Below are 55,696 nucleotides of genomic sequence, written 5' to 3' on the forward strand. Positions count from 1 at the left end.
CCAATAGCTCCGCTATCAGGCCGCTCCGGCGCCTTGCGATGCACCGCGCCAGACGCCGCGGCCTATCCGACCCTGATCCACCGGACAGGCCCTAGGCGCGGGGAACCCCGCCTACGGGGTCGGTGCCGCGGCGATCTCCGGCGCCAGGCCCGCCGCGGCCCGGGCCGGGATCACCCGGGCCCGGGGGTGCGCCGGGCCGAGCGCCCGCCGCAGCCGCGCCACCACCTCGGCCTGGTCGGCGGCCGGACAGACGCCGACCAGCGCCCCGCCGCCGCCGGCCCCGCTGAGCTTCAACGGGAGCCCGACGGAGCGCAGGGCCAGCTCCCGCAGCTCCTCCAACAGCGGTGTGGACATGCCCTGGAGGTCCCGCATCGCGCAGTGCGCCCGGCTCATCGCCGCACCGAGGCCGGACAGATCACGGCCCCGCACGGCCTCCCACACCGCGGCCGAAGCCGCGTCGGACCGCTCCCGGTACGCGGCGAGCCGGGCGTCCCCGGCGGCCAGTTGCGCGCGCACCGAACGGATGTGGTCGCTGGTGTCCTTCCTGGTCGCCGAGTCGAGCACGACCACCGCCCACTCGTCGGGGAACGCGGTCCGATGCCGGATCTCCGGCAGACCGGTGGTCCGCCCGTCCAGCAGCAGCAGACCGCCGGCGATGACCGCGAGATGATCCATGCCGCCACCGTTGAAGATCGCGAACTCGAACTCGTACGCCCACCGGGCCAGCGTCCGCGCCGGGACCGGCCAGCTCCCGCCGCCCCCGGCCGCCGGCACCGCGGCCCCGGTGAACGCCCGGAACAGCGCCACGATCAGCGCGGTCGACGACGACAGTCCGCTGGCCGCCGGCGCGTCGCTGTACGCGGTCACGGCCGGCGGCCGGGCACCGAGGCCGGGCAGCCGTCGACGCAGGAACGCCCACACCTCGTCTGCCCAGGCACCGGCACCACCGGCCGATACCGCACCACCGTCCGGTACCGCACCGGCGGACGGCCGGGCACCCGGTGGCCGCACCGTGACCGAGGTCATCAGATCCAGCGCCAGGCTGACCGACCTGCCGCCCAGCCAGTCCAGGTCCTCCCCGGAGAGGCACGCCCGGCACGGCACCACCGCAGGCCCCGCCGTCGGGGCGGCGTCGGGCACCACCGCCCCCTCGTCCGCTCCGGACACCGTCGTCGGTCCGTTCATCGGGCCTGGAACCTCCCGGTCGAGCTGAACTCCCGGAACATCTCCAGGGCCACAGCGGTGGGCGGATGCAGCGGCCCCGGCGGATCCGCCAGCACCCGGAACTGCGCCCGGGTCACCTCGTCCCGGCCGGGGGAGAGCACCCCGGACCACCGGCGGGCCACGAAGCAGAGCGCGAAGCAGTGGGTGATGTCGCCGTTGGGATAGGTCAGGGTGTGGACCGTGGGATCGGACAGTGAGCCGAACGCCTCCAGGTCGCCCCGCTCCACGCGCAGCCCGGTCTCCTCCGCCAGCTCCCGCTGGGCCGTCCCGGCGAAGTCGCTGCCCTCCTCGCACGCACCGGCCGGCAGCTCCCACACACCGGTGTCCGCACGTTGCTGGAACAGCCCCCGGCCGGCCGCGTCCAACAGCAGGACCTGGGCACCGGGCACGAGGAGCGACCGACTGCCCACCTTCTGCCGCAGCTCCCAGAGGTACGAGCCGACATAACTCACCTGGATGTCACCTTTCCTGGCGTCCTGTCCATATGTGTGGTGGCAGGTTGTCATGCGGCGGGCTCGGCGGTCAGCCATGACGGCACCGCGTGCGGGGTGGTGGACAGCCAACGCACATACCGCTCCACGCCCGCCCGGACGTCGATCCGCGGTGCCCAGCGCAGCAGTTCGCGGCAGAGCTCGGTGGCCGCATAGCCGCCCAGCGGATCGCCTTCCGGTAGGGGAGTGGTGATGAAGTGTGCCCGAGGGAAATGCGGGGCGATCAGTTCGCCGACCTCGCGGACCGATGTCGGCGCGCCCGTACCGACGTTGACGGTCGCCCCGGCCATCCCCTCCTCCACGAGGGCGAGCGCGGTGGCCGCCGCCACGTCCTCGACGTGGACGAGGTCGCGTACCTGGACTCCGCCCCCGTTGAGCCGCATCGGGCGGCCCAGCCGGGCCTGCATGGACAGCCAGGCGACCATCCACGAGTGACTGCCGGGCTTGGGTATCTGCGGATCGCCGTAGACGGAGAAGTACCGCAGCACCGCGTACTCCGGGGTGTTCGGTCCGCTCAGCAGCAACCGGGTCTGATGTTCCGCCCAGAGCTTGGAGTTGGCGTACACCGATACCGGGAGCAACTGCTGGTCCTCGCGGAAGACCTGCGGTCCCCGTATGGCGGGATCGCCGTTCCCGTACACCGCGGCCGACGACACCAGCACCAGCCGGCGCACGTCGGAGGCCGCGACCTCCTCCAACACCACCTCGGTGCCCTGGATGTTCGCCCGGAAGGCGATGTCCGGTCGCCGGGTGCAGGCCGCCACGTCGGCATATGCCGCGGCGTGCACCACGTAGTCGGCGCCGGTGAGCACGCGGCGTACCGCTTCGCGGTCGCAGATGTCCCCGACCACCACATCCGCCCCGAGACGGTCGACCCCGAACAGTGTGGAGTGCACCGCATCCGGATAGGCGTCCAGCCGGTCCAGGATCGTCACTTCGGCGTCCGCCCGGCGCAACAGTCGGACCAGTCGGCTGCCGACCAGTCCGGCACCGCCGGTCACCACCACCCGGGAATCCCGGAGTTTCTCCAGTCGCGACTCCACCGATTCCTCGAAGACATCGTGTGCCGGACTCCCCGTTCCGGCAGCGCCATTACCGTTCGCATTGTCGTGCGCCCCGACGTTCTTCTTTCCGTTCACCGTTCCGGGCATGGGTCCCTCTCTTCCCGCATAACGGAGCACGAGCCGGCCCGGCGTGGGCCAGCGGTCAGCATGTCCGGCGCCGATTCCGGTGGCCAGAGCGCCATTTCGGCAGTCTTGCGGCGCGCATCCGGACCGCCGTACTGTCCGGATTCACCTGTGCCGGATCGACCCGGCCCGACGTAAAAGCCCGGCGGGCCGGAAAAGCGGAGAACCGGAGGAATTGATGATGCGTTATCGGCTGAGCGGAGCGGTGATGACCCACCCCAAACGCCGCGCGGCGGCGGAACGGCTGGCGCGGGACGCGCCACCGGGAGCGCTGCAGGTCGTCATGGACCCCGACCCGGCCGGCAAACCGTCCGTATTGCGGACCGCACTGTGCGCCTGGGAGGCAATCGAGGACGGTGCCACGCATCAGCTCGTCGTCCAGGACGACATGATCCTTTCCGATACGTTCTTCGCACGCGCCCGGATGGCGATTGCCGAGATGCCGAACGCCGCTCTCGCGCTTTTCGCGCTCTGGGACTCCCGGAACGGCGCCGCGGTGCGTTTCGGTGCCCTGACGGGTGCCCGATGGGTGGGCGCCGTCAACGAGTACTTCCCCTGCGTGGCCATCATTCTTCCCAGGGAAGTCGCCTCCGGATTTGCGGCTTTCGGCCGACGCCACCTTGACAGTTGGCCAGACGACATCCTGATGAACCACTACTTACGCGCACACGGAATCCCGTCATACGTTTCGGTGCCCAGCCTCGCCGAACACGAGGACCACGGCAGCATCTCCGGCAATGCCTTCCGCGGACCGCGCCGTTCGGTGTGCTTCGTGCCCCAGGACGTTCCCGGGCGCGAAGGGGCGCGGCTGACCGGTCTGCGGGTGCTGCCGTTCTTCAAACAGGGTGTGGCGCAATGTGCGGTACGCGTCGACGGCCCCGGCGAGGGGTCCGCCCCGGGTGCGGCCCAGGGCACCGGCCGCTGGCTCCATATCGACTGCGAGCAGTACCTGGAGGGCGCCGGCGTCCGCCCGGAAAGGCATCAACCAGCCATTGTGCGAATGGCCGAAGTCACTGCCCCCGAGGCGGCCAAGGGGGCCTGGTTGACCGCCTTCACGATGGGATTCGTCCACCGAAGGGACGGACTCCGTTGCGATCCGGCGACCGCCGGTCCCGACGACCACTCCGGCCCGGCCCCCGCAACGGACGCCTTGCCCGACCCGGCCGTACTCGCCGAAGCCCTCGCCACCGTGGGCCCCGGCGGGATCAGCTACGCCCAGTCGGAGGACCGGATCGCCGAGCAGCGGGACGAACTGGCGCGGATCACCCTGGCCGGTCTGGAAGCCGGCCACGAGACGGCCGAACGCACCCGACCGGCCCGCCGGTTCCGCGACGCGCCGTCCGCGTCCCACCGGAGCGATTCTCACCGGAGCGCTGCCCGCCGAAGCGCCTCCCGTCGGTCCGATTCCCGCCGCCCCGATCCCCGCCGCAGTGACCCCGATCCCCGCCGCAGTGACCCCGACCCTCGTCGCAGTGACCCCGATCCCTGCCACGGTGATCTTGACCGCAGTGATCTTGACCGCAGTGATCGCGACCGTAGTGGTTGCGACCGCAGTGGTCGCGTCCGCGGTGATGCCGACCGGAGCGATCTCCCGCACGTCGAGGTGGTCGGCACCGCCACCCCCCTCGGCGAACACCTCGTCCGCGGGCTGGCCGACGCCGGACACCGGGTCACCACCTCGCCCCACCGGCCGACCGGTCACCCCGCCCCCGCACTCCTGGACCTCACCGCCCTCACCCTCCCGCAACCCGAGCCGCCCGACACCCACCACACTCTGACCCTCACCCTCCAACTCCCCACCCATGACGCCGAGTTCGCCCTCCGCCTCGGTGACCTCTACGGCCCAGGCTGCCCCCACAACTCGCGCATCGGCCGCCTGGTCTGGGACGCCTTGCGCAGCTTCCCGCTGACCCTCGACGACCCCGCCGAACCCCTGCGCCCCCTGCACACCCGCGATCTGGTCACCGCCCTTTCGGAACTGCTCCGCACGCCACCCCCGGAACCGGTGGTCGGCCTGGCGGATGCCCCGGTCACCGCCGTCGAACTGGCCGAGGCCGTACGCACCGCGGTCCGCCCCGTCCCCCTCGCCCCACCCGGACCCGCCACGCATCCCGCCCCCCAGGGCGCCGCCTGGCCTCCGCCCCCACCGGGCTGGAAGCCCGTCACGGAGCTCCACTACGGACTCCACACCCACGCCCAGTGGCTCGCCTACGAAGGCATCCATCTCGCCCTGGAGGTGTGACCTCCGAGTCGCCCGCCCGCCCCGCACACCGGGGCGGGCGGCGCCTTCCCGGCAACGGGTATACAGCCGCTATATACAACCCCTGTATACGCGGCATGTATACAGTGCGCGTATAGTCGCCTCGTGATCACCAACTTCCCCCCACCTGGCCTGCCCGCATCCGGTATCCACCCGCGGAGGTGCGGCGCGGCTGCCCTCGGCTCCCGGACCGCGCGAAGGGCCGATGCCTGATGCTGCTGGACGTTCGCGCACGGAAGTCGGGCACCACGGCCGCCGGTAGGTCGCCACGCGCCGGCCGGCGGTGGGACTGGCCGCTGCTGGTGGTCTGCGCGGTGTCCGCGCTCGTGGTGGGGCTGCTCTCACCCGCCGACACGTCGCAGGAAGCATGGGGCCTGGCCGCCGCGTTGGGGTACGGCTGTGCCGCACTGATCGCGGCGAAGACGTCCACGCCGTGGGCGCCGACCCCGGCCGTGGTCGCGGTGGTCGGGGCGGCGGTCGTCCCCCTGGTGTACCTGACGGTGATCAGCAAGGCCCAGATGGAAGTCGGCGTGGTGGAACGGGCGGCCGACCTGCTGTTCGCCTCCGGTACCCCGTACCACCCCACACCGCAGGTGGTCCGGGACTTCAATCCCTACCTCCCCGGTATGGCGCTCTTCGGGATACCGCACATGCTGTTCGGCGACGCCCCGTTCACCAGCGCCCGGTTGTGGTTCCTCATCGGCTTCCTCGCGGCCGTGGCGGGGGCCGTGCGGGTGCTGACGCGCGGCCGGAACCTGAGCATCGGTCAGGCCACCACCTCGCGCGGCACCTCCGGCCGGACCGGGGTGCTGTGGCTGATCGCCTGCCCCGTCGTCGCGCTCCCGCTCACCATCGGAGGCGTGGACCCGCCGGTCATCGGGTTGATATGCCTGGCCCTCGCCTTCACCCAGCGCGGCGCCGCCGGACGCGCGGGCCTGGCCCTGGGGTTGGCGGCCGCGCTGAAGTGGACCGCCTGGCCGGCCATCCCGGTGCTCGTCGCCGTCCTCGCGGTATCCAAGGGGAAGCGTGCCGCGGCCAAGTGCGCGGCCGGAGCCCTGGGGATCGCCGTGTGCGCCGTCCTGCCTGCGGCCCTGGTGGACAGCGGCGCGTTCTACCAGAACGTCGTCCTCTACCCGTTGGGCCTCGGCCCCACGGCCTCCTCCGCCCAGAGCCCCTTGCTCGGGCACCTGATCAGCACCCTCGTTCCCCACGGCGAGACGGTCACCGTGGCACTCATCGGGCTGAGCGCCCTGGGTGTGGGGGCATCGCTCCTGTTCCGCCCGCCGCGGAGTGCCGTGGCCGGCGCCGACCGGCTGGCTCTCGGCCTGATCCTGGCGATAGTGCTGTCCCCGGCGACCCGTATCGGCTACGCCATCTACCCCATCGTCCTGCTCACCTGGCCCCGCTTCGCCGCCGGCCTGTCGACGGACCGGCCCGACGACCACCGGCAGCTGCCGGCACCGACCGCAGACCGGCGGGACCCGGTGGGCCCGATCTCCCACGTCCCCCGCTGAAGGCGACGGACACGCTGCTCGGTCACGGGGGCACGGCTCGGGTGCCTGGGGTTCGGCCCCGGCGCCGTGCCGCCGTGCGTGCAGCGTGTCCTCCCGGGGGAGCCCTGACCCTGGTCATCGGACTCCGGGCGGAGGTACGGCGGTTGACGTGGGCCGCCGTTCCCCTCGTACCGACCGGATGGTGGTGGGGATCGCTCCCCACCACCGCCGTCAGGCCGCCGCGCGCACCGGCTGCCGTACCGCCATCGCGTTCAGCCGGATCGCGCACTGTGCGACGTCGTCCATCGTCAGCGCACCGGCCTGGTCCGCGCTCAGCGCGATCGTCACGTTCACACAGAACGCGAGGGCGTAGACGTACCCTTCGGTCTCCTCGTCCTGGAGCGCGAACAGCAGGTCGTAGTAGTAGCTCGTGGTGTCGGGGGAGTCACCGTAGAAGGAGAGGTGGGGGCCCTTCTGACCGCCCAGGCCGACGAAGACGTCGGTGAGTGCGGCCTCGGTCCGCTCCCAGAAGGCGGGGTTGCCGAACGGCTGGGCGAGCGCCTGGCGGACGGCCTCCCTGAGCGACATCACCATGACGCCGATGGGCGCGGTCTCCTGGAGCCCCCAACCCCGAACGATCTTCACAGTGGAACTGTCGGGGATGGCGCTCGCGGCCCGGCTGATCTCGCCGAAGTCGAAGTCCACGGTTGCTGGCGCGATCGCGTACTGGAAGGTGTCGGCAATGGCCTGTACCTGTCCCAGGGCGGCGGGGCTCACCTCGAAGACCGTTTTGAACGCCGTCTTCTCGGTGGTGGATTGGTCGGACATGACTGCTCCTCACATGCGGGAAAGATCGCGTCGCGCCGACGGGCAAGTATGCCTCTGCCGCTCTCCGCCCCTTCCACCACCCTCACCCCGGAGCCGCCAAGCCGTCCACGTCACCTGCGTCACCGGGATCGGCGCCGTCGGCCGCACCGGTGGAACCCCGTCGCAACCCCGGCGTCGCAACTCCCACCCACACCACCGCCACCACGCACAACACCCCGCCACTCACCAGCGCCGTCACCCCCGACGTCGCATCCGCCACCACCCCGCCCCGCATGTTGCCGACGTCCGGACCGGCCTGCCCCACGATCTGTTCGGCGGCGCCGACCCGGCCCAGCAGCGCGTTCGGGGTGTGCGCCTGGACGAGGGTGTTCCGGGACACCACGGAAACGGTGTCCGCCGCACCCGCCAGGACCAGGCAGGCCAGCCCCGGCCATCTGCCGGGCGCGAGGCCGAACAGGGTGAGCGCCAGGCCCCAGGCGGCCGACCCGCCGAGCATGACCAGACCGGGCCGCGGAAGCCGGGTGAACGTCCCGGAGAAGAGCGACGCACCGATGCCGCCGACCGCGATCGCGGACAGGAACAATCCGAGCGTGCGCGGATCGTCCCCGAACCGCTCGGCGTTGACCAGCGGGAACAGGCTGATCGGCATCGACAGCACGGTGGTTGCCAGATCCGTCAGCAGCGCCCCGCGAATGACGGGTGTGCGTGCCAAGAAGACCAGCCCGTCCCGGACGCCCCGCACCCCGGAACGGGCCGTCGCCCCGCCCTCCACGGTGATCGACGGCAGCCCCCACGCCCCGTACAACGTCCCGGCGAAGCTGACCGCGTCGATCGCGTAACAGGCACCGACCCCCAGCCCACCCAGCACCAGTCCGGCCACCGCCGGTCCGACCAACATCGCGCCCTGGAAGGAGATCCGCCGCAACGCCAGCCCGGCCGCCAACTGTTCCCGGGGCAGCAACGCCGGAACGAACGTCTTCGACGCCGGCCCGCCCCCCGCCACGAAACAGGACTGCACCGCCACCAGCACCACCACCCCCACCACCGGTACGCCGCCGACGAACGCCTGCACCGCGAGCAACACCGAGGAAACGGCTTGCCCGGCCGTCATCGCCAGATAGAACTTCCGCCGGTCCACCCGGTCGACGACCGCCCCGGCGAAGAGCCCCAGCGCGATGAGCGGAACGGCCTGGGCCAGCGCGACCGCACCGGTCCAGGTGGTGCTGTGCGTCGTCTGCCACACCTGGAACATCACGGCGACCACCGTCATTTGGCCACCGAACCCGGACAGCGTCTGCCCGACCCACAGCCGCCGGAAGGCCCGCGACGCACGCAGTGGAGCGACGTCGATCAACGCGCGCCTCATTCCCACGCGGGATCCCCGGCGAGCTTCTCCGCGATCCGGTCGTGGAAGCTCTTGCGTTCCAGTGCCCGCTCGATGTCGACGACGACCCTGCTGAGCGGATACGGCACCTCGGCCTCGATCTCGGCGAGCGCGGCCTCGGTGGCCCGCCACTCCGCCGCCAGCCGCCCGACGACCTTCCGGGTCTTCGCCGTGAGCGTCACCTTCTTGCTCCGCGCGTCCTCGCCGGGCACGGTCTCGACCCAGCCGGCCGCCCGCATCGCGGCCACCTTCTGACTGAGCGCCGAATGCGTGAGGCCGACCGACTCCGCCAACTCGCCGATGGTCATCGGCCCGCAGGCGTCGAGCCGCAGCATCTCCCGTACGAAGCTCGGCTTCAGCCCCTCGATCCGCCGCTCCGAGTAGACCCGCGCGATCTCCGCATCCATCGCCTCCTGGAGCGCCCGCAACGGCCGCCAGAGACTCTCCCGACTCGGATCGCTCGCGGCCCCCGCCGCAGTGCCCCGCCCGTCCGCCCTCTGCTCACCCATCCCACCACAATAACAGTGCTTATATAAGTGCTGTCATGATTCGTTCGAGGGCTGTGCCGCGACGATCGCCAGGACAGCGTCGGCGAGTTCGCCGGGCGACCGGCCGTCCCCGGCGTCGAGGCAATCGAGACCGAGGCGGTGCACGACGGACAGCATGAGCTCCTGGTAACGCTCGGTCCGGGCCAGGAACTTGTCCATGAGCTGCCGTTCCTCGGCCGTTGCCGTCGGGTAGCCGCCGCCGGCGTGCACCCGGCTGCGCACGACGCCCTGATCGGCGGCGAGCCATACGGCGGCGGTGTGCGGGACCGTCAGCCCGGCGACTCGGGTGGGCCACAGCGCCGAGCCCTCCAGAACGAGCCCCGTCTCCGCCGCCTCCCCGGTCGCATGGGCGGTGATCAGCGCCTCGATGCGGGGCCAGAGCCGCGCATAGTGATCGAGGACGGAGTCGATCAGTTCGTCCACCGGGAGCGTGGCGTAGTGCTCGGCGACATGCGCCGGGACGGCCCGTTCCGGTGTCCGCCAGGGGCGCCCCGGATGCCGGGCCAGTCTGTCCGTCGACCGGTAGGTGAACTTCAGTCGCTCCGCGACCACTTGGGCCACCGTCGACTTGCCGACATTCGAGGTCCCTCCGATGAGCACCACCCGTACGCCGCGCATGCCGGCGACCATAGCCCAGTCACCGGCCGGCAGCACCGGTGAAGCGGCCGCCGGCGCAACGATCCGGCCAGCGGCTCACTTCCCCGTTGCCGAGGTGCAGCGGTTCCCCGCCGCTCCTGCTCCGCAGTCAGCCGTCGTCCCCTCCGGTGACACGGCGGCGTGCCGCCCGCCGACCCGCGTACCGCTCCCTGCGGTTGCTGGCCTTGACGAACCCCTGCCATTCCTTGATGCACCCGCGCGCAGGGCATCCTGCGCAACAGGTGCGGCCGAACAGCAGCATGCCGCGCACAAGAACGTCACGGTGGGCGGGCCCCTCACGAGTCACGAGCCGACCGCGGTGAGGCGCAGTACCGCCGCCAGCCCGCGGTACGAGCCGGGTGCGGCGCCCGCGGGCAGGACGTAGGAGCGCAGGCCCGCGCCGACCGCGCCGCCGTCCTTCGCGGGATGGTCGCCCACCATGAGCGTCGCGGCCGGCTCGACGCCGAGTTCGTCGCAGGCGTGGTGGAACAGCCGCGGATCCGGCTTCTCGGTGGCGTGTTCGTAGGAGTGCACCCAGGAGGAGAAGTAGGAGTCCAGGCGGTGGTGAGCGAAGGTGGGGCGCAGGTCCCAGCCGACATCGCTGACGATGCCCAACGCCAGGCCGCTGTCCGCCAGTCGTCGCAACGTGGACCCGGTGTCGGCGTACGGCTGCCACTGCTCGGGGGTCTTGAGGTGCGCGTACAGTGCGTCGGCGAACGGTGCCAGTTCGGGCGCCGAGGAGTACCAGGTGGTGAAGGCGTGCCGGTGCGCCTCCGGTGAGACGTCGCGGGCGCGCTGCGCCGCCACCACGTCCGGGTCGACGAGACCTGCCTCAAGTCCGTTGAGAATGCGCTCCATTGCCGCGTCGTCGACCGGCTGCGGGAGCGCCGCCCGGATCCGTTCCGGGTACGAGCGGATCTGGAACAACGTCCCGGAGAAGTCGAAGAGCACGGCCCGGACCGGGGGTTCCGCTATCGGGTGCGGTCCCGGGGCATGGGCGGTGGGGGACACGCGCAGGGGGCCTTCTGGGCCGCAGACGGGGATGCGATGCATCCCGCCTTTGTATCGCGGGTCAGTGTCTGTGCCGGGGCAGTTCGGGGCGCGGGCTGCGTAGGGTGGAGGGAGGGGGCGGGCCGTTGTTCGAGGAAGAGTTGTGGGGAGTGAGGGGCGAGTGATGGGTGAGGACCTGAGCTACGACGAGGTGACGGCTGCGGCCGGGCGGATCGCCGGGCAGGTGCGGCTGCTCGCCGTCGCGCCGCTCGACGTGGCGGCGTTCCAACGGAGCACCACGGGAGCGGCGGGCACGGAGGGTGCGGCGGAGCCGCCCGGTAGCGGGCCGGTGTGGCTGGGGTTGGAGTACATGCAGCACACCGGGTCGTTCAAGGCACGCGGTGCGCAGAACTTCCTGCTGGCCCACCGTGCCGCCGGAACCCTGCCGGACGTCGGCGTCACCCTCGCCTCCGGCGGCAATGCGGGACTGGCCTGTGCCTGGGCCGCGCAGCAGCACGGTGTGCCCGCCACCATCTTCCTGCCGAAGACCGCACCGGAGGTGAAGGTCGCGAAACTGGCCGCGTACGGAGCCGAGGTGCGACTCGTGGGCGCGGAGTACGCGGAGGCACTGGCGGAGTGCCGGGAGTTCGTCGCCGCGACCGGCGCGCTCGCCTCGCACGCCTACGACCACCCGTTGATCGCCGCCGGTGCCGGAACCGTCCTGGACGAGCTCCGCGCGCAGGTGCCGGACCTGGACACCGTCGTCGTCGCGGTCGGTGGCGGGGGACTGTTCGCGGGAGTGGCGGCCGCCGCCCGGCACCACGGCATCCGCGTCATCGCCGCCGAACCGGAGAACTGCTCTGCCTTGAACGCCGCCGTGCGGGCCGGACGACCGGTCGACGTCACGGTGGATTCGGTGGCCGCGGACTCGCTGGGCGCCCGGCGGGTCTCCGCGCCGGCCCTGCACGCCGCGCAACAGGACGGGGTGTACTGCGTGACCGTGTCCGACTCCGAGATCGTGCGCGCCCGCGGGACGCTGTGGGCGGAGCAGCGCATCGCGGTCGAGCATGCGGCGGCCACCGCGTTGGCCGCCTGGGCCGCGTGGCAGGCGAGTCCCCTCGGCAGTGAGGATGCCTGGCCGCCCCGCAGGGGCGCGGAGCCGGCCAAGGGCCCGACGACCGGCATCGTGTTGTGCGGAGCCAACACCGACGTCCGGACGTTGGTTGGTTGACGAGCCGGGGCGGCAACTCCCGGGCCGAGCGCAGCGGTCAGTGGACTGCGGGCCCGGGAGCGGGGGGCCGCCGTGCACCATTGGCGGTGCGCCCGGCGGTGTGGACCATTCAGCGATCGACCGTGATTCAGCGATCGACCATGATCTCGACGTGGACCGGGGGCGCGCCGGCCGCAGTGACGGTGAAGGCCGCGGTGCCGGCCGCGTCGCCGGCCTCAAGCCGAGGGGTCTCCGCGTAACCCTGCGGATCGGTGAGCACGGTGACGACGGCCTGGTCGCCGTCGAAGAGGGCCTGCTGACTGAGCGAATCCCAGGCGAAGGTCACCGGCAGCTTCGTCACCGGCCTCTGGTCCTGACTGTCCACCACCCGGGCCTTCAGCGGATGGGGGAAGGTCTGGTGGTGACCGGCGTGCTGCCCGCTTCCGCCGGCCGGCTGGATGGTGTACGTCGTCCCACCGTGGTCCGCTTCCGCACTCATACCGTCTGTCTCCTGCCGTCCGTCTCCTGACTGGCTCTGGACCGCCCCGCGGTGGGGCGCCGGTGAGGTGCTTCCGCGGGCCCGGGCATCCCCGCGGACGAACGAGCCGATTCCCAGAAGTCCTGCCGGCGGCCGCTCCCACCGGCCGCTACCCGTAGCCGCTGCCAGCGGTGTCGCCGGCAGCTACCGGCAGCTACCAGTAGTGTCGCCGTCCGCCGACCGCGTGTCCCACGGCGCCGAGCAGCCACAGGACCGCGCCGACGACGAGGAGGATGATGCCGATGGTCCATAGGAAGGCCAGGCCGGTCAGAAAGCCGATGATGAGCAAGATGATGCCGAGAACGACCACGATGTGCTCCGATCTCGTTCGATTCTTCTCTTTCACTGTGTGCCTCAGTCGGAGTAACGGCAACTCCTCTCGCGGCAGGGTGGGGCGGGCGTAACGGGCCAGGTCACGCCGGGTATCGGCACGCCGGGGCCGGACGATCGGCCCGGGGCGTCGCTGGCGCCGCGCAGTACCCTGGAAGGTTTCCGGCGCGGCGGTGCCCAGTGGTACGGAGCGGAGGCGGAGCAGGAGCGGACCGGGACCGGACGGGGCCCGGCGGGACTCTCCGGCGGAACTCCCCAGCGGGGCGACACCGCGTCCAGCAGCCAGCGACGCCGGATGACGACGGACGAGGCCAGACGACGCCCGCCGGGTGCCTTCGAGGGAATACCGGCCGGTCGCGTTCGGTGACCGCCCAGCGGTGATACCGGTCCCTTCAGGGCCCGTGGCAGGAGGGCCCCCATGGAGGCCCGTGGGTGGGAGGAGGTGGCGGCTCAAGGTGTCGAACGGAGCCCGCCGAGCCCACCCGAGCCGCCGGCCGCGGGATGCCGCGGCCGCGGCGCGACGGGCCGTCCTGCGTCGGAGACGGTGGCCCACGAGGCGGCCGGCCGGCGGGATCCCGGGCTCACGGCTGCGCGAGGCCGTCGTCGTGCCCAGGCCACTGCGGGTGGCCGCCGCCTACGGGTGGCGGCTGCTCGTCGTGGGCGTCGCCGTCTACGTGGTGTTCATGGCGCTGGGGCGGTTCCACCTCGTCACCCTGGCGGTGTTCCTGGGCCTGGTGCTCACCGCGCTCCTGGAACCCCTGACCGGTCTGCTGGACCGGTGGCTGCCGCGCTCCGCGGCCGTCACCCTCGGACTGCTGCTGGGGATCGTGCTCCTCTTAGGCGTACTCAGCCTGATCGGCGCCAACGTGGCCGATGCGTGGCCCGGTCTGCGTGAGGTGTTCACCGGCGGTGTGGCGCGGATCGAGCGGTGGCTCGAAGGCCCGCCGTTCCATCTCCAACACGGTTCCCTCGCCCACCTCCAAACGTGGGTCTCGCACTTCGTGTCCAGCAATCGCGCCAACCTGATCAGTACCGCGCTCAGCGGAGTGGGCCGCCTGGCGGAGGTCCTGACGGTGGCGGTGCTGGCCCTGTTCTGCTCCATTTTCTTCCTGCACTCCGGCGGCCGGATGTGGCTGTGGTTCGGCGGCCAGCTGCCGGAGCGCGGACGCAGTGCGGCGCGTACGGCGGGGTGCGCGGCGTGGACGACCTTCACCGGCTACACCCGCGGCATCGTGCTGATCGCCGCGACCAACGCCGTCCTCGTGGGCTGCGCCCTGTTCGTGCTGGGCGTTCCGCTGGTCCTGCCCCTGGCCGTCCTGGAGTTCTTCGCGGCGTTCATCCCGCTCATCGGCTCGCCGGTCGCGCTGGCGGTGGCCGCCGTGGTGGCCCTGGCGGCCAAGGGCCCGTTGGTGGCCCTGCTCGTCGTCCTGCTCATCGTGGTCATCGGTCAGCTCGAAGGTCATGTCCTGCACCCCCTGGTGATGAGCCGCGCGGTGAGCCTGCACCCGGTGGTGGTGGCGCTGGCGGTGGTCTGCGGGGGCGTCACGGCCGGGGTGCTCGGAGCGGTCGTCGCGGTGCCGCTGGTGTCGGTGGTGTGGTCGGTGTACGGCGCGCTGCGCAGTTAGGGCCTGTTCGGTGGGGTGAGGGTCGGGACGGCTCAGCGGTCGACGACCTGGGCACGGGTCGGCCGAGGCTGCCCTACGCTTCCGCCATGGACTGTGCCGCGGACCGCCAGGCGCTCGCGGACGCGGTGCGAGCCGCCCTGGAGGCCGACTGCCCCGGTTCACGGGCGTTGCTGCTGGGCTCCCTGGCGGCGGGCACCGCGGACGACTACAGCGACATCGACGTCGAATGGGTCGTGCCGGACCGCGCATTCGCGGCGTGCCTGGCGCGAGTGGAGGGCGTACTGGGGCGGGTGCGGCCGGTGGCGGAAGTGCGCTGCGATCCCGACTTCCGCCATTCCGACCGGCGCCGGTTGCTGTTCGTCCGCTTCGCCCGGCTGCCGCTGTTCTGGCGGCTCGACCTGTCCGTACGTACGGAGTCCATCGCGGACGACCCGGACTACGACCGGGACAACCCGCGGGCGCGCGCCCGGGACGACGAATGGTCGCGGCCGGCCAGCGCCCTGGCCAATGCCCTCGGGGCGGTCAAGGCGCTGGCCAGGCACCACCCGGATGAAGCCCGCGGCCTGCTCGACCGCGGCTTCGCCCGCATCGGCGAACCGCACGAGGTGCGGGAGGTATGGGAGGTGCCAGAGGTATGCGAGAGGGATGAGGCGGGGGCAGATCGGCGGGGATGGGCCGCTGAGGTCGCGCGACTGGCGCGGGCCGCGGTGCGCCGGGAACCGGAGCTGGGACCGCTGGCCGAACGGGTCGTCCGGCTGGCGGATGAGTATGGGCGCGCCGGCCGTTATGCGTAGTCCTTCGGTCGGATGAGCTGGCCCGGCCGGCCTCGGCACGGGTCAGCCGAAGCGGATGTGCCGGACGCCGGTCCAGGCACGGCGGAGTCGGGCTCGGAGCGGGCTGTCGGTGTTCGGGGCGAGCGTCAGATCGGCCGAGGCGGCGATGTGGCCAGCGACCTGATGGATCGTCAGGTGGTCGGTCCAGACGTGCTCGGCGAACTGCGGTTCGCGTAGCCGTGCCAGGCACAGGTCGACTTTCGACACGGCGAAGCTCTCCCGCCGCAGGGCTGCGTCCTTACCGGCGACGACCTGCACGGCCCGGCCGAAGGCGCGCTCCCTCAGTCGCCGGAGTACGGTTTCGCGGTCGGCGAGCAGGGCGAAGTGCCGGACGTCGTGGCCGCGTTCGCGCAGCCGACCGACCGTTTCCTCGAAGTAGGCCGGCTCGGTGATCGTCATCGGGGCGATCACCGGGCCGGGGTGCCGGGTGAGGACGAGGTCGAGAACCTCGTACACGCCCTGGCGCCACGCCTGGCGGTCCTGGAAGTCGCCGCGGAGGTGCGGCGGTGTCATGCGGTGCAGACCGAAACCGACGTGTTCCGGGTCGCAGAGGACACTGCCGGGGAGGCGCCGTTGGAGTTCATGCGCGGTCTGCGTCTTGCCGCCGCCGAAGGGGCCGTTGATCCACAGAAGCATGTCTCGACCTTATGGGGGGGAGGCGCGTGCGGCCGGCGCCGCGGAGGTTCCGCGGCGCCTGACCGTTCGGCGCGGATCAGTGCGGCCACTTTTCGGGTGTGCTGCTGGTGGTGACCTCACAGACAGCGGGGCGCCCAGGGGCGGGAGACCTGCCCTCGGCGACCACGCGGACACCGTCGAGAAGGATCCGGCACGTCGCGACCGTGTCACCTGCCGGCTCCACCTCCACCCGGGCCGGCTCTCCGGTGTTGACCAGTACGTGGCTGCTCCACGGGAGCGGGGTGCGGCCGAGCCGTTCGACGCGGTGGGCCGGCAGGAAACTGTCCGGGTTGAACCGGTAACGGACGGCGGTGGCGCGCCCCGGGCCGCCGACGGCATCACCTTGGTAGGTCAGGGCCCAGGCGTTGCCGCCCCGCAACCGCTTGAACCAGACGGTGTGGTCCTTGGCCCACAGTCCGGAACCGACGACGAGGCAGGCCAGGACGAGCCCGCCCAGCGTGAGACAGACAGTGCCGAGGGAACGGCGACGGGCTTGCGGGGACATGGACTGCCGAGCTTTCTGTCATACGGGCTGCGGGCTGCGGGCTGCGGGCTGTGAGCTGTGAGCTGCGGATTGTGGATTGCGGCTGTCCGTAAGACGTACTTGCCGGCTGCCTGGTTGAGTCGGCACCCGTCCGATCCTGCTGGACCGCGCTAAATCCTTCGACGGGCGCGGACGCGATCGTGATAATCCGGGGCATGACGCCGGGCCGGTCGTCGACTCGCCACATGAAGGCGCACAACTTGGCCGCGGTGATGGCCGGGTTCCGGGTGGCCGGCGCACGGTGCCTCATCGTTTCCGGCGTCGTCGATCCCGCCCACGGCGTGCACATCGACGAGATTCCGCAGGCCGCGGTGACGGTGTGCCGCCTGCGGGCCGACCGGGATGTGCTCCGACGTCGGCGGTTCGTCAGCCGCGGAGGGCCCGCCGAACTGCTCGATGCCGTGCTGTCGGCAGCCGACTCCCCGGACGCGAGCGACTTCGCAACTGTTTGCCCCGACACCAGCGATCTGCGGGTGCACGAGATGGCGCGGCTCGTCAGTGAGCGACCCCGCGGATGGCTCACCGCGAGGACAACCGCGACGTGCACCACGCGGCGCTGGGCCAGCCGCAGGACGCGGGCGAGTTCATCACCGCGCTCCAGGGCAGGCGGCGGGCCTCGCCGGACCGGTTCGGGCGGTCCCTGGCCGCTGTTCTGGACACACGTCAATCCCTACGGCCGGATCGAGCTGGACATGAACAGACGCCTCGACCTGGACCTGCGCCTCAGCACCACACCCGCGGTCCACGGCCAACTCCTCGCGCCCGTCCCCGAACCAGCCCCAGGCCCCTGGACGACACTCACTCTCAGCGTCCGGTAACGCGTCTGCGGCTGGTGCGCAGAACCGCACACCAGCCGTAGACCTGCGCCGGCACTACCGGCCAAGAGGGCTGCGACGCCGTACGTCTGGCGGGCCGACTTCGGACAGGACACCGGCAGATCCTCCGCCCTTGATCCGGCGCTCCGCGAGGCCGGTGCGGTGTTCCCGTCGCTGGGGCTGTCCGGGAATGGGTCCACCTGTCTGGGAAGGGTGTGGCACCGCCACTGGGGGTCACAGCGCTGCCGGCCCTGGCGCGGCCGGGCCGTTTCGGCAGAGAAAGCAGTTGTCGTGCGTTTGAGTTTCGTGATGATGATTTGGAGGTGACCACGTTGTTCCTGACGATCGGCCTGCCCGGGGCCGGAAAGACCACGAGGGCTCGGCAACTCGCCCAGGCGCACAGCGCGCTGCGGCTGACGCCGGATGAGTGGATGATTCCCCTGTTCGGCGAGCCGGAGGCCGATGGGAAGCGCGACGTGCTGGAAGGGCGGCTGCTCTGGCTCGGTCTGGAGGCGTTGAGACTTGGAACCAACGTGGCCCTCGATTTCGGCTGCTGGTCCCGTGACGAGAGGTCCGCGATCCGCTGGTTGGTGGAGGCTGTGGGTGCAACCTGCCGCTTTGTGTACGTGCCGGTGGATCATGAGACCCAACGTGCTCGAATTGCCCATCGCCAGTCGGCCACCCCGGATCAGACCTTCCCGATGAGCGAAGCGGACCTTGTGCGTTGGAGGACGCTCTTCGAGGAACCAGACGCCGCCGAACTCGATGGACATGACACTGGAGCCCCGCCGCCTGGATGGTCGGGGTGGCTGGAGTGGGCCGCCGATCGCTGGCCGTCGCTCGCGTGAACTCAGCCTTGGCGTACGCGGCTTCCCGCCTATCGACCAAGCCAGGCCGGGGATGCGTTCGGGCCTGGCGTGCCCTGCGGTAGTCCGGTCGACGACTCGGTGTCGTCCCTCGACTCACCCCACCCGGGCCGGGTCCGGTTCCGGCCGAGCCGTGGCAGTCAGTCGTTCCCGCTTGAGTGCCTCGCGTCCGAACACCAGCCGCAGACTGACCGTCGTGGTCGCTGCGAAGGCCAACATCCCGCAGCCGATGGCGATCCCCGCGGCCAGTGCGGTACGCCGGTCCAGACCTGTATAGCGTTCGAAGAACAGCCCGGCGCCGGCGGAGAAGAGCGGGGCCAGGCACAGTGCGACCAGGTGCAGCCGCCACTCCTCGCGCGCCCAACTCCTGCCGCCCCGGCCCGCCCGCCGTTGGCAGACGAACATGATGAGGTAGGTCGCGAGGAACGGGATCAGGTAGGCGGCCAGCAGACGGTGTCCCGTGGCGCCCCATCCCAGGAAGGACCTGACGATCCAGACGAGGGCCGGCGCACCGACCACGTGGGCCGCGGCGAGCACGGACATCGGCACCCAGGTGCCGCGTACCCCGGGGACAGTGTCCCGTCTGTCCATCGCGCGGGAGGCGAGCAGCGCCCCGAAGGCGACGACCGACCCGAGGTGCATGACCGCGACGCGGTTGACGTCTGCCATGGAGAGCCCGGGCAGGAGCACCGGCAGCGCGCCCCACTCAAGGCGCAGCAGCGGCGCGGTCATCAGGTAGCCGTAGCAGAGCAACATCCACCGCTGGTGCAGGTCGGGGCGGTTGCCGACGGCGGCGAGGATGCCGAACGTGACGCTCAGGACGGTGCCGACGAGGATGGTGGCGAGCACGATCCAGAACGCCGGTCCGCTGAAGGCGTCACGCGGCGCGGTCCGCGCCAGATAGATCGCGGCGCCCGCCATCGAGGCGTACACCGTCAGCGCGAACACCACGCCCAGGGCGCGGTGCAGCCGGATGCGCCGCCGGACCGCCGAGAGCAGTTGCACGGGCCCGAGCAGCATCAGGACGCCGCCCAACACCGAATGGAGGATCATCGCGACCAGGCTGCGCCCGTACGGGCCGATGCGGGTGGCGAGGGCGTCGGCGACGTACCGCGGCGACACCGCCCGGCCCAGCAGCCATTCGCCGACGGCCGGTGCGCCCCGGTGCACGTACGGCCACAGCTCGGTCATCGCGATCGGTGCGTACCCCACACAGACGGCGACCACGGCGATGGTGGCCGTGTGGCGCCAGGTGGCCCTCCTCGGACGGTTCATGGCGACTCCCTGGATCGCGGCCCTGTCCCTGACTGGCCCGGTGACCGATGACGATCCTTGCTCAATGGTCCTTACCAGATGGTCCTAATTGGACTATCGCGAACGTAAGGGGGATCCGTGCCGTGGTCAATGGGCGGCGCGGCCTCTTCTTTACGCACCGGTAGGACACACGTGGCGTTGGTGGAGAAATGGGGAGGAGGGTGGAGGCAGGAGGGAGGGCGGGTGTCCCAAGTGGCGCCGCGTGTGCGGTGGATGGGAGGCGGATGGGCGGAGTATGGGCGGCGGATGGACAGCGGCGCCGGCCGCCAGTTCGGTGCCGTCGGCCGCGGTTTCCTGCCTGGCGTCCTACTTGCCGCGCTGCTCCACCCACTGCCAGAAATCAATCATCATCCGCTCGTAGCGGATGCCGAATTCCAACGCCTCGCGCTGCCCCCGCGTCAGCAACTCCCCTACTTCCTCGGTGAGTTCCTCGTACTCCGCGAGCGTGCGGTGGTGTGCTTCGAGCTGTACGGGGGAGTGGACCTCCGGCCGCCCGCCGAACCACAGCTTGAGGACGCCGTGCTCCCGCGCCTCGACGGGGGCGAAGGCCGAGTCGGTGAGCCACTCCTGCAAGGCCGCCCGGCCCGCCGGAGTCAGTTTCAGCAGCCGCCGGTTGCGCCCGCCCGCCTGCCGGGACTCCGACAACAGGCCGGCCGCGACGAGCCGGTCGCACTGCGCGTAGACCTGCGCGTGCGGCATCGACCAGAAGGGGGCCACCGTGCTGGCGGCCGCGCCCTTGATGTCGTACGGGCTGGCCTCGCCCAACTGGTCGATGAAGCCGAGCACGAGGAAGGACGGCGTGGTCAGGCGGGGGTCTGCCCGAGGGGAATCAGCCATGCCGTGACCGTATCGCGGCGCAGCGTCCGGGTGGCGCGCCCTCGGGACGGACGGGCACCGCCACCTCATCCGGACGCCCTCCGACGCCCCCGCACCGGCCGGCTGTTGTGCCAGACCGCCGCGACCACCAGGGCGCAGCCCGCGGCCTGGGTCGGGGTCGGGCGTTCGCCGATCGCGACGCCGAGCCCGAAGGCCATCACCGGCTGGAGCAGCAACAGCGCGGCACCGACGCTCGGTGCCAGTCGCGGCAACGCGGAGGTGATCAGCAGCCAGGCAAGGACCTGCCCGACGACGGCGAGCGTGATCAGCCAAGCCCACGCCGGCCAGCCCGGGTTCAGGTCGATCCCGGTCCACAGCCCGCCCATCACCGCCGCCGTCGCCGCGGCCGCCGCGGTCGAGAGGCACACCGGGGTGAGGGTGTGCTCCCGTCCGCCACCCAGCCGCATGAGGAAGAGGTATCCCGCGTACGCCACCCCCGCCGCCGTTCCGAACGTCACCCCGGCGACCGGGTCACTGCCCGGTTGCGGATGCCCGATCGCCCCGCTCGCCAGCGCCACCCCGGCCAGCATCAGTGGGGCCATCAGTACGAACCGCCCCGGCAGTCGGGTCCCCGACACCAGCCGGGCGAGCAGCGGGAAGACCACCACCTGGACGTTGAGCAGCACCGTGGAGACCGAGGCGCCCACGGCGAGGACGCTGGCTGCCCAGAACACCATGTCAACGCCGAGCAGCACCCCGGCGCCGACGTCCATCACCTGGTAGCGCACCGGCCGCGGACCGATCCGCCGCACCTCCCGCCAGGCGAGCGGAACGAGCAGGAACAGTGCCAGTGCGCAGCGCAGGAACGCCGCCGTTCCGGCGTTCGTCCCGGAGAGCTTCATGAAGACGGCCGAGGCGGAGATGCACGCCGACCCCGCGATGGCCAGCACTACGGGATTCCCCGCCCGGTCGCCCCGTGGGGACCACCGCCCCGCGGCGCCGACCGCCCTGGACCCGGCCCCCACCCGAGCCTTCGACGATGTCTCTCGCGACCCCACCCCCACCCCTGTCACTGTCCCCGACCCGGACGCCACCGCCTTGTCTCCAGTCGTCATGGAATCCACTGTGCAGGGCCTGACCATAAACGAAAAGCAATGATTCAAGCCCAATAATCGGTAGCATCCGTAATGTGTTCAGCATTGACCGACTCCGGGCGCTCGCCGCCGTCGCCGCCCACGGATCGATCGCCCAGGCAGCCCGCACCCTGCACCTGACGCCCTCCGGCGTCTCCCAGCAACTCGCCAAACTCGAACGCGAGGCGGGCCACCCCCTCCTCCAACCGCACGGCCGCAGCGTCCGCCTGACCCACGCCGGCCGCGTCCTGGCCGCCCACGCCGACCGCCTGATCGACCAACTCGCCGCGGCACAAGCCGACTTGGCGGACCTCGACAGTGAGGTCCTGGGGCCCCTCCGCATCGGCGGCGTGGGCAGCGCGGTCCGTACCCTGCTCCCCGACGCGCTCGCCGCCCTCGCCGCCGCGCACCCCCGCCTCGTTCCCGCGGTCGTCGACGGCGAGGCCGTCGACCTGCTGCCCCGCCTCGCCAACGACGAACTGGACCTGCTCCTCGTGGAGAGCTGGGCGCCCCGCCCCCTCGCCGTCCCCGAAGGCGTCACACTCCGCACCCTGGTCAGCGAAGAGGTCTACGTCGCCCTCTCCGCGCAGCACCCGCTCGCCGACCGTGCCACCCTCGACCTCACCGCCCACGCCGACCTCGGCGAACTCGCCGACACCGCCTGGGCCTGCTGCCCACCCGGCACGGAAGCGTACGAAGCCCTCGTCCAGGCACTCCGCACCCGCGGCATCGAACCCGACATCCGCTACCTCCTCGCCGACCACCCCACCCAACTCGCCCTGGTCTCCCGCAACCTCACCGCCTGTCTCACCCCCGCCATGTCCCGCCAACCCGCCCCACCCGGCGTACGGTTCCTCCCCACCCGTCCCGCCCTCCGCCGCGACATCCGCGTTGCCTGGTCCGCCCGCGCGCAGAGCCCACCGGTCCGGGCCTGCCTGAGCGCCCTCGCAACTGCCGTGCCGGGAGCGTCGAAGGGTGAGTGGGAAGGGTGAGGGAGGAGGGGCGGGGAGGGGGAGTCAGAGGGGTGGCCGGCCGCCGGGGCCGGTTCACGTCACGGCCGCACCGTCTCCTCCCACGCGATCCGATGGAAGTGGAGCGCGCGGAACATCTCCTCGGGTGCCGGGAACGCGGGCACGGGCGCTTCGCTCTTGCCCGCCTTGACCTTGTTGACGGCCGCGGCGTTCAGCCCGATCGCCTCCACGCGCGGCCGCCGCAGTGCCTCGTAGGCGGCGAACGCCTCGCGGTACGTGGGGAGATCGCGCAGACAGCGGGCCAGTTCGACGGCGCTCTCGATGGCGAGTGAGGCACCCTGCCCGGAGCTGGAGGAGGGCGCGTGCACCGCGTCGCCCACCAGTACCATCCGCCCGCGGTGCCAGTGCGGTACGGACGGCATCCGCTCCATCTGGCCGACCACCATCAGCGCGTCGGGGTCGGTGTGCCGCAGCAGCCGTTCGCCCGGGACGTGGCCGGCATACAGATCGCGGAGCTTGCGCAACCACTCGGTGGTGGGTACCCGCGCCAGGTCCTCCTGGCTCGGCGGGGTGTCGGTGGGCAGTCCGGCGAACCAGATCAACCGCCCGTCCGGGCCCCGCCAGTAGCCCATGAAGGCGCGGCCGAACGCGAAGTACATGGTGCCCGGTGCGGCCTCGACCTCGGCCTCGATGCCGCTGTCCGCCCTGGTCCGGCCGCCGAAGCTCAGCACCCCGCCGTACTCCGGCGCGGGAGCCTGCGGGTCGATCACCGTGCGGACGGTGGAGCGGATGCCGTCGGCGCCGATCAGGAGATCGGCAGTCGCGGAGGTCCCGTCGGCGAAGTGGGCGGTGACCCCGTCGGACGTCTCCTCGGCGCCGACACACCGTTTCCCGTACACGAACCGGATGCCCTCGCCGACCGCGTGATCGGCGAGCGCCCGGAACAGCCGGTCGCGCGGCATCGTCATCGTGGCGGGCAGTTCGGGGAAACCGTCGAAGCTCGTGAAGTGATGGCCGGCGCCGTCCGCCATCACCACCCCCGGCACCGGCTGCCCCACCGCCCTCACCGCGGCATCGGCACCGACCGTCGCCAGTGCCGCCAGCCCGTTGGGCGCCAGGCCCAGCCAGGCCCCGACGCCGTCCGCCGCGGTCGGATACGCCTCGTAGACCGTCGCAGTGATGCCCGCCTTGCGCAGTGCGAGGGCCGCCACCGGCCCCGCCACCCCGCCCCCGATGACGAGTGCCGTCCGTATGGCGGTGCCGTGGCCGTTGCGGCCGCTGTTGTTGCTCATTACCCCTCCCAAAGGAAGTGCCTGGACCTGATACGCCACATAGTTGCAAAGAAACTAGTCTCAGTGCAACTAGTTCGGGATGGTGACTACGATGACCTGCATGACCGCCCCCGTGAAGAGCTCGCCGCTCGGCCTGACCGTGCTGGTGCTGCTGCACCACCGTCCGCTGCACCCGTACGGCATCCAGCAACTGCTCAAGCAGTGGGGCAAGGAGCAGGTGGTCAACGTCGGCCAGCGGGCCGGGCTCTACCGCACCATCGAGCGGCTGCAGACCGGCGGGCTGATCACCGTCCGGCACACCGAGCGGGACCAGCAGTACCCCGAGCGGACCGTCTACGAGGTCACCGACGAGGGCCGGGCGGTCACCCGCGAGTGGCTGGAGCAGATGCTGGCGGTCCCCAAGGCGGAGTTCCCGGTGTTCCCGGCGGCGCTGTCGAACATGCTGATGCTCAACCCGGCTGAGGTGGCGCCGATCCTGGAGCGCCGGCTGGCACGGCTCACGGCCCAGCGCGCCGAACTGGAGCGCCAGACCGCCGGAGCCCCCGCCGGACTCCCGCGCATCACGCTGATCGAGAACGAGTACCTGCTCACCGTCCTCGGCGCCGAGGAACGCTGGCTGCGCGGGGTGATCGACGACCTGAGGGACGGCAGCCTGACGTGGTCCCGGGAGATGCTCGCGGCGTTCGACGAAGCGCCCGAACCGGATGCGGATACGGCCGGACAGACCTCGCGGAGTGGGGAGCGAAGCGGCGGCGCATGACCTTGCGCACGCTCGGCCTCACCTCGGGCGCGTCCCTCCTGGCGGTCGAACTGCTCACCGCCGCCGCACCCGCCGTGACCGCCGCGCCGGCGAAGTACTCGCAAGCCGCCGCAGTCCGGCAGTTCGGTCAGGCCGGCGTCACCTGGACCTCGTCCGGCCGGTGCGGCGACCGCAACCACCGGAACTGCACGGCCTTCGAGCAGATCAACCGGACCACCGCCGCCGGCGTGCTCGCGTTCAAGAACCGTCGGGACCGGGCTCACGGGCCTGCCGCGCGGGACGGCGCTCAGAAGGCGGCGGTCACCAGGCGCAGGTAGCGGGGCCAGTCCCACAGCGGGCCGGGGTCGGTGTGGTCGGCGCCGGGCACCTCGTTGTGGCCGATGATGTGCCGGCGGTCGACGGGGATGCGGTAGCGGTGGCAGATCGCGGCGGTCAGGGCGGCGGACCGTTCGTAGAGCGCATCGGTGAACCAGCGGGGTTCGTCGATCCGTCCCTCGTGCTCCACACCGATGCTGCGCCAGTTGAACGCGGTGTTCCCGGCGTGCCAGGCGACGTCCTGTTCGCGTACGCACTGGGCGAGGTAGCCGTCTTGGGACCGCACGGTGTAGTGCGCGGAGGCGCGGTAGCCGGGGCGGCCGAACAGCATCAGCGTGTCGGGGAAGGTCTCCTGCGTGACGTGCACGATCACCAACTGCACCGGGTGACTGGTCGGACGGTCGGCGGGGGTGTAGTTGGTGATGTTGGCAGGAACCCACTGTGCCTGGGGATAGCCCGGCGTGGTGCCTGGGCCCGGCGTTCCGGAGCTCGAACAGGCTGTGGTGGCGGCGAGCGCCGCCATCCCCGTCACGAGGTGCCGACGGGTGAGCGCCTGCTCGTCGCCGGTCACCGGTGACCGGTCCCGAAAGAGGAGAAGCGCGGACGCATCGTGGGACGCTCCCTTGGGCCGCAACGTCTGACGCAGGTGGAAGGCGTGGCTGCTCTCCCCGCAAAATACCCGCGCCCCACAGTGCGTCCCGACTCCGACACGGACCCGCGTCAGGTGGCCACCCTGGGGGCAGCGGTACGGGTTTCGCCTCCGACCACTGTGCGGCGTGCGCGTTGGGCCCAACGGACGGCGAACGGTGCGGCCAGTCCCGTCACGGCGAACAACGCGCCCACGACGTACCAACCGGGGCGCCCCCAGGTGATGCAGAGGGAGATGAGCAGACCTGGCCCGACGGCGTCGGACAGCCCGGCGCCCAGGCCGAACACCCCGAGGTACTGGCCGGTGGCGTGGGCCGGGGCGAGGGCGAAGGACACCTCGAAGCCGGCGGCGGAGTGCCACAACTCGCCGATCGTGTGGATGACCACGGCGGTCATGAGCAAGGTCGCCGCTGCCCGGTCCGGGATGCCTGCGGCGAGCGAGAGGAGTGCGCAGGAGAGGAGGAAGGCGAGGCCCGAGCGGCGGTAGGCGTTCCCGCCGGCGGTGGGGGTGTCGATGTGGCGACTGGCGCGCATCTGGAACACGATGACGATGACGGTGTTGACGAGCATGGTGCCCGACATCAGCCAGCGTGGGGCGGTGGTGGCCTGGACCAGCCAGAGCGGAACGGCCACGGTGAGGACCTTGAACTGGACGGCCATGATGCCGTCGAGGGCGGTGAGCAGGAGGTAGGGCCGGTCGCGCAGGGCGATCCAGCGCGGGCCGCGGGCGGCGCGCCCGGGCGGGACCGGCGGCAGCCGGACCAGGATCGTCGCGGAGGCCGCGACGGCGAGTGCGGCGCCGAGGACGAGGAGTTGGTAGGCGGTGTGGGTGCCCACCTGGATGGCCCAGCCGGCGAGCAGCGCACCGAGCGAGATGCCGATGTTGGTCACGGCACGGAGGTAGGCGCGGAACTCCTGTGGCCGGTCGCCGCCGTGGCTCCGGATGATCGGGCCGCGGGCGGCCTGTCCGGCGGTATGAGCACCGGTGGCCGCGCCGACCGCGAGGACGAACGGCCAGAAGCCGCCCGCCAGGAGGAAGCCGGCGGTTGCCAGTGCGCGAACGACGAGGGTGCCGGCGTAGACGCCGCGTGCGCCGCGGGTGTCCGCGAGGTGGCCGACGGCGATGCCTGCGGCGAGGGAGGCGACGCCGGCGATACCGAGTCCGAGTCCCACCTGGGCCGCCGGGATGCGCGCGTCCTCGGTGAAGTACAGGACCCCGGCGGTCAGGTAGAGGCCGCTGCCGATGGCGTTGACGAAGTTGGAGGCGGCGATGACGCGTTGGGGTCCGGCGTCCGGCAGCAGACGGGGCATGACGTGGCTCCGCATCCTGGGCAGGAGGTAAGGGCCCGTCAAGCTTGTTGCATATTACTTTCAGGAGCAAGAGGATTGCAGGAAAGGGGGATTGGAGGGGTGCGGAGGGGGCTGTTCCGCTGCTGCCGTGGTGGCCGTGGTGGCCGTGGTGCTACGGGGTCTGCGCCGGGCGGTGTGCCGGAATGCCGGCGAGGGAGGCGACATGGGCCGGGACCGGGCGGGCGTGCTCGGTGAGGACGTCGATGAAGGCGGCGGTGAGCGCATCGGGTTGGCTGCGGGTGTACGCAGCCAAGGGGCGCCGGACCGGTGGATCGGGCAGCAGGACCCGGGCGACCAGATGCGCGGGGATCATGTTCGCGGGGAGCAGGGTCGGGCCCACCCCGGCCAACGCCAGTTGGAGTGCGGCCGCCGTCTGCTGCGTCCGCGCTGCGACCTGCGGACGGAATCCGGCACTCGCACACGCGTGGTCGAAGACCTTCGACAAACCATTCGGCTCGGTGAAGTGGACCCATTCCCGTGCCGCGAGTTCGGAAAGGCTGAGCCGGGAACCGGCCCGCCAGATCAGGGGATCGTCAGCGGCGAGAACGATAACGAACTCTTCCGATTCCAGGGGAAAAATCGGGCCCGTCCAGTCAATGGGCGGCGGGCCGATGGCCACATCCGCCTGACCGGCAGCCAAGGTGAGTTGGAGTTCGTTGTCATAGAGTTTTTCGACCAGCGACAGGCGAACCCCGGGGTGTGCGCGGCGCCATACGCCTAAAACGTTGGGCAGCACGCCGAGGCTGACCGAATGCAACGTGGTCAGTCGCAACTCGCCCCCGTGAGCGTTGGCCACGCGCAGGGCGGCCGAGTGGGCGTTGTCGACCTCGACCAAGGCGGCGCGGGCGTGCGGGAGTATCGCCCGGCCCAGCGGGGTGGGGGTGATCGGGCGTATGCCACGCTCGATCAGGGGCCCGCCGCAGGATCGCTCCAGGATCTGTAACTGGCGTGACAGGGCGGGTTGCGAGACATGCAGTCGCTCGGCGGCCCTGGTGAAGGATCCCGCGTCCACGATGGTCACCAAGTACTGGAGTTGCCTCAGGGTCATGGCCATGACGAGAGGTTATAAGATCCATGATCAAGTGACCGTGGATGACTCACGTGCGGCTCAGGCGTGACTCCTGCATGACTTTGCCGTCATCGCAGCTGAGCTTCGTGTGACGGGTGGCCGCGGGCATCTCCCGTTGCTTTCCGGCTGATTCGGCGGAGTTCCGCGTGAGGTGTGCGGTGTGGCTGTACCCGACGCTCTTGCGTTGTGCCGCTGCCGAAACGCGATTCCGTCGTCCCCGCGCTGGTGGGGCATCGCGCACGGGGAAAAGGGAGGTGTCCCGCCGGGCGGTGGGACCGGGGGCCGGCCAGGGCAGTGGGGGTGGGCCGTGCCGGTTGCGCGGTCGGCGGAGCACGGATGCCACGCACTGTGCGTCACGTCACTGCTGTGGTGCGCAGGGGAGCGATGATTCTCCTGTGACGCGGCAGTCTCCACTGCCGTAACCCCTGTCCCTTGCGTGAGCAGGACCTGAGTGTGGAAGAGGAGCGAGTGCCATGCACATCGTGATCAGCGAGTTCATGAGCCTGGACGGCGTGGTGCAGGCGCCGGGCGGAGCGGACGAGGACCGGGACGGTGGCTTCGCCCACGGTGGCTGGTCGCACCCGTTCTTCGATCCGGAGGTCGTGGGCGGGGCCTTCGCCACGGCTTTGGACAAGGCCGAGGCGCTGCTGTTCGGGCGCCGTACCTGGCAGACGATGGCCGCGGCGTGGCCCGAGCGGGCCGGCGACCCGTTCGCCGACCGGATGAACGCCATCCCGAAGTACGTCGTGTCCAAGACACTCGGCGCCGACGAACTGACGTGGGACAACACCCAACTCATTCCGGGTGATCAGGCCATCGCCCGGATCCGCGAGCTGCGCGCGGGCGACGGCGGCAACCTGCTGGTGATGGGAAGCCCCACGCTCGTCCGCACCCTGCTGAGCGAGGGCCTGGTGGACGAACTGCGGCTCATCGTCATGCCGGTGCTCCTCGGCGGCGGGAAGAAGATCTTCCCGGACGACGGTGCGCTGCGGGCACTGGAGTTGGTGTCCACGGTCAGCAGCGGTACCGGAGCCCAGGTGTGTACCTATCGGCCGGTCGCCGAGGGGTAAGGACGGGCGGGCGGACCGCCGCGGGCTGGGAGTGGGGACGAAAGACCGCAACCCTGCGGCCAGGCAGTGCTGCCGGACACACCCCCAGCCGCGCGACGGCGCTTCCCGTACGCCACGGTCAGCACGGCCAACAACGGCCCCCACAGGACCAGCGAGGGCCTGGCGTTCCCTTCGGTGGGCCTGGTCAGCCCACCGTCGCCGACCTGGGGTGCGGTCCGGGACATGTGGCGGCCTGGCTCGCCGGCCACGGTGCGAAGACGGTCGGCGTCGACCTGTCGGACGCGATGGTCGAGGTGGGCCGCCACCGGTGTCCGACGGTGGAGTTCCGACAGGGTGACTTGCTGGAACTCCCCGTGAAGGACGGCGAGTTCGGGTCGGCCTTCGCCTTCTACGCGGTCATCAGGAGCGGGAGACGTCCCGCCCTGGGGCGGTACGGGGCTGGTCGGGAGGGGGACGGGCGCGGGCGGTAGTGTGCCCGCATGGACTGGCGGGGACCGACGTATCGGGTGGTTGGCGGGGAGCGGATCGACGGGGCGTGGTGCCACGTCTGGTGGCGGAATCGCCATGACGACCGCTACTTCCTCGACGACCTGGTCGTCTTCGCGGACGGGGCGATCGGGGGCGGCGAGCGTACGGACCTGGCCGGCCTCGCGGGGTTGCTCGCCTCGGGCCGGCTCTCGCCGACGGATCCGGACGTTCCCGGCCCGCCCCCTCCGCCGTCGAGTTGGCGCTCCCGGTCCGGCGGACCGCTGACGCCCGAGGGGTTCCTCCTCGACGTCGCGGACAAGGTCGCGGAACTCAGCGGTCGCCCCACCGCCGCGCAGCGCTGTTGGGAGGCGATCCGGTGTTTCCAACAGGACCCGAGCGCAGCCCACCGGGCACTGCTCCGACGGGCCTACGCCGCGATCCCACCCCACCAACGCATCTACGTCCTCGGCGATATGGACCTTCAGGACCGCCCGTTGCGGATCCTGGTCACGGACGTGGGTCTCGCGGTGGACGGTGACGGTCCGGTGGTGACGGAGCAACTGCACCGGGAAGCCCTGGCGTACTTCGACCGGGCCGATGCGGCGGTGGCGCGCGAAGCGGAACACCGCGCCGTTCACCATGCCGACGACCCCACCGAAGCGGATCCCGCCACGGCTTTCACTTCGTACGAAACCGTCTATCCGAACGGCTGGCCGGACGCACTGGGCCCGTACGTGTTGCGCAACGCGTACCCGGCGCCGGTCGACTTCGGCGGCCGGACGTACCCGTCCGTACTGCACGGCTACTGGGCGCTGTCGGCGGCCGATCCCGCGGACCACGACCGGATCCGGGACGCGGAGGGGAGCCGGGCGGCGCAGGAACTCGGCGGGCGGGTGGCGCGACGGGCGGACTGGCACCGTATGCGGGTTGCCGTGATGGGCGCCCTGCTGGAGGCCAAGTTCACCCAGCACCCGGAACTCGCCGAGATCCTGCTCTCCACCGGGGACGGCGTGATCAGCTACACCGGGCTCAGCGACTCGCCCTTCTGGCGGGACGTGCCCGACCAGCGGGGGCGCAACTGGATGGGCCGCCTGCTCGAACTGACCCGGGCCAAGCTCGCCGCCGGGCCGCTGCTGCTTCCGGACCGACTGACCGAGTGAGTGATCGAGTGACCGGCCGACTGGCTGACGGAACGGCCGGCTGACGGACCGACTTGCCGGCGGACCGGCCGGTCACGCGCCCCCGCCCCGTTGCACCTCCGCCTGACCGCCTGACCGCCGGCCGGGCGACCGGTCGCCCGGCGTTCGCCGTCCGGGCCGGCCTGGACCGTGGTGGCGGTGACCAGGCACTGCGCAGACGTGCGGGCGTCACGGAGTGTGGGGCAGCACCACCCGCATGTCGAGTCCGCCGCCTTCGCGTGGTTCGGCGGTGATGGTGCCGTCGTGGGCCCGGACCACCGAGCGGACGATGGACAGGCCCAGGCCGACGCCCTTGTCGCTGCCGGTCCGCTCGGTGCGCAGCCGCCGGAACGGCTCGAAGAGGTTCTCCACCTCGTACGCCGGCACCACCGGCCCCGTATTGGAGACCACCAGCACCGCACACCCCGGCTGCGGCTCGGTGGCCACCTCCACCCAGCCACCCTCGGGCACGTTGTACCGCACCGCGTTCTGCACGAGGTTCAACGCGATCCGCTCCAGCAGCACACCATTGCCCTGCACGAACACCTGCTGCCGCACCCCCCGCAGCTCCACCCCCTTGCCCTGCGCCTCCTCCCGGGTCTGATCCACCGCCTGCGAGGCCACCTCCGACAGATCCACCGGACGCCTGTCCACGATCTTGTTCTCACTACGCGCCAGCAGCAGCAACCCCTCCACCAACTGCTCACTGCGCTCATTGGTCGCCAACAACGTCTTCCCCAACTGCTGCACCTCCGCCGAAGCCTCCGGATCGGCCAGCTGCACCTCCAACAACGTCCGATTGATCGCCAACGGCGTCCGCAACTCGTGAGACGCGTTCGAAACGAACCGCCGCTGCGACTCGAACGCCCGGTCCAACCGGTCCAACATCTCGTCGAAGGTGTCCGCCAACTCCTTCAGCTCGTCATCCGGACCCCCCAACTCGATCCGCCGATGCAGATCCGACCCCGCCACCCGCTGCGCGGTCCGCGTGATCCGCCCCAACGGCGACAACACCCGCCCCGCCATCGCATAACCGAACGCGAACGCCACGATCGTCAACCCCAACAACGCCAGCATCGAACGGTTGAGGAACTGGCCCAGCGCCAGGGAGCGTTGGTCCTGTATGCAGGTGCTGATCGCCTTGTTGATCTCGTCGACCGTGCCGGACATCGGCAGGATGGGGCAGTTGACGTTGCTGACCCTGAGGTCGGTGCCGAAGACCCTGAAGTCGGGGGTGCCTTGCCTGAGGGTGTTGGCCGCCAGGAAGTAGATGAGCGCGAGCAGGACGACGCCGGCCATCAGGAACATGCCGCCGTACAGCAGGGTGAGCCGGATCCGGATGGTCGGCCGCAACCACGGTGCGGGTCGGTGGTGCGGATCGGGCAGCGGGCGCCGGGAGGGCTTCGGGGGGACGGGCCGCAGTGTCGCGGTGGGGTGGGGAGAGGTCGTCACGGTGGTCAGCCCCGATGCCCCGGCGAAGCGGCGGAGGGGAGGGGCAACGGGATGACGAGTGGGCGCACTGCTGGTCCTTTGATTCTTCCTCAGGTGTCCTGAGGCACACGAAAGTTGCCAAGACACACCCATAGTGCTCAAAGGAGCCGTAAATCGGCAGTAAGGAAGGGGGGTGGTTGCGGTGAACGCCGGGGGAGTGGGGGACTGGAGCCGCTCGCCCGTGCCCGTGCCCGTGCCCGTGGGTGTCGGGTGAGGTCCTGCCGTTCCGAACCTCTGGTGCGGGGCGACTGACCGGCGGTCCGGACGGTCGTCAGGTCGGGCCCAGTCCGGCGAGCAGGGTCTGGGTCACCATGTCGGCTCCCTGCGCGGGAGTCAGGTCGGGCATCTCGTGGGAAGCCATGTTCGTGAGGTGCGTCAGCAGGGTGCGCGCCCACCGGTCCGGTAGCCCCGGGCGGATGACGCCCTCGCGGGCGGCGCGGGCCATGAACACGTCGAGGTGCTGGAGCAGCCGATCGAGCCGGGCGGTTGCCGCCTCGTCCGGTACCTGTCGCAGATCCACCGGCCATTTCCTGCTGGCGGTGATGATGCCCTCCGCGTACCGGTGCAGTGCCACGGTCACCGGCGCCTCGGTCAGCCGGGACTGTGCGAGGACCGTTTCGCAGGCGTCGAGCTTGGCGGTGTACACGGCGGCCATCAGCGCTTCGCGGGTGTGGAAACGACGGTAGACGGTGCGTCGGTCCACGCCCGCTGCGGTGGCGATCGCCGCGATGCTCGTCGAGGGGTCGTGCGCCAGTAGGCGTGCTCCGGTCTGGAGGACCGCGTCCAGGTTGCGTGCCGCGTCAGCTCTCATCGTGCTCGGAGCTTAGGCGGGAGCGGGGCGGTTTGGCCAGCAAGTGGCACATGACTATTACGATCCCGGAAGTAACTGTCACATAGTTGTGGCGGTTGGTTGACCGGTCGTCGTACCGACCGGCCCGGTGGCGCGCCCGCTTGCTGTCGCGCCCGACCTCGTCCCTCACCTCTGGAGTGCCTTGTGAGCCCAGCCCGTATGTCCGAGAAGTTGCAGGACCTCCTCGATTCCCAGGTCTTCGGCACGGTGGCGACCCTCCAGCCGGACGGCAGTCCGCACCAATCGGTGGTGTGGGTGGGGCGGAACGGGAACGACCTGTTCTTCGTCACCGGTGTCGACAAGCGCAAGATCCGCAATCTGCAGCGTGATCCCCGGCTGAGCGTGACGGTGAACCCGCCGGACGCGCCGTACGGTTACGCGGTGATCAGCGGAACCGCACGGTTGGAGAGTTCCGGAAGCCGCCGGCGGATGGACGAACTGGCCGTCAAATACACCGGGTTGACGTACGCCGAGCACAACCCGGAGGCGTACGCCGCGCTTCCGGAGCTGGTCACCGTGCACCTCGCCCCCGAGAAGATCGCGGCCCGGTTCCTGTGAACCACCGACCGAGGAGCGAGCGGCGCGACCGGCCGACCGGCGCCCCGTCGCTGCCGGGCCCGCGCCGTGCCGTTACGTCCCGGATGCGGCACTGCTGTCGACGCGTCACTTCCGGTTCACCAACGGCTGGTGGGCTGGGGCGCGTTGGACCCGATGCCCGTTCCCCGAACGCTTCAAGGAGTCGTTCCATGCACAGACCCTCCCGCCGGCATGTCGTGACCGCCACCGCCCTGGTCGCCGCCACCGCGGCTGCCGTGGCCGTGACCACCGCGGCCGGCGCCTCCGACACCAGGCAGCAGGCCGAGCACGCCATCAAGGGCGGCAAGGCCAAGAACGTCATCCTGCTGATCGGTGACGGTATGGGGGACTCCGAGATCACGCTGGCGCGGGACTACGCGGTCGGCGCCAACGGCCGCCTGAACATGGACGCGTTCCCGCTCACCGGTGCCTACACGACGTACGCGGTCCACGCCGACGGCACCCCGGACTACGTGACCGACTCCGCCGCGAGCGGATCCGGTTGGGCGACCGGCCGCAAGACCGTCAACGGCCGGATCTCCAAGACCCCGGACACCGACAAGGCCGTCCCCACCATCCTCGAACTGGCGCAGAAGAACGGCTACGCCACCGGGAGCGTCACCACCGCCGAACTCACCGACGCCACCCCGGCGGTGCTCGCCTCGCACGCCACCGACCGCTCCTGCCAGGGGCCCGGCGACATGGCCAAGTGCCCCACCGACACCCTCGCCCAGGGCGGTCCGGGCTCGATCGCCGAGCAGTCCGTCAACCACAAGGTCGACGTCCTCCTCGGCGGCGGGAAGCAACGGTTCGACCAGAAGGTCACCGAAGGCAGGTACAAGGGCCTGACGGTCACCGAACAGGCCGAGAAGCTGGGCTACCAGGTCGTCACCGACACCACGGGACTGAAGGGCGTCAAGGCGGGCAAGCCGGTCCTCGGCCTGTTCGCGCCCGGCAACGTGCCGACCGAGTGGAGCGGTAAGCCGGCGGCGGTCGGCGGGACCGACCCGCAGCGGTGCGTGACCTCCAACCCCAAGCGCCCGTCGGCGACCCCGAGCCTCGCCGACTCGGCCACCCAGGCGATCCGGCTCCTGGAAGCCAAGCAGAAGCACACCAAGACGGGCTTCTTCCTCCAGGTCGAGGGCGCGTCGATCGACAAGCAGGACCACGCGGCCGATCCCTGTGGGCAGATCGGTGAGACGGCCGCGTTCGACCGTGCGGTGAAGGTGGCTCGCGACTACGCGGCCAAGCACCCCGACACGCTCGTGGTGACCACCGCCGACCACGGCCACACCAGCCAGATCGTGCCCCTGGAGGCCACCCCGCCCGGCCTGTCCTCCACCCTCGTCACCAACGAGGGCCAGCAGCTGAAGGTCAACTACTCGACCAACACCCCTGGCCAGTCACAGGAACACACCGGCACCCAGGTGCGGATCGCCGCCCAGGGCCCGCAGGCGTACCGGGTCCTCGGTGTCACGAACCAGACCGACCTGTTCACCACCATCCGCGAGGCGCTCGGCCTGAGGTGACGGTGCGGTAGGTGCGCGCGGGGGAGGCCGGCCGCCGGCTTCCCCTGCCTGACACGGTCTGACGCCGCCCGGCGCCGACCGATACCGCCTGACACTGACCGATACCGACCGATGCCGGTGCCGCTCAGTCCGTCGTCCGGCCGGGCGGCACCCGTTCCAGCGCTTCCCAACTGACGTCCCGCGCACGCTCGGCGGCCTCCGCCCGGCCGCCCCCGCGCACACCGAACAGTCGCTTGGCGAAGAGCAGGTAGACCACCACCGCGAGATTGATGACCAGGGTGAGGACCTTGGTGACGGTCACCTGGGAGGTCAGCTCGTAGACCTCCGGGACCAGCAGGACGGTGGTGGCGACGAAGGTGAGGTACTCCGCCCACCGCCTGCCGCGCCACAGTCCGACCGCCTCGACGCCCTCCAACAGCGCATATGCGGCGATCACCAACCCGATCAGCCACAACGTCGAGGAGCGCACCGCGAACGCCTTGGCCACCTCGCCGAGCAGTCCGCGCTCGGAGACGCCGCCGGTCCCGCCCACCCCGTTCTGGAGCAGATCCATGAACCGGTAGAACGGTGCCTGGAGACTGGCGCGTTTGTCCGCGAAGATCAGGATGCCGGCGGCCAGCGCCCCGAGCACCACGAAGTGCAAGAGCCGGTCGAGTGCGATCAGCCGTAGCACGTAGCGGTCGCGCAGGGCCTTGCCGCGCAACGGGAGGGCGATCTCGTGCCGGTCGGGTGGGTGTGGACGGTCCGGCTGTCGCGGCGGGGGCACCGGCACCCAGGCATCGCACCGCAGGCATCGGTGCCAGCGCAGTCCGTCCCGGTCCTGGCGGACCAGCAGGGCGTCGGACGGCCGCACCCGTTCCGCCGTCACGCCTTCGAGGTGGTGACCGTGCAGCGCGCAGCTCAGCAGTTCATAGCGCAACCGCCGCTCGTCGCCGGCCGTCCCGGGCACCGGGGCCGGCGCGTCGCGGTCCTCCTCCGCCATGCGTTCCTCCGTCGCGACCGAGGGTCTGGTCCTGCGGGTGCCTGCGGCCGGTGCCGCAGGGCGCGTTTCCGATTTCCGAGGCCAGTCTCGGGCACGGTGGGCGCTGATCGCGGGAATGGCGTGGGGGCGGCGCGTACGGCCGGGGCGGCGGACGCCCCGGCCGGAACGTCTGACGCACGGGTACCGACGGCCGGGCCGCGTCACCGCCGTGCCTACAACGTCGCGAGGAAGTCCCGGACCGCGCCGGCCAACGCCTCCGGAGCGGTGGCGGGCAGCAGATGGTCGCCGTCCAGTTCGGCCACCACGGTGCCGGGTCGGCGGTCGACCATGGCACGAACCCGCTCGGGCGGGATGACCCCCTGGGTGCCGTGGACCAGTAGGGCGGGGCAGGTGCTGGCCGTCCAGTCGTCCCAGTGGTCGCCGTGCACGTGCTCCTCGGACCGGTACATGTCCTGGGGGTGGAAGGGCAGCCGCCAACTGCCGTCGGTGTGCTGCCGCAGCCGGTCGGAGAAGTAAGGGCCGGCCGGTCCCAGACCGGCGACCAGCGCCTCCCGGGTGGCTGCCTGGAAGGGCAGGTCGAGCAGGAACGCGAGGGGGTTCGGGCCCTCAAGGCCGAGCGCGGCGGGGCCCTCGACGTTGACCAGCGCGTCGACGCGATCGGGATGGCGGGCGGCGAACTGGTAGGCGTTGATGGCGCCCAGGGAATGCCCGAGCAGGACCACCCGGTCCAGCGCGAGGTGGTCCAGGAGGGCTTGGAGGTCGGCCAGATATCCCTCGCGGGTGTAGTCGTCGGCGCGGTCGGATTCACCCTGGCCGCGCTGGTCCGGGGCGATCAGCCGCCAGGCGGGGGTCAGTTCCCGGGCGAGGTGGGCGAACGTGGCGCCCTCGGACAGATGGCCGTGCAGCGCGACCAGCGGACGGCCGTCCCCGCCGAAGTCGAGGTACGACAACCGGCGCCCGCCGACGGACAGTTCGGACCGTACGGCGTGGTGAGCCAAGGTCGATTCGGACATCGCCATCCCCCTCATGTGGTTGCCCCTGCGCTGATCACGTGGTCGCTCCTGCGCCGAGGCCGGCGCAACAGGACCGTTCCGAGCGCCTGTTGCCGAACAATACATGCACCTAAGACGCTTGTCTAAGACACATGTATAGATTCCTGGTGAGGGTCGCCTGTGGGGGTCGTCTGTGGGGGCGCCTGTGAGGGTCGTTGGTGGGGATCACTGGCGGGGATCGCTTGGGTGGCCCGTTTGTATAAGGCGTTTGGGTAGATCGCTCGTGTAGGGCGCTTGTGCGGATCGTTCGTGTGGTGCGAAGCCGGCCCCACCGACTCGATAGGGTGGCCGCCGCCGCACGTGAGGGGCCGGGAGGTCTGATGGAGCTGCACGTTGTCCCGTTCGAGGACGGAATGGTCGAGGCGGCCGGGGAACTCCTCGCCGCCGTCCACACACCGGCCGCCGGGACACCGGCCCCCGCAGTCGATCCGGCCGACTCCGACACGGCCCGCAGCCACCTCGATGCCTGGCGCACCGCGGGGCCGGCGGTCGCCGCACTCGCCGGCGACGGCACCCTCACCGGCTTCATGGTGGCCACCGTCGCCCCGTCTCCCGGCGATCCCGTCGGTCGGATCCTCCTGTCGCACCACGCCGCCGCCCCCGGCGACACCCGCGCGACCTACCGGTACCTCTACCGCGCTCTCTCCCGGCGCCTGGTCGACATCGGCTGCTTCGAACACCGCATCAAGGCCGCCGCCGACCACCGCGACACCCTCGCCGTCTTCGTCCAACTCGGCTTCGGCATCGAGCAGATCAGGGGCCTGCGCCCGCTGACACCCCCGAACGGCACCGCCGAACAGGCCCGCGTGCGCCAGGCCACCACCGAGGACCTGCCACAACTCCTCGCTCTCGTACTGGAGGTGCAGAAATTCCACGCCGAGGCGCCGATCCACCTGCCCGCGCTGATCGACCTGCACGCCATGCGCGACAACCTCCAGGCGGCCGTCACCGACGCCCGCCGACTGGCCCTGGTCGCCGAGGTGGACGGCCGCCCGGTGGGGCTGATGGTGGTCGAACCCCACAGCGGCATCCCGGGAGCGGTCGCGATCGGCATCGCGGCCGTGACCGCCGCGGTCCGGGGCGGGGGACTGGGCACCGCCCTGCTGTCGGGAGTGCTGGAGTGGGCCGCGAGCCAGGGCCACCGCGCCTGTGCGGTGTCGTGGTCATCGGCGAACCTCGTCAGCGACGCCTTCTGGCGCGGCCACGGCTTCACCCCCGTCCGCTACACCCTCGTCCGCCGCCTCGACCCGCGCGTCGCCTGGGCGCACTCCCGCCTGGACTACCAGGACTTCCTGCCCGGAGACGGTCCGCACGGGCAGTAGGCGACCGCCGCGCCTGGCATCAGAATTTCGTCGAACTCCCTTTGGCTGACGCTGATTTGGGCCCGGCGGGTGCTCCATACTTCCCGAGGGGAAACGGCATCAACCACTACCGTCCGTCCACTCCCGCAGGTGGCGGTGCCGGACACTGGGGATCCTTCCGACCAGCGCCCCGTGGCAGGTGCGCCGATCGGACTGAAGCCCGGCGGCGCCGCAGGCTCCCGCTCGCCCACACCCATGCCTGTGGCGCCGCCACGCCACCACCACGCACCGCCGCGCGGAATGCGCGGCGCCCGTCCACAGTTGAGCCGATCATGACCGAAATCCTCGTGACGGGCGCGACCGGCAACGTCGGCCGGCACGTCGTGGCCCACCTCCAGACCGCGGACGCCCCGGTACGGGCCTTCGTACGCAAGCCCACCGCGGCCCAACTGCCCGAGCAGGTACGGATCGTGGGTGGAAGTCTGACCGAGCCGGACACCCTGGCGGCGGCCCTGGAGGGCATCGACACGGTCTTCCTGATCTGGCCCTTCCTCACCACCGAGGCCGCGCCGGCCGCCCTGGAGGCGATCGCCCGCCATGCCCGCCGTCTCGTCTACCTCTCCGCAACCGGCGTGAACCCGGCCGCCGCACGCCAAACCGACGCGATCAACCAACTCCACGCCGACATGGAACGCCTCATCGAGGACTCCGGCGTCCCGCACACCCTCCTCCGCTCGGACACCCTCGCCGCCAACGCACGGGGTTGGGCCGAGCAGATCCGCACCGCCCACACCGTCCGGGGCCCCGAGATCGCCGCCACCGCGGTGGTCCACGAGCAGGACGTCGCGGCCGTGGCCGCCCGTGCGCTCACCGACGACCGACAGACCGGCGCCGTCCATCTGCTGACCGGCCCGGAGATCCTGAGCCGGGCCGACCAGGCGCGCACCATCGGTGAGGAGATCGGCCACCCGGTGACGTTCGAGCCGGTCTCCGTGGCGGCCGCACGGGAGCAGATGCTCGCCGACGGCCGGCCGCCCGCTCTCGTCGAGGCCCTGCTGTCCAGTGCCGAGAACCGGCCCGCCTCCACGGTGGTCACGTCCACGGTGGCCGAGCTCACCGGCGCGCCGGCGCGCACCTTCCGCTCCTGGGCGCAGGAGTACGCGGCCATATTCCGATGAACTCGACGCGGAGCATGGGGTGTTGAGGCCAGGGGCGGGTCGTCCGGGGGCTGTCCCGGCTCCCTGAACGGCGGTTGCCGACCCGGCCGCAACACCCCCTCAGACCCCCTCCGACCCCCTCGGTCCGGCCGACCCTCGTCAGGCGTCCAACGCCAGGTGGTATTCGACGGCCCGCCGGGTCGTCGGTGCGAAACCCAGCGAAACCAGGGCCGTCTCGAAGACGTCGTCCCCAGGCGCCACACCCGTCTCCACCGCCCGGATCCCGGAAGGCTCCGCAGTCACCTGACGCATCGCCAACGCCACGAGCGCCGCCAGCGCATCGGCCGTCCCTTCCTCCTGCCGGTCGTGCACCAGCACCGCCCGGTCGCGGCCCACCTCCACCTCGCACCAGGCATCACCCACCCCCACCCGGAAGAGGGCGCCCTCCGCGGCCGGCAACTCGGTCCCCCGACCGCCAGGAGAGGCAGGCAGCTCCGCCGGCAACTCCCGCCGCCACCAGCGATGGACCTCGTCCCCGGCAACCGCACCCAACTGCTCCAGCGCGGCAGCGGCGCCGAGGGACATCTCGCCCGTCTCCTCGACCCAGCGAAGGGTCCGGCCCCCGGCGTCCCGCACCACCGGCGCCGCCGCCTCCACCAACGGCACCCGCACGTCCACGGATCCCTCCACCACACCCACGAAGCGGAGATCGGGGTCGTCCGCCCCCAGGTCCAACACCACGACCGAGCCGATGACCGATTCGGCCTCCCGCGCCACCACCACCGCGAACGTCCGGTCATCGGACCAGAACTCAGGGACCGCCCCACACTCCCGATAAACCTGCACAGAAACCGACATACCGTGATTGTGTCACGCCCAGGAACTCGACATCGAACTGAAGTTCGATCCGAGTCGGCGCGCCACATGCTCGTGGGAACGAGGCGCGACGCACGATGGAAGCAGTGGAAGCAGTGGACGTAGCGGATCCAGTGGACGCAGGGGCGTTGGCCGCCGCCTTCATAGCTGGAGTGCTCCCGTGCCCCGCCGTCCCGGAACGCCCGGCGGGCCTGCCGCCGACCCCGAACTCCCGGTAGCGTGCCGGCATGGCCATGGTGGGCACCCCGGAAACTCGACTCGTGGTCCTGCGTGGCAACAGTGCCTCGGGCAAGTCCGCGGCCGCCGCCGAGATCCGGCACCGTTTCGGTCGCGGGTTGGCCCTGGTCGGTCAGGACAACCTTCGCCGGGTCGTCCTCCGCGAACGCGACCGGCCCGACGGCGTCAACATCGGCCTGATCGACTCCGTCGCCCGCTACGCCCTCGACGCCGGCTACCACGTCATCGTCGAGGGCATCCTCTGCGCGTCGCATTACGGCGCCATGCTCCAACGACTGTGCGCGGATCACCGTGGCCCGACGCACTGTTACTACCTGCACGTCCCGTTCGCCGAGACGTTGCGGCGTCATGAGACCAAGCCCGAGGCCACCGCGTACGGCGAGGCGGAACTGCGGCAGTGGTACCGGGAACGCGATCTGCTGCCCGACGGCATCGAAACCGTCATCGGCCCGGACAGCACCCTCGCGCAGACCGTTCACCGCATCCTGCACGACACCGGTCTGGCCGGACTCCCCGCCCTCGATCGCTGACCGCGGCCCCCTCGATGGGGCCTCAGTGGACCGTGACGGCGACCGGGTGGGAAACCGAGCGCGTCCTGGGGTGCCTGTCCTGGGGCGAGCGGCCTTCGAAGAGGACCGCGCGCAGGTACAGGTGGCCGCGTTGCTTGACGCGCAGGGCGACGTTGACGGTGCCGCCGGCGCGGCGCACCGGCTTGGAGCACGTCACGTTGCGCCAGGAGGCGGTCGTCCAGCGTTGCTGTACGCAGACCTTGTTGAACGAGGGGTTGTCGTCGCTCGCCTTGGCGGAGGTGTGGACGAGTCCGCCCAGGCCGACCGAGCGGGGGCCGGCGGTGAAGGAGAGGGAGGACTTTGCCGAGGCCGGTGATGCGGTGATGCCCAGTGAGGTCACTGCGACGGCGCCGATGAGAGCGGAGTGGAGGGTGCGGTGGTGGTGACGGGTCATCCTTTTCTCCTCCATGGTCTGCCGGGAAGGCGAGGTGTCAGACGTGTCGGGCGAGGCGGTTGCCGCATCACGCGACTACCCCGCTGATCACATCAGCTTACGTCTGCTTTGCCCTGTCAATGGCAGCTTTTGGGTAATTCTTGGACAAGAGGGTTTACTGCGTGTAATTGGCGCGCATTTCGGCCATTGTCGCCGCTGCTGCGATAGCGCCGGCCGTTCTTTTCTCCTCGCCGGCGACGGCCACCACCGCCGAGCCCTCGAAGCCCGGCGGCGGCACCGGTGGTGCCGGTGGTGACCGCGCGGCCGGGGCCCGGCCCGCCGTCGCGGCCCCGCTGAGCACCGGCTCCGCTTCCGGCCGGTGACCGCGAACTGGCCGCCACCGGGGTCGGCCCGGCCACCCCGTGGGCGATCGGCGGCTCGGCCGCCGCCCTCACCGCCGGCGCCGCGCTCGTGCTCGCCGCCGCACCACGGGCGGTCACTGACGCACCGTGCGGGCCCTCGCCGTCTCACCCGTACGGCGAGGGCCCGCACACCGCTCTCCGCGTCCCGCGGCCGGTCAGCCCGCCAATCCGGCCAACCCCGCGGGCAACGCGCCCGTGTGGAGCACGCCCAGCCGCTGCGTCGCCCGGGTGAGCGCGACGTACAGATCGCTCGTCCCGAACTCCGCCGGCTCCGCCACCAGGACGGTGTCGAACTCCAACCCCTTGGCCTGGCGCGGATCGAGGACCACCACCGGTCGGGTCAGGTCGGGGGCGGGACCGGCGGACGCCGCCGGGAGGGCGGCCGCCAGCGCGGCACAGCGCTCGCGCGGGGCGATCACGGCGAGCCGGCCCTGAGCGTCGTACCCCGTCTCGCGCGCCACCGCATCCGCGACGGCCCGCGGCAGGTCGTCGGTGCGCTCGGCCCACGGGTGGACGCCGGTGGAGCGGATCGACCGCGGCGGCACGAAGGACGGGTCGGTGGTCCGGGGAACCTCCGCCGCGACCGTCATGATCTCGTTCGGTGTGCGGTAGTTGACGCCGAGGCGGACGTGTTCCCAACGGTCCTCGACGTACGGCGCGAGGATCGTCTCCCAGGCACCGCAGCCACCCGGTTCCGAGGTCTGCGCGGGATCACCGACCAGGGTCATCGAGCGGGTCGGGCAGCGACGCATCAGCAGCCGCCACAGCATCGGCGAGAGCTCCTGTGCCTCGTCGACGATGATGTGGCCGAAGGCCCAGGTGCGGTCGGCCGCAGCGCGTTCGGCGGCGCTGCGGTGATCTGCCTCCTCCTGGCGTTCGGCGAGCCGGTCCGCGTCGATCAGGTCGTGCGCGGCCAACACCTCCGAGTCCTCGTCCTCCCGGTCCTCGAACTCCTGCGTGCGCGAACCGTACGAGAGGTCCAGCACGCCCTGTGCGTAGGCGATGCGTTCCTGGCGCTCCGCCTCGGCGGCGGCCCGGGCGGCCGCGTCGTCCTCGCCGAGGAGTTCGGCCGCCTCGTCCAGCAGCGCGACGTCCGCCGGGGTCCAGGCACCTTCCGTGCGGCGGATCGTCGCCGCGTCGGCGTCGGGGAGGTGGACCGGTTCGGTGAGGAAGTCGGCGACGAACTGCTGCGGGGTGAGGGGCGGCCACAGCTCCTCGATGGCGCGGTGCACGTCGCGGCTGGTGGCGATGGCCTTGCCGAGCTGGGCGATGTCGTCCGGGCCGAGGAGGTTGGGGCCGCCGTAGGGGTCGGCGCCGAGCCGCTCGGTGAGTTGGGCGGTGAGCGCGTCGATCACGTGGAACGCGAAGTGCGGGCGGGCGAGGTTGTGCGGCAGCAGGGTGGCCCGGGCCCGCCGGCGGGCCTCGTCCGCGATGTCCGCGTCCAGGCGCAGTTCGCCGTCCTCGTGGTCGATGACGATGACGGGGTCGGGGAGTGTCTGGCGGTCGGCCACGAAGCGCGCGAGGGCATCCGCCATCGCCGCGTCGCCCTTGATCTCGGCGGCGCGGGGCGTGTCGGTGCCGGTCGCGGTCACGCCCGGGAACAGCTCGCCGGGCGTCGCCAGCAGCACGCCCGTCTCGCCGAGCGACGGCAGTACCTGGCCGATGTAGCCGAGGAACGCCGGGTTCGGCCCGACGATGAGCACCGCGCGACGGGCGAGTTGCTCGCGGTGCGCGTACAGCAGATACGCGGCCCGGTGCAGCGCCACGACCGTCTTGCCGGTGCCCGGACCGCCCTCCACGACGAGGACGCCGTGGTGCGGGGCGCGGATGATGCGGTCCTGGTCGGCCTGGATGGTCTGCACGATGTCGTGCATCCGGCCGGTGCGCGCCGCGTCCAGCGAGGCCAGCAGGACGGCGTCCGCGTCCGCCCCTTCGTGGCCGGTGCGTTCGGCGTCGGCGAGGTCCAGTATCTCGTCGTGCAGTGCGGTCACCCGGCGGCCCTCGGTGGTGAGGTGGCGTCGGCGCCGCAGTCCCATGGGGGTGTGCCCGGTGGCGAGGTAGAAGGGGCGGGCGACGTCGGCCCGCCAGTCGATGACCAGCGGAGTGCGTTCGGCGTCGGCACGCCGGATGCCGATCCGGCCGATGTGGTGGTCGCGGCCGTCCCGGAACGCCAGTCGGCCGAAGCACAGTCCGTGTTCCCCGGCCTCGAAACCGGCCAGCAGCTCGGCCTGTTCGGCGACCATCACGTCCCGTTCCAGCCGTGCCTGGAACGTTCCCCCGGTCTGGGGGAGGGCTCGATCCACGGCCGCCCGGGCCCCGGATCGCAGGGCGTCGAGGCGTTCGTGGAGCAGGTCCATGAATTCCTGCTCCTTACGCAATTCCTCGTTTGACAATTCAGCTCCGCTCAAATAGACTGTGCCGTAGTGAAATGAATTGGGTTGCTTTTCTCGCGATATGCAAACGCTCAATATACGCGGAGAAATACCCCGGTTGTCAAACCTCGATCGCATGCGGATGCGTCGGGGTTTTTCCTTTTCTCCGGCACGGTGCGCAGGCCGGAGTGGAGCGGAGTTGCATGTTTTCCTCGACACGGTGTCGCCCGGCCGCCGACGTCCCGCACCGCGACCGTCTTGCTCTGCGCATCCACGACGGCGCGTTCTCCGCACTGGACCTCACAGCGCGCCACCCGCGTACCAGAAACCTGCTGTCCACGGTGAAGTTCAAGGTGCAGACCCTCGCGGCCGCCGGGGAGCTCCAGCGTGACCTGCAGCGCGAGCTGACCTATGGCGGGCTGCGGGCCGCCGAGGCGAAGGGTGACAAGGGTGGCCACCGCCCGCCATCAAGGCCGAGTAGACCGACGCCGTGCGAGCCGCGTACCTGGGCGGCCAGTCCATCGCCAGCCTGGCCCGCGAGCACGACGTCAACAGAGGGGCCATCCGCACGGCCGATTCCTGACACCCGCTCCATGCACTACACCCCGCCGACCACAAGATCGACGGGGTGGAGCAACGGGCCGGATGAGCCACCAGCGTCCGGTTTGCGGGGCACCCCGCGGTTCGGGTCAGCGGCGGCGCAGCGTCTTGTCCGTGAGCGCGGGCGGATCGTAGTGGGTGACGTCGTGGTTGAGGTCGGTGCCGGGTGGGACGATCTCGTCGATGCGGTCGAGGATGTCACTGCTCAGCACCGTTCCCGCGGTGTCCAGCAGCGAGGTGAGCTGGTCGTGGGTGCGGGGACCGATGATCACGGAGGTGATCGCGGGGTGCGAGAGGACGAATCCGGTGGCGAGCGCGGGCAGAGTCAGCCCCGCGTCGGCGGCCACCTTCCTCAGCTCGGTGACCGCGGTGAGCTTGGCGGCGTTGCCGGGCAGGCTCGTGTCGAACAGCTGTGGCAGGAAACTTGAGCGGGTGGCCTCGCTCGGTGCTGCGCCGTCGAGACCGCCGTACTTGCCCGACAGCCAGCCGCCCGCGAGAGGGCTCCAGGTGAGCGCGCCCATCCCGTACTTCTGCACGGTGGGCAGCACGTCCCGCTCGATGGCTCGGGCCAGGATCGAGTACGGCGGCTGCTCGCTGCGGAAGCGGATATGACCGCGCTTCTCGGCGACCCACTGGGCCTCGACGATCTCCCCGGCGGGGAAGGTGGACGAGCCGATCGCCCGGACCTTGCCGGAGCGCACCAGGTCGGACAGCGCCGAGAGGGTCTCGTCGATGTCGGTGTTCGGGTCGGGGCGGTGCACCTGGTAGAGGTCAATCCAGTCGGTTCCGAGGCGGCGCAGGCTGTCCTCGACCGCACGGACGATCCAACGCAGGGAGTTGCCACGATGGTTGGCGTCCGGGCCCATCGGATTGTGGAACTTGGTGGCGAGGACGACGTCGTCCCGGCGGCCCTTCAGGGCCTTCCCGACGATCACCTCGGACTCGCCGTCGGAGTACATGTCGGCGGTGTCGATGGTGTTGATGCCGGCGTCGAGGGCGGTGTGCACGATGCGGACGGCCTCGTCGTGCTCCTTGGTGCCCCACGCGCCGAGCATCATCGCGCCGAGGGTGTACTCGCTGACGGATATGCCGGTGCCGCCGAGGATCCTGCGGTTCATGGCTGCTCCCACGCCCTTCGTGTGTCTGGTGTCGGAATCCACCCTGCCCGCCGGCCCCCGCACCAGCCAGACCCGGCGGATCCTGGTACCCGCGGGGCCAGGCTGGCCCCGACATGCCGGAGAATGGTCCGATGCATGCCGAGCCGGAGATCAACGCGTTCCTCAAGGCCCGCCGGGCGACCCTCGACCCGGCCGAAGTCGGCCTGCCGCCCGGCGGGACGCGGCGCAGGGTGCGCGGGCTGCGCCGCGAGGAGGCCGCCCGGCTGGCCGGGATCAGCGTGGAGTACTACACGCGCATCGAGCAGGGTCGCGGCGGGAACGTCTCGCCGGAAGTGCTGGACGCCCTCGCCCGCGGGCTGCGGTTGACTGCGGCCGAGCACGAATACCTGCGGAACGTGGTGCACCGGGCGGCGCGCGGTGCGGCCGCGCGGCGGCCGGTCCGGGAAGTACCGCAGGTCGTGCGGCCCGGCCTGCGGGCGGTGCTCGATGCGATGGACGGCGTCGCGGCCCTGGTCTACGGCCGCGCCATGGACGTGTTGGCGTGTAACCGGCTGGGCGGGCGACTGCTGTGCGGCTTCGCGCAGCGGTCGCTGGAGGAGCGCAACATCGCCAGGCTGATGTTCCTCCACCCGGACGTGGAGGCCAGGCACCCGGAGGCGGCGCAAATCCGCCGCGAGGTCGTCGCAGTGCTGCGCGCCCAGGCCGGCCGCACCCCGGACAGCGAGCGGCTGTGCGAGGTGGTCGGCGAACTGCGGGAGCACAGCCAGGAGTTCGCCCGGCTGTGGGAGTCACACGAGGTCGTGGGAAAGGGACACGGCGTCAAGCGCATCCAGCATCCGGAGTACGGGCCGCTGGAGCTGCACTTCCAGGCGATGCGACTGCCGCCGCCGGACGAGGAGCTGACGCTGCTGCTGTACGCGGCCGAGCCGGACTCGCCGTCCCAAGCGGCACTGCTTGCGCTGTCGGGCAGGGCCGAACCCCACGCAGACGCTGTTGGTTAGTTCGGGGCCCCTCGTGACCCGGGCGACGTTCCTGACAGGGGCCCGTCCCGCACCACCGCCACAGCAGCAGAGGCGGTCAGCCAGGGGAAACCGCGGAGGCGGACGACGCCCCTGACGGGCCGCGCAAGGAGGTTCCCACCCAGCTTGCGGTGCACCTGATCCTGGACACCTACGCCACCCACAAGTCACTGGCCATCAAGCAGTGGCTGATGGCCCACGTCAACCAAGGGCAGCGTCCTCGGGCAGCACCTGTTCCAGGCGCTGAAGCATCGCGGCGACGTTCGGGCAGTCGGGTACCGCGAGCACGACGAGTTCCATGGTCTTCCCCTCTGCGATCCCGGGTGACCCCATGTAGGTCGCGGTAGACCTCACCGCGTGCCAAGAACCGTGAGCGCGGTCACCGAACCGGGGCTACGTCGGCCGTAGCTTGGCATCTGGAAGCATGTGTTGACTGCCTATTGGATCATTCGCCGGTCCGATGGATTCAACAGGTCGGATGAGATACCGCACCTGCGTGCCCCGGGCGTTGCTCTCGGCATGGCCGAGATGCTGTGCAGCTTCGAAGAGTTGGGCGGCGGCTTGTGGAATCCGAACTCGGTGGACAGCATTTTCCGCGAGAAGTCCCATTTCGCCGCTCCGGAATTCCCGAAAGCCCCATGGAATCCGCAGTGAATGAATGCGTAATCGCCCCGGCAGGAAAGACTTCTCCTCACGCGGGGCGCGAGCACAATGCGCCCTGCGTGACGGGCTGCTGCCCCACCCCACCTGCGGGGTATTGCCAACTGCACAGCGAGGCGCCTTACTTGGACCGGGAGACCACGGGCGTGCTCACCACAACGCCCTTGATCGAGAGCGTGTACGCATGCACTTCTCCGAACATGTCGCCGAGATGGTCCACCGCCGATGGGGTGCCCTACTCACCGAAGTGGGCGCCGAAGCCGCCGAACGCTACCGCGACGGCATACCGCTGCCCCGCCGCCACCTCGCCAACGCCGGTGAACAAGGAATCCAGTCCCTCCACTTCCCCGAGGAAATCGGCGGGGAAGGCGTCGACACGCGCACGTGGGGCACCGTGCTGGAAGAGGTTGCCTACCAGTGCCCGGATGCGGCTTTCCCCGTCCTGCTCAGCATGGGAACCGGCGTCGCCGACATCCTGGTGTCCTCCGGACGGCCCGAACTGATCGACCGCTACGTTGTACCGATCATCACCGGCAGGCGCACCGCCACGCTCGCCTTCTCCGAGGACGCCGACCCGTTCGCCCTGCACACCGTCGCCCGCCGCACTCCCGGCGGGTTCCAACTCTCCGGTCGCAAGGACTACATGACCGGCGGACTGACCTCCGATGTGCTGCTGTGCTACGCGCGGATGGCGGACACCGACCGCATCGCGGCTTTCGTCGTCGAACACGACGATCCCGGCGTGCAGATCAGCCCCGGCGGCGGCATCGGATTCTCCTCCAGCGCCATGGGCTCGATGACCCTCACCGACGTGCGCCTCCCCAAGGACCGGCTCGTAGACATCGACGGAACCCAGCACGCACAGCGCTACCTCAACAGCCGCCGCCTGTATCTGGCGTGTCTGGTGACGGGCATGATGCGGGCGGTCGCCGACCGTGCGCTGACCCGTCTGCGCTGTGCCCGGCGCCAGGGACAGGCACTGATCGAGTTCCCGAACGTGCAGGCCACCGTGGGCCGCATGCACATCGCCGTTCAGGCCACGCGTGCGCTGCTGCACCAGACGCTGGCCGACGTCGACCGGGGCATGGCGGACCCGGTGTTCGACGTGCAGATCTCCGCGGCCAAGCACTTCGCCACCGAAAGGGCCCTGTTCGTCGTCAACCAGGCCATGCGGGTCCTGGGCGGACACGGCTACTACGGCGACTACTTCTACGGCGCTTTCCTGCGTGACTGCACCGGCCTGCTGTGCGCTGCCGGAACTCAGGACCTTCTGGAGATCAATATCGGGGCGCTCGTAGCGGCCCGCCCCATCACCGGCACCATGCGGAAGGAGGAGCGGCCGTGAAGGTGAAGTTCAGCGGATCCCTGCTCCGCTTCGTCAACTACGACCGCACGGTGGACATCGACGCCGAGAGCCTGGGCGATGTGCTGCGCCACCTGCACGATGCCTATCCCGGGCTGCGGCCGGTTCTGTGGGATGCCGACGGGAGCCTGGCGCCGGTACACCGGCTGGTCGTCAATGACGAGCTGGTCACCGAGCCCGACTTGGCGATGCCGCTGGGCGAGGCGGACCACGTCGCTTTCCTCACCGCCGTCGCAGGTGGTTGACCGTGGCCCGCTGCGAGACCTTCACGGTGCCCAGCGTGACGACGATGTTCGGCCCCCATCAGCTCCGTCCCCGTGCGGTCCTGACGCTGCTGGCCGAAGGCTTCGCCCGGTGGATGGGCGCCCACATCGCCCCGTTCAGCGCGCTGGTCGCCGAGCATCACACGGCGGTCGTCGTCCAGGGCGTCCACCTGGACTTCGACCGGCCCGATCTGGGTTTTACCGATGCCGACTGGCTGAGTGCCCGCACCCGCATCCACGTCGGCGAGGACGGGCAGCGCCTCGCGGTGCTCCTGGACGTCCTCGCCGCCGAGCGTCGGATTGCGCACGGGCGCCTGGACCTGCGGGTCGTGCTCCTTGCGGAGGATGACAGCCTTGGTGCCGCTCCGGGGAGTCTGCCCGAGGTGCTGATGGGCCGGTTCGAGGCGGCCGAGATCCAGCCGATGCGCACTCGGGCCCTGGCGCAGGACCATGCAGCGCCCAACGGGGGCGAGTTGCTGCGTCAGCAGTGGGACACCGTCTTGTGCCGGAGTGCCTGCGAGGTGGCCGACCAGTGGTCGTTCATCGAGATGGTGGAGCTGGCCACGCAAGCCCGTGAGCGGCTGTTCGCCACCGCCGAGGACCCGGACCGCGCGGCGCGTCACGTCGTGAGCGTGCCCGTGCGCAGCGTGCGGGCCGGCTTTCGGCGTCCCCTGTACGTCTTCGACACCTGCCGCATCCTCACCTCGGTCCACGCCGGCGGTGACGGTGGCGTGATCGTCACGCACGCGGTCGGATCGCCTGACAACAACCGCCCCCACCTGCGGGTCCGGGAAATCCTGGACCCGCTGAGCTGATCCGACCCGGGTCAGAGTCCGCAGGGAGGCAGACCCATGTCCCGACCCCGATTCCTGACCGAATTCGCCCCCACGACGCACCGCCGTCGCATCACGCCGTTCTCCCGGGGCCCGGTCACGGGCCAGATCGGCGACGCTCTGCACGTGGCGGCCGAACGCCGCCCGAACCAGTTGATCATCACCGACCGGGCTGCCGACATCGACCCCGGCGCCCCGCTCACCCGTACCTACGCGCAGTGGGCGAAGCTGGTCGACGAAGCCACGGGCTGGCTGCATGCCCTGGGCGTGCGCCCCTGGGACCGGGTGGCGGTCATCAAGGCCAACCACTTCGACATCGCGGTTCTCGCCGCCGCCGCGGCCCGGATCGGCGCGGTTCCGGCGTTGCTGTCCGGCGCCTACGGCCCCGACATCGTCCGGGTGCTGCTGTCCCGGCTGGAGAAGCCGTATGTCATCACCGACGGCGCCCATCTGCGGTCCGCGGGCCTGGACGCGGAGGCAGTCAGGGAACTGACCGCGCGTACGGTGTGCACCACTGCGCAGCCGGGCAGGCCGGACGTGGTCGATCTCAACTCCCTGCGGGGCGCAACGGTGGCGGCGCCGCGGCTGCGGCGCCCGGACGAACCCATGATCGCCACACACACGTCGGGGACCACCGGCATCCCCAAACTGGTCGTGCACTCCGCGATCTCCGAGCTGGGCGCCGCCATCATCGAATCCGAACGGTGGCCCGTGGTCGGTCTGCGCCCCAGCGACGTGTGGGCGTACTGCGAGCCGTACTGGCACGAGCGTCAGACGCACCAGATGCTGTCCATGGCGACCGTCACCCAGCGGATGCTGATGCTGTCCGAGCCGAAGAACCTGCCCAAACTGAAAAATCTGCTGCTCAAACACCGTCCCACGCTGGTGGAGGCGCTGCCCAACATCTATCTGTACTGGGAGGAGCTGGCCCGTGACCCGGACCAGCCGTTCGCCTCGGTACGCGAGTACGTCAACTCTTTCGACGCGATCCACACGCGCACCATCCGCACGTTCCTCGATGCCAGCGACAGCCGGATGCCCATCTGGCTTCAGGCATGGAGCCAGAGCGAAAACGGCACCATCCTCATCCGGCCCTACCTGCGCCGCAACGTGCGTCGGCGTGGCCACCGGCCGCCCCCCACCCAGATGTTCGGATGGACCGTCCCCGGATTCGGCCGCGTCCGCATCGTGGACCCGGCCACTCGCCGCAAGGTCGGCCGCGGCAAGGTCGGCCTCATCGAGATCAAACAGCCCGGCCGCTGCCTGACCTACATCGGCGAACACGACCGGCACACCCGCAAACGCGACGGCGACTGGTGGAACACCGGAGACCTGGGAACCCTCAACCGGGTCGGCGCCCTGCGCTTCGTCGACCGCGAAATCGACCGCATCCCCTCCGGGAGCGCCGTCGAACTCGAAGACGTCCTCCTGGACCGGCTCACGAAGCTCTCCGAGGTCATCGTCCTGCCGGTGGCCGACGGGGCTCCGGTGCCCGTCTACAGCACCCACGATGAGCTGCCGGTTGCCCCTGACGAGTGGCGTTCCGCCGCCGTTGGGCTGCCGGTGCTCGCCGACCCGATCCACATCAAGTGGGAGGAGTTCCCGCGCACCGGCACCTGGAAGGTGCAGCGCGTGGAGTTGCGCGGCCGGCTTCTTCCGGACACTCGGACGCTGGGGACCGGAGACTGGACCTGACGCGTGAGTCGGGCCGCCAGGCCATCGAGGACGCGGTCGAGCCCGTACGCGAAGTTGTCGTCGCGGGTCCGCTGCGGGCGATCAGCGAGAGGCACGCGGCCTCGGCGGTCACGATCCCGATGACGTACGGCCATGAGCCCTGAACCACCTGGGGTGGCCCCGCGTCCCTGCGGCGGATTCGCACGGGGCGGGGCCACCCTGACGGTCACATCTCCGACTCCCCGGTAGCTGAGGGGTGGTCGACGAATTTCGGACTCCGGCGGCGGCCGCGTGTCAGTACGACGCCGTCACCGTGACTGTTTGCCGGAACAGGCGCCGGACGCACAGGCGGTGAGCCAGGCGTCGAAGTCGTCGTCGTAGCGGGTACCGATGCCGCTGTTGTAGACGGCGTAGCCACCCGCGTAGTCGCCGGTCCTGAAGTGCCCGAGCATGTTGGCGATGTCGTCGGGATGCTTCTCGAACATGTAGCGGACCGCGAGGTAGCCCCAGGGATAGGTGCGGGTCACATCGCTGTTGGCGTAGGTGCTCTGGAACAGCGTGCTCAGTTTGTAGGTGTGCTTGCCGGCCTCGCTGACGGCCCCGTCGTCGGTGAGATGGCGGTAGCTGTACGAGACGTACTCGGCGAGCCCCTCGATCCACCAGACGTCCGGGACCGTCGTCTGCTGGTTGAAGTCGCCCTTCATGTCATCGCGGGCGTCGAGGTAGTGGGTGTACTCGTGGTTGAGGTTCCAGATCCGGGCCGGGAAGCCGTCGTCGGAGTCCTTCTGGTACATGATGGACATCGGCTGGTTGTCGGGCTTGGTCGGGTCCCCGACCAGGGTGATGCCGCCGTTGTTGGTGTCGACGCCGTAGATCGCCCCGGCGTAGGTCTGGTAGTCGTTGCGGCTGCCGAACACGACGAGCTGCATGGTCGACTCGTACTGGTTGGGGATCGGCCCGTTGTCCTTCACGAGGTTGTGGAAGAACGGGTCCTGGCTCAGCAGGCTGGCGCAGGCGGCGTCGAGGTCGGCCGCGGTCAGTGCCTGTGCCGTGACGGTGTGCGCCTTGTCGCAGGAGTGGGTGACCGGCAGCGCCGCCTTCTTGAGCTGGTCTGCCAGGTCGCACACCCCGTAGTACGAGCAGTTGCCCTTGTCGTAGGAGTCGGCCTGGGAGGCGACGGTGACCCACAGTGGTGCGGTCGGGCCGGTGATCTTCGAGGCGTCCAGCAGGCTCTTCACGAGCGGCCGGACCTTCGCCTGGAGCGGCTGGTGCTCGACGTAACGCCCCACGTTCATCCCGGCGTTGGAGTCCAGATAGGACTTGTCGGTGCCCAGCAGGTTCAGGTGGTCCCGCGCGAACGAGTTGACCGTGTCGATGATGCTCGGGTCGGCCGTCACCGCCTTGACGTAGTCCTCGTTCCAGTTTCCGCGCCAGAGCGGGGTGTAGACGTCGTTGACGGCCGCCAGCATGCTGGGGATGGCGTCGTAGGAGCTGTTGTAGCCCGTCAGCACCTGCTTGTAGACGCCCAGGTAGCGGCCCTGCTCGTTGGCGCTGTCGGAGAGGACGAGGACCTCGCCCAGGACATCGCCGTTCCCCGCGGAGACGTCCTTCGAGTGGGAGTTGGCGAAGAACGCGTCCAGGCCGCCTGTGACGGCCGTGGCCAGGTTCTGGCCGTATTGGCCGACGTCGGACGGGTGGTTGGACTGCACGTAGTAGCCGGCCCGCAGGAAGAGCACCAGCTGCCACACCTGCGCCGAGTTGTCGCCGGGATACGACGACGCCCCGTCCTTGAAGGCGTTGGCCATGGTGACCATCTGCTCCTCGCGGAACACATCGTGTGCGTCCTTGCCGGTGACCGAGAAGAGGGTGTTGATGCAGTCCACGGACGCGGCTTTGACGGCTGTGACCAGCTCGGATCCGGTTCGGCTGCCGAAATCGCCCGGGTTGCAGGAGGCCGGGGCGGGGTGCTTCTTGCCCTTGCGCCTCGCTGCCGCAGTCGAAGAAGTGGGGGGATTCTTCGCGCTGAGCGGGCGGAGTTGAGCGGGGCTGACCGGTCGGCCCTGCAGTGCCGGACGTTCGTCCGAGCCGATGGTCGAGCCGGTCGGCGGCGGTATGAGGTGAGGCACGGCTCGGGAACCGGTGACGGACTTGGGGGCGGCCGCCGGCGAGGGTGTGGCCAGTGCCGGCGTCGCCACAAAGCTGGCGATCGTCGCGCAGGCGGCCAGGCCGCCGACCACACATCTGGGCCAGGTGAAGCGATAGCGCATCCCTGCTCCTTCGTGGACAGATGCGCCTCGGGAAAGGTCGAGGCGTGATCGGCACCTTCTCAAGGCGCTCCGGCCGCCGACAATGACGTGTGACATAGCACATGGGACTGGCCCGCCATAACATCCCACGAGTCGACCTCGGTTGCGGCCGGCCCGCAGTGGCACCGCGTGGCCACGCCCGGTCCGCCCGGACCCTACGGCCTGGCCACGCTCCAGGTCCGCGAGGCCCACGTCCGCAGATGCGGTGACTGTGCGATGAGCGCGCGGTACGCCGCGGAGGCCGAGCCGACGAGGGTATCGGCGATCTCGTCGGCGAGGGTCTCCCGCCGCCAGGCCAGCACATATCGGCACCACAGCGGTGTGCCGACCAGTGGTTTGACGACGACGCCGGGGATCGGCCGGAGCGTAGCCTGCACGACCGCGACCCCGAGATCTTCGGCGATCATGCTCTGTAACTGCAGCCGATCGCCGAGGAACTCATGCACCGGCGCCGGGGCGAACCCGGCCGACTCGCAGGCCGTGTAGAACACCCCTGGCCAGCCGGCCCCGTCGTTCGGCGTCACGAACCACGCACTGTCGGCCAGATCTGCGAGCCCCACCTCCGCACTGTGCCTGAGCCGGTGACGGGCCGACAGGGCGACGAAGGACGGCTCGGTGACGATCCCGCGATGCGCCACCGCGGACGAGTGCCGCAGCTCCAGCCCGGGATAGTCGGCGGCGATCGCCGCGTCCACCGCACCGTCCTCCAGGAGCTGGACGATCTCCGAGGACGGATACACACTGCTCATCGTGAGCGAGACATCGGGCAGCCGGCTCCGCAGCCGGACGACCATCCCGGGCAGCACCGGGGAGTTGGTCGCCGCCAGACGGAGCGGCCGACGCGTTCCCGCACCGCACCCGTCCGGACGGCGCCCTATCGCATCAGCGCGGGCCAGTACGTCACGGGCCTGCGTCAGCACCTCCGCGCCGTACGGTGTCAGCTCGACACCCGACATGTTCCGCTCGAACAGGGCTGTCCCGAAATGCCGCTCTATGCGCCGGAGTTGGGTGCTCATCGCCGGCTGTGAGTACCCCAGTTCCGACGCGGCCCGTCCCACACTCCCGGCATCGGCGATCGCACACAGCACTCTCAGGTGCCGAAGCTCAAGCTCCACGTGCACACTCCTTCCATCGGGCGGCGCGCATGACGCGGGCGACGTGCATGCGGGCACCCGCCGTCCGCTCGGGACACCACACTGCCGAACCACGTCT

General features: G+C 70.7%; 53 protein-coding genes. 24 read left to right on the forward strand and 29 right to left on the reverse strand.

Features of this window, described 5'->3' with window-relative positions; all coding sequences use genetic code 11:
- Positions 1-111: 111 nt before the first annotated feature.
- From ACFVT2_RS33535 to ACFVT2_RS33545, 3 genes are read right to left on the reverse strand one after another with little or no spacing between them, the layout of a single operon-like run.
- On the reverse strand, positions 112-1,185 hold the full coding sequence (locus tag ACFVT2_RS33535; RefSeq protein WP_390024118.1) for a galactokinase: 1,074 nt from the start codon (positions 1,183-1,185) through the stop codon (positions 112-114).
- A complete protein-coding gene (locus tag ACFVT2_RS33540) occupies positions 1,182-1,676 on the reverse strand; it encodes an NUDIX domain-containing protein (protein WP_390024119.1) in 495 nt (164 codons plus the stop codon). The genes ACFVT2_RS33535 and ACFVT2_RS33540 overlap by 4 nt, the downstream gene beginning before the upstream one ends.
- Before the next feature lie 50 nt (positions 1,677-1,726).
- On the reverse strand, positions 1,727-2,866 hold the full coding sequence (locus tag ACFVT2_RS33545) for an NAD-dependent epimerase/dehydratase family protein (protein WP_390024120.1): 1,140 nt from the start codon (positions 2,864-2,866) through the stop codon (positions 1,727-1,729).
- A 244-nt stretch (positions 2,867-3,110) separates the two neighbouring features.
- Here ACFVT2_RS33545 and ACFVT2_RS33550 point away from each other — a divergent pair, with 244 nt between their 5' ends.
- Together ACFVT2_RS33550 and ACFVT2_RS33555 are read left to right on the forward strand one after the other, a co-directional pair.
- Positions 3,111-5,144: a hypothetical protein gene (locus ACFVT2_RS33550; RefSeq protein WP_390024122.1), complete on the forward strand. Its 2,034-nt coding sequence runs from the start codon at positions 3,111-3,113 to the stop codon at positions 5,142-5,144.
- Positions 5,145-5,374: 230 nt separating this feature from the next.
- Complete coding sequence (locus ACFVT2_RS33555; protein WP_390024124.1) at positions 5,375-6,676, forward strand: glycosyltransferase 87 family protein; 1,302 nt, start codon at positions 5,375-5,377, stop codon at positions 6,674-6,676.
- A gap of 210 nt (positions 6,677-6,886) precedes the next feature.
- On the opposite strand, the gene ACFVT2_RS33560 is transcribed toward ACFVT2_RS33555, so the two are convergent.
- The 5 genes from ACFVT2_RS33560 to ACFVT2_RS33580 all read right to left on the reverse strand — a co-directional run bounded on the left by ACFVT2_RS33560 (position 6,887) and on the right by ACFVT2_RS33580 (position 11,104).
- The gene (locus ACFVT2_RS33560; protein ID WP_390024126.1) at positions 6,887-7,483 is read right to left on the reverse strand and encodes a Type-2Aa cytolytic delta-endotoxin; all 597 of its coding nucleotides are present in this window, start codon (positions 7,481-7,483) and stop codon (positions 6,887-6,889) included.
- An 82-nt stretch (positions 7,484-7,565) separates the two neighbouring features.
- Complete coding sequence (locus ACFVT2_RS33565; protein ID WP_390024128.1) at positions 7,566-8,855, reverse strand: MFS transporter; 1,290 nt, start codon at positions 8,853-8,855, stop codon at positions 7,566-7,568.
- A complete protein-coding gene (locus tag ACFVT2_RS33570) occupies positions 8,846-9,376 on the reverse strand; it encodes a MarR family winged helix-turn-helix transcriptional regulator (protein WP_390024130.1) in 531 nt (176 codons plus the stop codon). Before ACFVT2_RS33570 ends, ACFVT2_RS33565 begins: the two co-directional genes overlap by 10 nt.
- A 33-nt stretch (positions 9,377-9,409) precedes the next feature.
- Entirely contained in the window at positions 9,410-10,033 is a 624-nt protein-coding gene (locus tag ACFVT2_RS33575) for a hypothetical protein (protein WP_390024132.1), read from the reverse strand.
- Between the two features lie 321 nt (positions 10,034-10,354).
- Positions 10,355-11,104: an HAD family hydrolase gene (locus tag ACFVT2_RS33580; RefSeq protein ID WP_390024134.1), complete on the reverse strand. Its 750-nt coding sequence runs from the start codon at positions 11,102-11,104 to the stop codon at positions 10,355-10,357.
- A 121-nt stretch (positions 11,105-11,225) separates the two neighbouring features.
- Here ACFVT2_RS33580 and ACFVT2_RS33585 point away from each other — a divergent pair, with 121 nt between their 5' ends.
- Positions 11,226-12,272: a serine/threonine dehydratase gene (locus ACFVT2_RS33585; protein WP_390024136.1), complete on the forward strand. Its 1,047-nt coding sequence runs from the start codon at positions 11,226-11,228 to the stop codon at positions 12,270-12,272.
- A 127-nt stretch (positions 12,273-12,399) separates the two neighbouring features.
- On the opposite strand, the gene ACFVT2_RS33590 is transcribed toward ACFVT2_RS33585, so the two are convergent.
- Both ACFVT2_RS33590 and ACFVT2_RS33595 read right to left on the reverse strand, forming a co-directional pair.
- Positions 12,400-12,750 (reverse strand): Ig domain-containing protein, encoded by a 351-nt coding sequence (locus tag ACFVT2_RS33590; RefSeq protein WP_390024138.1) that lies wholly within the window; start codon positions 12,748-12,750, stop codon positions 12,400-12,402.
- 193 nt (positions 12,751-12,943) lie between these two features.
- Positions 12,944-13,099 carry a DUF6131 family protein gene (locus ACFVT2_RS33595; protein ID WP_390024140.1) on the reverse strand — a complete coding sequence of 52 codons (156 nt, stop codon included), beginning with the start codon at positions 13,097-13,099 and terminating at the stop codon, positions 12,944-12,946.
- A gap of 625 nt (positions 13,100-13,724) precedes the next feature.
- Between ACFVT2_RS33595 and ACFVT2_RS33600 the strand changes: the two genes are divergently transcribed.
- Together ACFVT2_RS33600 and ACFVT2_RS33605 are read left to right on the forward strand one after the other, a co-directional pair.
- Positions 13,725-14,744, forward strand: a complete 1,020-nt coding sequence (locus ACFVT2_RS33600) for an AI-2E family transporter (RefSeq protein WP_390024142.1) — start codon at positions 13,725-13,727, stop codon at positions 14,742-14,744.
- 86 nt (positions 14,745-14,830) lie between these two features.
- Entirely contained in the window at positions 14,831-15,538 is a 708-nt protein-coding gene (locus ACFVT2_RS33605; protein WP_390024144.1) for a hypothetical protein, read from the forward strand.
- Between the two features lie 42 nt (positions 15,539-15,580).
- On the opposite strand, the gene ACFVT2_RS33610 is transcribed toward ACFVT2_RS33605, so the two are convergent.
- Both ACFVT2_RS33610 and ACFVT2_RS33615 read right to left on the reverse strand, forming a co-directional pair.
- Complete coding sequence (locus ACFVT2_RS33610; protein ID WP_390024146.1) at positions 15,581-16,213, reverse strand: AAA family ATPase; 633 nt, start codon at positions 16,211-16,213, stop codon at positions 15,581-15,583.
- Between the two features lie 76 nt (positions 16,214-16,289).
- Entirely contained in the window at positions 16,290-16,757 is a 468-nt protein-coding gene (locus ACFVT2_RS33615; RefSeq protein ID WP_390024148.1) for a hypothetical protein, read from the reverse strand.
- A gap of 224 nt (positions 16,758-16,981) precedes the next feature.
- Here ACFVT2_RS33615 and ACFVT2_RS33620 point away from each other — a divergent pair, with 224 nt between their 5' ends.
- Together ACFVT2_RS33620 and ACFVT2_RS33625 are read left to right on the forward strand one after the other, a co-directional pair.
- On the forward strand, positions 16,982-17,614 hold the full coding sequence (locus tag ACFVT2_RS33620; RefSeq protein WP_390024150.1) for a hypothetical protein: 633 nt from the start codon (positions 16,982-16,984) through the stop codon (positions 17,612-17,614).
- A gap of 320 nt (positions 17,615-17,934) precedes the next feature.
- A complete protein-coding gene (locus ACFVT2_RS33625; protein ID WP_390024152.1) occupies positions 17,935-18,459 on the forward strand; it encodes an AAA family ATPase in 525 nt (174 codons plus the stop codon).
- 114 nt (positions 18,460-18,573) lie between these two features.
- Here the strand turns inward: ACFVT2_RS33625 and ACFVT2_RS33630 are convergent, their stop codons facing one another.
- From ACFVT2_RS33630 to ACFVT2_RS33640, 3 genes are all read right to left on the reverse strand, one after another.
- Positions 18,574-19,752, reverse strand: coding sequence for a DUF2306 domain-containing protein (locus ACFVT2_RS33630; protein WP_390024154.1), 1,179 nt, complete (start codon positions 19,750-19,752; stop codon positions 18,574-18,576).
- A gap of 345 nt (positions 19,753-20,097) precedes the next feature.
- Positions 20,098-20,628, reverse strand: coding sequence for a PadR family transcriptional regulator (locus tag ACFVT2_RS33635; RefSeq protein WP_390024156.1), 531 nt, complete (start codon positions 20,626-20,628; stop codon positions 20,098-20,100).
- Positions 20,629-20,693: 65 nt separating this feature from the next.
- Complete coding sequence (locus tag ACFVT2_RS33640) at positions 20,694-21,557, reverse strand: DMT family transporter (protein ID WP_390024158.1); 864 nt, start codon at positions 21,555-21,557, stop codon at positions 20,694-20,696.
- Between the two features lie 239 nt (positions 21,558-21,796).
- On the opposite strand from ACFVT2_RS33640, the gene ACFVT2_RS33645 reads away from it, so the two are divergent.
- Positions 21,797-22,732 (forward strand): LysR family transcriptional regulator, encoded by a 936-nt coding sequence (locus ACFVT2_RS33645; protein WP_390024160.1) that lies wholly within the window; start codon positions 21,797-21,799, stop codon positions 22,730-22,732.
- A 59-nt stretch (positions 22,733-22,791) separates the two neighbouring features.
- Here the strand turns inward: ACFVT2_RS33645 and ACFVT2_RS33650 are convergent, their stop codons facing one another.
- The gene (locus tag ACFVT2_RS33650; RefSeq protein ID WP_390024162.1) at positions 22,792-24,003 is read right to left on the reverse strand and encodes an FAD-dependent monooxygenase; all 1,212 of its coding nucleotides are present in this window, start codon (positions 24,001-24,003) and stop codon (positions 22,792-22,794) included.
- A gap of 100 nt (positions 24,004-24,103) precedes the next feature.
- Here ACFVT2_RS33650 and ACFVT2_RS33655 point away from each other — a divergent pair, with 100 nt between their 5' ends.
- Positions 24,104-24,763 (forward strand): PadR family transcriptional regulator, encoded by a 660-nt coding sequence (locus ACFVT2_RS33655; RefSeq protein ID WP_390024164.1) that lies wholly within the window; start codon positions 24,104-24,106, stop codon positions 24,761-24,763.
- Positions 24,760-25,080 carry a hypothetical protein gene (locus tag ACFVT2_RS33660; protein ID WP_390024166.1) on the forward strand — a complete coding sequence of 107 codons (321 nt, stop codon included), beginning with the start codon at positions 24,760-24,762 and terminating at the stop codon, positions 25,078-25,080. Before ACFVT2_RS33655 ends, ACFVT2_RS33660 begins: the two co-directional genes overlap by 4 nt.
- Here the strand turns inward: ACFVT2_RS33660 and ACFVT2_RS33665 are convergent.
- From ACFVT2_RS33665 to ACFVT2_RS33675, 3 genes are all read right to left on the reverse strand, one after another.
- Positions 25,050-25,601 carry an N-acetylmuramoyl-L-alanine amidase gene (locus tag ACFVT2_RS33665; protein ID WP_390024226.1) on the reverse strand — a complete coding sequence of 184 codons (552 nt, stop codon included), beginning with the start codon at positions 25,599-25,601 and terminating at the stop codon, positions 25,050-25,052. The two genes, ACFVT2_RS33660 and ACFVT2_RS33665, sit on opposite strands and share 31 nt — an antisense overlap.
- A 197-nt stretch (positions 25,602-25,798) precedes the next feature.
- Positions 25,799-27,037, reverse strand: a complete 1,239-nt coding sequence (locus ACFVT2_RS33670; protein WP_390024168.1) for an MFS transporter — start codon at positions 27,035-27,037, stop codon at positions 25,799-25,801.
- A gap of 151 nt (positions 27,038-27,188) precedes the next feature.
- On the reverse strand, positions 27,189-28,130 hold the full coding sequence (locus ACFVT2_RS33675) for a LysR family transcriptional regulator (protein WP_390024170.1): 942 nt from the start codon (positions 28,128-28,130) through the stop codon (positions 27,189-27,191).
- Between the two features lie 488 nt (positions 28,131-28,618).
- Between ACFVT2_RS33675 and ACFVT2_RS33680 the strand changes: the two genes are divergently transcribed.
- The 3 genes from ACFVT2_RS33680 to ACFVT2_RS33690 are packed head-to-tail and all read left to right on the forward strand — an operon-like array spanning position 28,619 to position 30,843.
- Complete coding sequence (locus tag ACFVT2_RS33680) at positions 28,619-29,215, forward strand: dihydrofolate reductase family protein (protein WP_390024172.1); 597 nt, start codon at positions 28,619-28,621, stop codon at positions 29,213-29,215.
- Positions 29,185-29,685 carry a class I SAM-dependent methyltransferase gene (locus ACFVT2_RS33685; RefSeq protein ID WP_390024174.1) on the forward strand — a complete coding sequence of 167 codons (501 nt, stop codon included), beginning with the start codon at positions 29,185-29,187 and terminating at the stop codon, positions 29,683-29,685. Before ACFVT2_RS33680 ends, ACFVT2_RS33685 begins: the two co-directional genes overlap by 31 nt.
- 9 nt (positions 29,686-29,694) lie before the next feature.
- Positions 29,695-30,843, forward strand: coding sequence for an NADAR family protein (locus ACFVT2_RS33690; RefSeq protein WP_390024176.1), 1,149 nt, complete (start codon positions 29,695-29,697; stop codon positions 30,841-30,843).
- Between the two features lie 207 nt (positions 30,844-31,050).
- Here ACFVT2_RS33690 and ACFVT2_RS33695 read toward each other — a convergent pair whose 3' ends face one another.
- Positions 31,051-32,283: a sensor histidine kinase gene (locus ACFVT2_RS33695; protein ID WP_390024228.1), complete on the reverse strand. Its 1,233-nt coding sequence runs from the start codon at positions 32,281-32,283 to the stop codon at positions 31,051-31,053.
- 340 nt (positions 32,284-32,623) lie between these two features.
- Positions 32,624-33,163: a TetR family transcriptional regulator gene (locus ACFVT2_RS33700; RefSeq protein ID WP_390024178.1), complete on the reverse strand. Its 540-nt coding sequence runs from the start codon at positions 33,161-33,163 to the stop codon at positions 32,624-32,626.
- A gap of 198 nt (positions 33,164-33,361) precedes the next feature.
- Between ACFVT2_RS33700 and ACFVT2_RS33705 the strand changes: the two genes are divergently transcribed.
- Together ACFVT2_RS33705 and ACFVT2_RS33710 are read left to right on the forward strand one after the other, a co-directional pair.
- Complete coding sequence (locus tag ACFVT2_RS33705) at positions 33,362-33,760, forward strand: PPOX class F420-dependent oxidoreductase (protein WP_390024180.1); 399 nt, start codon at positions 33,362-33,364, stop codon at positions 33,758-33,760.
- A 188-nt stretch (positions 33,761-33,948) separates the two neighbouring features.
- A complete protein-coding gene (locus tag ACFVT2_RS33710) occupies positions 33,949-35,307 on the forward strand; it encodes an alkaline phosphatase (protein ID WP_390024182.1) in 1,359 nt (452 codons plus the stop codon).
- Between the two features lie 124 nt (positions 35,308-35,431).
- Here ACFVT2_RS33710 and ACFVT2_RS33715 read toward each other — a convergent pair whose 3' ends face one another.
- The gene (locus tag ACFVT2_RS33715; protein WP_390024184.1) at positions 35,432-36,289 is read right to left on the reverse strand and encodes a DUF2127 domain-containing protein; all 858 of its coding nucleotides are present in this window, start codon (positions 36,287-36,289) and stop codon (positions 35,432-35,434) included.
- Positions 36,290-36,501: 212 nt separating this feature from the next.
- Positions 36,502-37,302: an alpha/beta fold hydrolase gene (locus ACFVT2_RS33720; RefSeq protein ID WP_390024186.1), complete on the reverse strand. Its 801-nt coding sequence runs from the start codon at positions 37,300-37,302 to the stop codon at positions 36,502-36,504.
- A gap of 359 nt (positions 37,303-37,661) precedes the next feature.
- Between ACFVT2_RS33720 and ACFVT2_RS33725 the strand changes: the two genes are divergently transcribed.
- Positions 37,662-38,663: a GNAT family N-acetyltransferase gene (locus ACFVT2_RS33725; protein WP_390024188.1), complete on the forward strand. Its 1,002-nt coding sequence runs from the start codon at positions 37,662-37,664 to the stop codon at positions 38,661-38,663.
- 311 nt (positions 38,664-38,974) lie between these two features.
- Positions 38,975-39,820 carry an NAD(P)H-binding protein gene (locus ACFVT2_RS33730; protein WP_390024190.1) on the forward strand — a complete coding sequence of 282 codons (846 nt, stop codon included), beginning with the start codon at positions 38,975-38,977 and terminating at the stop codon, positions 39,818-39,820.
- Positions 39,821-39,958: 138 nt separating this feature from the next.
- On the opposite strand, the gene ACFVT2_RS33735 is transcribed toward ACFVT2_RS33730, so the two are convergent.
- Complete coding sequence (locus tag ACFVT2_RS33735; RefSeq protein WP_390024192.1) at positions 39,959-40,657, reverse strand: hypothetical protein; 699 nt, start codon at positions 40,655-40,657, stop codon at positions 39,959-39,961.
- 251 nt (positions 40,658-40,908) lie between these two features.
- On the opposite strand from ACFVT2_RS33735, the gene ACFVT2_RS33740 reads away from it, so the two are divergent.
- Entirely contained in the window at positions 40,909-41,442 is a 534-nt protein-coding gene (locus tag ACFVT2_RS33740) for an AAA family ATPase (protein ID WP_390024230.1), read from the forward strand.
- A gap of 22 nt (positions 41,443-41,464) precedes the next feature.
- Here ACFVT2_RS33740 and ACFVT2_RS33745 read toward each other — a convergent pair whose 3' ends face one another.
- The 3 genes from ACFVT2_RS33745 to ACFVT2_RS33755 form a co-directional block, all read right to left on the reverse strand.
- A complete protein-coding gene (locus tag ACFVT2_RS33745) occupies positions 41,465-41,875 on the reverse strand; it encodes a hypothetical protein (RefSeq protein WP_390024194.1) in 411 nt (136 codons plus the stop codon).
- A gap of 556 nt (positions 41,876-42,431) precedes the next feature.
- Positions 42,432-44,633 carry a HelD family protein gene (locus ACFVT2_RS33750; RefSeq protein ID WP_390024196.1) on the reverse strand — a complete coding sequence of 734 codons (2,202 nt, stop codon included), beginning with the start codon at positions 44,631-44,633 and terminating at the stop codon, positions 42,432-42,434.
- Between the two features lie 704 nt (positions 44,634-45,337).
- Entirely contained in the window at positions 45,338-46,366 is a 1,029-nt protein-coding gene (locus ACFVT2_RS33755) for an aldo/keto reductase (RefSeq protein ID WP_390024198.1), read from the reverse strand.
- 131 nt (positions 46,367-46,497) lie between these two features.
- On the opposite strand from ACFVT2_RS33755, the gene ACFVT2_RS33760 reads away from it, so the two are divergent.
- From ACFVT2_RS33760 to ACFVT2_RS33785, 6 genes are all read left to right on the forward strand, one after another.
- Positions 46,498-47,367: a helix-turn-helix transcriptional regulator gene (locus ACFVT2_RS33760; protein WP_390024200.1), complete on the forward strand. Its 870-nt coding sequence runs from the start codon at positions 46,498-46,500 to the stop codon at positions 47,365-47,367.
- 537 nt (positions 47,368-47,904) lie between these two features.
- Positions 47,905-48,039: a hypothetical protein gene (locus ACFVT2_RS33765; RefSeq protein ID WP_390024202.1), complete on the forward strand. Its 135-nt coding sequence runs from the start codon at positions 47,905-47,907 to the stop codon at positions 48,037-48,039.
- 190 nt (positions 48,040-48,229) lie between these two features.
- On the forward strand, positions 48,230-49,390 hold the full coding sequence (locus ACFVT2_RS33770; RefSeq protein WP_390024203.1) for an acyl-CoA dehydrogenase family protein: 1,161 nt from the start codon (positions 48,230-48,232) through the stop codon (positions 49,388-49,390).
- A complete protein-coding gene (locus ACFVT2_RS33775; RefSeq protein ID WP_390024205.1) occupies positions 49,387-49,653 on the forward strand; it encodes a MoaD/ThiS family protein in 267 nt (88 codons plus the stop codon). Before ACFVT2_RS33770 ends, ACFVT2_RS33775 begins: the two co-directional genes overlap by 4 nt.
- A 2-nt stretch (positions 49,654-49,655) precedes the next feature.
- Positions 49,656-50,486 (forward strand): hypothetical protein, encoded by an 831-nt coding sequence (locus ACFVT2_RS33780; RefSeq protein WP_390024207.1) that lies wholly within the window; start codon positions 49,656-49,658, stop codon positions 50,484-50,486.
- A 36-nt stretch (positions 50,487-50,522) separates the two neighbouring features.
- Positions 50,523-52,199, forward strand: a complete 1,677-nt coding sequence (locus tag ACFVT2_RS33785) for an AMP-binding protein (protein ID WP_390024209.1) — start codon at positions 50,523-50,525, stop codon at positions 52,197-52,199.
- 287 nt (positions 52,200-52,486) lie between these two features.
- Here the strand turns inward: ACFVT2_RS33785 and ACFVT2_RS33790 are convergent, their stop codons facing one another.
- Entirely contained in the window at positions 52,487-54,445 is a 1,959-nt protein-coding gene (locus ACFVT2_RS33790) for a collagenase (protein WP_390024211.1), read from the reverse strand.
- A gap of 194 nt (positions 54,446-54,639) precedes the next feature.
- Entirely contained in the window at positions 54,640-55,599 is a 960-nt protein-coding gene (locus ACFVT2_RS33795) for a LysR family transcriptional regulator (RefSeq protein ID WP_390024213.1), read from the reverse strand.
- Positions 55,600-55,696 lie beyond the last annotated feature (97 nt).

The organism is Streptomyces sp. NPDC058000, from assembly GCF_042886435.1.
Taxonomy (GTDB): domain Bacteria; phylum Actinomycetota; class Actinomycetes; order Streptomycetales; family Streptomycetaceae; genus Streptomyces.

Excerpts from the sequence above, each read along its gene's own strand:
- ACFVT2_RS33535 (WP_390024118.1), bottom strand. The coding sequence starts at position 1,185 with ATGAACGGACCGACGACGGTGTCCGGAGCGGACGAGGGGGCGGTGGTG.
- ACFVT2_RS33545 (WP_390024120.1), bottom strand. The coding sequence starts at position 2,866 with ATGCCCGGAACGGTGAACGGAAAGAAGAACGTCGGGGCGCACGACAAT.
- ACFVT2_RS33550 (WP_390024122.1), top strand. The coding sequence starts at position 3,111 with ATGACCCACCCCAAACGCCGCGCGGCGGCGGAACGGCTGGCGCGGGAC.
- ACFVT2_RS33555 (WP_390024124.1), top strand. The coding sequence starts at position 5,375 with ATGCTGCTGGACGTTCGCGCACGGAAGTCGGGCACCACGGCCGCCGGT.
- ACFVT2_RS33560 (WP_390024126.1), bottom strand. The coding sequence starts at position 7,483 with ATGTCCGACCAATCCACCACCGAGAAGACGGCGTTCAAAACGGTCTTC.
- ACFVT2_RS33570 (WP_390024130.1), bottom strand. The coding sequence starts at position 9,376 with ATGGGTGAGCAGAGGGCGGACGGGCGGGGCACTGCGGCGGGGGCCGCG.
- ACFVT2_RS33575 (WP_390024132.1), bottom strand. The coding sequence starts at position 10,033 with ATGCGCGGCGTACGGGTGGTGCTCATCGGAGGGACCTCGAATGTCGGC.
- ACFVT2_RS33580 (WP_390024134.1), bottom strand. The coding sequence starts at position 11,104 with ATGCATCGCATCCCCGTCTGCGGCCCAGAAGGCCCCCTGCGCGTGTCC.
- ACFVT2_RS33585 (WP_390024136.1), top strand. The coding sequence starts at position 11,226 with ATGGGTGAGGACCTGAGCTACGACGAGGTGACGGCTGCGGCCGGGCGG.
- ACFVT2_RS33590 (WP_390024138.1), bottom strand. The coding sequence starts at position 12,750 with ATGAGTGCGGAAGCGGACCACGGTGGGACGACGTACACCATCCAGCCG.
- ACFVT2_RS33605 (WP_390024144.1), top strand. The coding sequence starts at position 14,831 with ATGGACTGTGCCGCGGACCGCCAGGCGCTCGCGGACGCGGTGCGAGCC.
- ACFVT2_RS33610 (WP_390024146.1), bottom strand. The coding sequence starts at position 16,213 with ATGCTTCTGTGGATCAACGGCCCCTTCGGCGGCGGCAAGACGCAGACC.
- ACFVT2_RS33615 (WP_390024148.1), bottom strand. The coding sequence starts at position 16,757 with ATGTCCCCGCAAGCCCGTCGCCGTTCCCTCGGCACTGTCTGTCTCACG.
- ACFVT2_RS33620 (WP_390024150.1), top strand. The coding sequence starts at position 16,982 with ATGAAGGCGCACAACTTGGCCGCGGTGATGGCCGGGTTCCGGGTGGCC.
- ACFVT2_RS33630 (WP_390024154.1), bottom strand. The coding sequence starts at position 19,752 with ATGAACCGTCCGAGGAGGGCCACCTGGCGCCACACGGCCACCATCGCC.
- ACFVT2_RS33635 (WP_390024156.1), bottom strand. The coding sequence starts at position 20,628 with ATGGCTGATTCCCCTCGGGCAGACCCCCGCCTGACCACGCCGTCCTTC.
- ACFVT2_RS33650 (WP_390024162.1), bottom strand. The coding sequence starts at position 24,003 with ATGAGCAACAACAGCGGCCGCAACGGCCACGGCACCGCCATACGGACG.
- ACFVT2_RS33655 (WP_390024164.1), top strand. The coding sequence starts at position 24,104 with ATGACCGCCCCCGTGAAGAGCTCGCCGCTCGGCCTGACCGTGCTGGTG.
- ACFVT2_RS33660 (WP_390024166.1), top strand. The coding sequence starts at position 24,760 with ATGACCTTGCGCACGCTCGGCCTCACCTCGGGCGCGTCCCTCCTGGCG.
- ACFVT2_RS33665 (WP_390024226.1), bottom strand. The coding sequence starts at position 25,601 with ATGGCGGCGCTCGCCGCCACCACAGCCTGTTCGAGCTCCGGAACGCCG.
- ACFVT2_RS33670 (WP_390024168.1), bottom strand. The coding sequence starts at position 27,037 with ATGCCCCGTCTGCTGCCGGACGCCGGACCCCAACGCGTCATCGCCGCC.
- ACFVT2_RS33675 (WP_390024170.1), bottom strand. The coding sequence starts at position 28,130 with ATGGCCATGACCCTGAGGCAACTCCAGTACTTGGTGACCATCGTGGAC.
- ACFVT2_RS33680 (WP_390024172.1), top strand. The coding sequence starts at position 28,619 with ATGCACATCGTGATCAGCGAGTTCATGAGCCTGGACGGCGTGGTGCAG.
- ACFVT2_RS33690 (WP_390024176.1), top strand. The coding sequence starts at position 29,695 with ATGGACTGGCGGGGACCGACGTATCGGGTGGTTGGCGGGGAGCGGATC.
- ACFVT2_RS33700 (WP_390024178.1), bottom strand. The coding sequence starts at position 33,163 with ATGAGAGCTGACGCGGCACGCAACCTGGACGCGGTCCTCCAGACCGGA.
- ACFVT2_RS33705 (WP_390024180.1), top strand. The coding sequence starts at position 33,362 with ATGTCCGAGAAGTTGCAGGACCTCCTCGATTCCCAGGTCTTCGGCACG.
- ACFVT2_RS33710 (WP_390024182.1), top strand. The coding sequence starts at position 33,949 with ATGCACAGACCCTCCCGCCGGCATGTCGTGACCGCCACCGCCCTGGTC.
- ACFVT2_RS33715 (WP_390024184.1), bottom strand. The coding sequence starts at position 36,289 with ATGGCGGAGGAGGACCGCGACGCGCCGGCCCCGGTGCCCGGGACGGCC.
- ACFVT2_RS33720 (WP_390024186.1), bottom strand. The coding sequence starts at position 37,302 with ATGTCCGAATCGACCTTGGCTCACCACGCCGTACGGTCCGAACTGTCC.
- ACFVT2_RS33725 (WP_390024188.1), top strand. The coding sequence starts at position 37,662 with ATGGAGCTGCACGTTGTCCCGTTCGAGGACGGAATGGTCGAGGCGGCC.
- ACFVT2_RS33730 (WP_390024190.1), top strand. The coding sequence starts at position 38,975 with ATGACCGAAATCCTCGTGACGGGCGCGACCGGCAACGTCGGCCGGCAC.
- ACFVT2_RS33735 (WP_390024192.1), bottom strand. The coding sequence starts at position 40,657 with ATGTCGGTTTCTGTGCAGGTTTATCGGGAGTGTGGGGCGGTCCCTGAG.
- ACFVT2_RS33740 (WP_390024230.1), top strand. The coding sequence starts at position 40,909 with ATGGTGGGCACCCCGGAAACTCGACTCGTGGTCCTGCGTGGCAACAGT.
- ACFVT2_RS33745 (WP_390024194.1), bottom strand. The coding sequence starts at position 41,875 with ATGACCCGTCACCACCACCGCACCCTCCACTCCGCTCTCATCGGCGCC.
- ACFVT2_RS33750 (WP_390024196.1), bottom strand. The coding sequence starts at position 44,633 with ATGGACCTGCTCCACGAACGCCTCGACGCCCTGCGATCCGGGGCCCGG.
- ACFVT2_RS33755 (WP_390024198.1), bottom strand. The coding sequence starts at position 46,366 with ATGAACCGCAGGATCCTCGGCGGCACCGGCATATCCGTCAGCGAGTAC.
- ACFVT2_RS33760 (WP_390024200.1), top strand. The coding sequence starts at position 46,498 with ATGCATGCCGAGCCGGAGATCAACGCGTTCCTCAAGGCCCGCCGGGCG.
- ACFVT2_RS33765 (WP_390024202.1), top strand. The coding sequence starts at position 47,905 with ATGGCCGAGATGCTGTGCAGCTTCGAAGAGTTGGGCGGCGGCTTGTGG.
- ACFVT2_RS33770 (WP_390024203.1), top strand. The coding sequence starts at position 48,230 with ATGCACTTCTCCGAACATGTCGCCGAGATGGTCCACCGCCGATGGGGT.
- ACFVT2_RS33785 (WP_390024209.1), top strand. The coding sequence starts at position 50,523 with ATGTCCCGACCCCGATTCCTGACCGAATTCGCCCCCACGACGCACCGC.
- ACFVT2_RS33790 (WP_390024211.1), bottom strand. The coding sequence starts at position 54,445 with ATGCGCTATCGCTTCACCTGGCCCAGATGTGTGGTCGGCGGCCTGGCC.